49 protein-coding genes and 1 rRNA gene are annotated in these 54,225 nt (G+C 38.3%); 45 read left to right on the top strand and 5 right to left on the bottom strand.

Going from position 1 to position 54,225, the window contains the following annotated elements; translation table 11 throughout:
• The first annotated feature begins 527 nt into the window (after window positions 1–527).
• Window positions 528–1,937 carry an NADP-dependent phosphogluconate dehydrogenase gene (gene gndA, locus F1560_RS08895; RefSeq protein ID WP_149474274.1) on the top strand — a complete coding sequence of 470 codons (1,410 nt, stop codon included), beginning with the start codon at window positions 528–530 and terminating at the stop codon, window positions 1,935–1,937.
• Window positions 1,938–2,001: 64 nt separating this feature from the next.
• Here gndA and F1560_RS08900 read toward each other — a convergent pair whose 3' ends face one another.
• Entirely contained in the window at window positions 2,002–3,168 is a 1,167-nt protein-coding gene (locus F1560_RS08900) for an ROK family transcriptional regulator (RefSeq protein ID WP_149474275.1), read from the bottom strand.
• 193 nt (window positions 3,169–3,361) lie between these two features.
• Here F1560_RS08900 and larC point away from each other — a divergent pair, with 193 nt between their 5' ends.
• From larC to F1560_RS09080, 36 genes are all read left to right on the top strand, one after another.
• Window positions 3,362–4,210, top strand: a complete 849-nt coding sequence (gene larC / locus F1560_RS08905; RefSeq protein WP_149474276.1) for a nickel pincer cofactor biosynthesis protein LarC — start codon at window positions 3,362–3,364, stop codon at window positions 4,208–4,210.
• Window positions 4,211–4,230: 20 nt separating this feature from the next.
• Window positions 4,231–4,641, top strand: coding sequence for a methylglyoxal synthase (gene mgsA, locus F1560_RS08910; RefSeq protein WP_149474277.1), 411 nt, complete (start codon window positions 4,231–4,233; stop codon window positions 4,639–4,641).
• Between the two features lie 312 nt (window positions 4,642–4,953).
• Complete coding sequence (locus F1560_RS08915) at window positions 4,954–6,216, top strand: nickel pincer cofactor-dependent isomerase, group 22 (RefSeq protein WP_149474278.1); 1,263 nt, start codon at window positions 4,954–4,956, stop codon at window positions 6,214–6,216.
• 21 nt (window positions 6,217–6,237) lie between these two features.
• The gene (locus F1560_RS08920; protein WP_149474279.1) at window positions 6,238–7,008 is read left to right on the top strand and encodes an SDR family oxidoreductase; all 771 of its coding nucleotides are present in this window, start codon (window positions 6,238–6,240) and stop codon (window positions 7,006–7,008) included.
• Between the two features lie 69 nt (window positions 7,009–7,077).
• Window positions 7,078–8,556, top strand: coding sequence for a gluconokinase (locus tag F1560_RS08925; RefSeq protein WP_149474280.1), 1,479 nt, complete (start codon window positions 7,078–7,080; stop codon window positions 8,554–8,556).
• Window positions 8,557–8,824: 268 nt separating this feature from the next.
• Window positions 8,825–9,571: a nickel pincer cofactor biosynthesis protein LarB gene (gene larB / locus F1560_RS08930; RefSeq protein WP_149474281.1), complete on the top strand. Its 747-nt coding sequence runs from the start codon at window positions 8,825–8,827 to the stop codon at window positions 9,569–9,571.
• Window positions 9,572–9,589: 18 nt separating this feature from the next.
• Entirely contained in the window at window positions 9,590–10,069 is a 480-nt protein-coding gene (larC2, locus tag F1560_RS08935) for a nickel pincer cofactor biosynthesis protein LarC2 (RefSeq protein ID WP_149474282.1), read from the top strand.
• Window positions 10,070–10,424: 355 nt separating this feature from the next.
• Window positions 10,425–11,444, top strand: a complete 1,020-nt coding sequence (locus F1560_RS08940; RefSeq protein WP_149474283.1) for a zinc-binding alcohol dehydrogenase family protein — start codon at window positions 10,425–10,427, stop codon at window positions 11,442–11,444.
• Window positions 11,445–11,549: 105 nt separating this feature from the next.
• The gene (locus tag F1560_RS08945; RefSeq protein ID WP_149474284.1) at window positions 11,550–12,896 is read left to right on the top strand and encodes a gluconate:H+ symporter; all 1,347 of its coding nucleotides are present in this window, start codon (window positions 11,550–11,552) and stop codon (window positions 12,894–12,896) included.
• Window positions 12,897–13,201: 305 nt separating this feature from the next.
• Entirely contained in the window at window positions 13,202–14,014 is an 813-nt protein-coding gene (locus F1560_RS08950; RefSeq protein WP_187773672.1) for an AraC family transcriptional regulator, read from the top strand.
• A gap of 200 nt (window positions 14,015–14,214) precedes the next feature.
• A complete protein-coding gene (locus F1560_RS08955; RefSeq protein WP_149474286.1) occupies window positions 14,215–15,378 on the top strand; it encodes a Gfo/Idh/MocA family protein in 1,164 nt (387 codons plus the stop codon).
• Window positions 15,379–15,387: 9 nt separating this feature from the next.
• Window positions 15,388–16,572, top strand: a complete 1,185-nt coding sequence (locus F1560_RS08960; protein ID WP_149474287.1) for a dihydrodipicolinate synthase family protein — start codon at window positions 15,388–15,390, stop codon at window positions 16,570–16,572.
• 20 nt (window positions 16,573–16,592) lie between these two features.
• On the top strand, window positions 16,593–17,417 hold the full coding sequence (locus tag F1560_RS08965; protein ID WP_149474288.1) for a sugar phosphate isomerase/epimerase family protein: 825 nt from the start codon (window positions 16,593–16,595) through the stop codon (window positions 17,415–17,417).
• A 187-nt stretch (window positions 17,418–17,604) separates the two neighbouring features.
• Window positions 17,605–18,621, top strand: a complete 1,017-nt coding sequence (locus F1560_RS08970) for a TRAP transporter substrate-binding protein (RefSeq protein WP_149474289.1) — start codon at window positions 17,605–17,607, stop codon at window positions 18,619–18,621.
• A gap of 57 nt (window positions 18,622–18,678) precedes the next feature.
• On the top strand, window positions 18,679–19,200 hold the full coding sequence (locus F1560_RS08975) for a TRAP transporter small permease (RefSeq protein WP_149474290.1): 522 nt from the start codon (window positions 18,679–18,681) through the stop codon (window positions 19,198–19,200).
• Window positions 19,197–20,453 (top strand): TRAP transporter large permease, encoded by a 1,257-nt coding sequence (locus tag F1560_RS08980; RefSeq protein WP_149474291.1) that lies wholly within the window; start codon window positions 19,197–19,199, stop codon window positions 20,451–20,453. Before F1560_RS08975 ends, F1560_RS08980 begins: the two co-directional genes overlap by 4 nt.
• 382 nt (window positions 20,454–20,835) lie before the next feature.
• A complete protein-coding gene (gene uxaC, locus F1560_RS08985; protein ID WP_149474292.1) occupies window positions 20,836–22,233 on the top strand; it encodes a glucuronate isomerase in 1,398 nt (465 codons plus the stop codon).
• 387 nt (window positions 22,234–22,620) lie between these two features.
• Window positions 22,621–24,885 carry a glycoside hydrolase family 3 protein gene (locus F1560_RS08990; protein WP_149474293.1) on the top strand — a complete coding sequence of 755 codons (2,265 nt, stop codon included), beginning with the start codon at window positions 22,621–22,623 and terminating at the stop codon, window positions 24,883–24,885.
• Window positions 24,886–25,006: 121 nt separating this feature from the next.
• On the top strand, window positions 25,007–25,633 hold the full coding sequence (locus F1560_RS08995) for a class D sortase (protein ID WP_149474294.1): 627 nt from the start codon (window positions 25,007–25,009) through the stop codon (window positions 25,631–25,633).
• A 196-nt stretch (window positions 25,634–25,829) separates the two neighbouring features.
• The gene (locus tag F1560_RS09000; RefSeq protein WP_149474295.1) at window positions 25,830–27,194 is read left to right on the top strand and encodes a hypothetical protein; all 1,365 of its coding nucleotides are present in this window, start codon (window positions 25,830–25,832) and stop codon (window positions 27,192–27,194) included.
• Window positions 27,195–27,582: 388 nt separating this feature from the next.
• Entirely contained in the window at window positions 27,583–28,587 is a 1,005-nt protein-coding gene (locus F1560_RS09005) for a TRAP transporter substrate-binding protein (RefSeq protein WP_210095938.1), read from the top strand.
• Between the two features lie 67 nt (window positions 28,588–28,654).
• On the top strand, window positions 28,655–29,152 hold the full coding sequence (locus tag F1560_RS09010) for a TRAP transporter small permease (protein ID WP_187773673.1): 498 nt from the start codon (window positions 28,655–28,657) through the stop codon (window positions 29,150–29,152).
• Between the two features lie 4 nt (window positions 29,153–29,156).
• The gene (locus tag F1560_RS09015; RefSeq protein WP_149474297.1) at window positions 29,157–30,437 is read left to right on the top strand and encodes a TRAP transporter large permease; all 1,281 of its coding nucleotides are present in this window, start codon (window positions 29,157–29,159) and stop codon (window positions 30,435–30,437) included.
• 281 nt (window positions 30,438–30,718) lie between these two features.
• Window positions 30,719–31,579 (top strand): helix-turn-helix transcriptional regulator, encoded by an 861-nt coding sequence (locus F1560_RS09020; protein WP_149474298.1) that lies wholly within the window; start codon window positions 30,719–30,721, stop codon window positions 31,577–31,579.
• The gene (locus tag F1560_RS09025) at window positions 31,579–32,739 is read left to right on the top strand and encodes a Gfo/Idh/MocA family protein (RefSeq protein WP_187773674.1); all 1,161 of its coding nucleotides are present in this window, start codon (window positions 31,579–31,581) and stop codon (window positions 32,737–32,739) included. Before F1560_RS09020 ends, F1560_RS09025 begins: the two co-directional genes overlap by 1 nt.
• An 86-nt stretch (window positions 32,740–32,825) precedes the next feature.
• Window positions 32,826–33,836, top strand: a complete 1,011-nt coding sequence (locus F1560_RS09030) for a Gfo/Idh/MocA family protein (RefSeq protein ID WP_149474300.1) — start codon at window positions 32,826–32,828, stop codon at window positions 33,834–33,836.
• Window positions 33,833–34,693, top strand: a complete 861-nt coding sequence (locus tag F1560_RS09035; protein ID WP_149474301.1) for a sugar phosphate isomerase/epimerase family protein — start codon at window positions 33,833–33,835, stop codon at window positions 34,691–34,693. The genes F1560_RS09030 and F1560_RS09035 overlap by 4 nt, the downstream gene beginning before the upstream one ends.
• 62 nt (window positions 34,694–34,755) lie before the next feature.
• Window positions 34,756–35,832: a Gfo/Idh/MocA family protein gene (locus tag F1560_RS09040; RefSeq protein WP_149474302.1), complete on the top strand. Its 1,077-nt coding sequence runs from the start codon at window positions 34,756–34,758 to the stop codon at window positions 35,830–35,832.
• A gap of 559 nt (window positions 35,833–36,391) precedes the next feature.
• A complete protein-coding gene (locus F1560_RS09045; RefSeq protein WP_149474303.1) occupies window positions 36,392–37,810 on the top strand; it encodes a glycoside-pentoside-hexuronide (GPH):cation symporter in 1,419 nt (472 codons plus the stop codon).
• 275 nt (window positions 37,811–38,085) lie between these two features.
• Complete coding sequence (locus F1560_RS09050; protein ID WP_149474304.1) at window positions 38,086–38,985, top strand: ChbG/HpnK family deacetylase; 900 nt, start codon at window positions 38,086–38,088, stop codon at window positions 38,983–38,985.
• A gap of 111 nt (window positions 38,986–39,096) precedes the next feature.
• Complete coding sequence (locus F1560_RS09055) at window positions 39,097–39,834, top strand: AraC family transcriptional regulator (RefSeq protein ID WP_149474305.1); 738 nt, start codon at window positions 39,097–39,099, stop codon at window positions 39,832–39,834.
• A gap of 377 nt (window positions 39,835–40,211) precedes the next feature.
• The gene (locus F1560_RS09060) at window positions 40,212–41,582 is read left to right on the top strand and encodes an MFS transporter (RefSeq protein WP_149474306.1); all 1,371 of its coding nucleotides are present in this window, start codon (window positions 40,212–40,214) and stop codon (window positions 41,580–41,582) included.
• 215 nt (window positions 41,583–41,797) lie between these two features.
• Window positions 41,798–42,964 carry a GNAT family N-acetyltransferase gene (locus F1560_RS09065; protein ID WP_149474307.1) on the top strand — a complete coding sequence of 389 codons (1,167 nt, stop codon included), beginning with the start codon at window positions 41,798–41,800 and terminating at the stop codon, window positions 42,962–42,964.
• A 291-nt stretch (window positions 42,965–43,255) separates the two neighbouring features.
• Window positions 43,256–43,930 carry a hypothetical protein gene (locus tag F1560_RS09070; RefSeq protein ID WP_149474308.1) on the top strand — a complete coding sequence of 225 codons (675 nt, stop codon included), beginning with the start codon at window positions 43,256–43,258 and terminating at the stop codon, window positions 43,928–43,930.
• Window positions 43,930–45,153 carry an efflux RND transporter periplasmic adaptor subunit gene (locus tag F1560_RS09075; RefSeq protein ID WP_246811921.1) on the top strand — a complete coding sequence of 408 codons (1,224 nt, stop codon included), beginning with the start codon at window positions 43,930–43,932 and terminating at the stop codon, window positions 45,151–45,153. The genes F1560_RS09070 and F1560_RS09075 overlap by 1 nt, the downstream gene beginning before the upstream one ends.
• Before the next feature lie 36 nt (window positions 45,154–45,189).
• Window positions 45,190–45,744: a nucleotidyltransferase family protein gene (locus F1560_RS09080; RefSeq protein ID WP_149474310.1), complete on the top strand. Its 555-nt coding sequence runs from the start codon at window positions 45,190–45,192 to the stop codon at window positions 45,742–45,744.
• 38 nt (window positions 45,745–45,782) lie between these two features.
• On the opposite strand, the gene F1560_RS09085 is transcribed toward F1560_RS09080, so the two are convergent.
• On the bottom strand, window positions 45,783–46,634 hold the full coding sequence (locus F1560_RS09085; RefSeq protein ID WP_149474311.1) for a YihY/virulence factor BrkB family protein: 852 nt from the start codon (window positions 46,632–46,634) through the stop codon (window positions 45,783–45,785).
• A 265-nt stretch (window positions 46,635–46,899) separates the two neighbouring features.
• On the opposite strand from F1560_RS09085, the gene F1560_RS09090 reads away from it, so the two are divergent.
• Genes F1560_RS09090 through F1560_RS09100 form a run of 3 tightly spaced genes read left to right on the top strand, consistent with a single transcriptional unit; the run spans window position 46,900 to window position 48,058 of the window.
• Complete coding sequence (locus F1560_RS09090; RefSeq protein ID WP_149474312.1) at window positions 46,900–47,379, top strand: DUF948 domain-containing protein; 480 nt, start codon at window positions 46,900–46,902, stop codon at window positions 47,377–47,379.
• 2 nt (window positions 47,380–47,381) lie between these two features.
• Window positions 47,382–47,816, top strand: coding sequence for a DUF948 domain-containing protein (locus tag F1560_RS09095; RefSeq protein ID WP_149474313.1), 435 nt, complete (start codon window positions 47,382–47,384; stop codon window positions 47,814–47,816).
• A gap of 8 nt (window positions 47,817–47,824) precedes the next feature.
• Entirely contained in the window at window positions 47,825–48,058 is a 234-nt protein-coding gene (locus F1560_RS09100) for a hypothetical protein (RefSeq protein WP_149474314.1), read from the top strand.
• A gap of 98 nt (window positions 48,059–48,156) precedes the next feature.
• Here the strand turns inward: F1560_RS09100 and F1560_RS09105 are convergent, their stop codons facing one another.
• The gene (locus F1560_RS09105) at window positions 48,157–48,573 is read right to left on the bottom strand and encodes a DUF948 domain-containing protein (RefSeq protein ID WP_149474315.1); all 417 of its coding nucleotides are present in this window, start codon (window positions 48,571–48,573) and stop codon (window positions 48,157–48,159) included.
• Between the two features lie 229 nt (window positions 48,574–48,802).
• Between F1560_RS09105 and cwlD the strand changes: the two genes are divergently transcribed.
• Window positions 48,803–49,525 (top strand): N-acetylmuramoyl-L-alanine amidase CwlD, encoded by a 723-nt coding sequence (cwlD, locus tag F1560_RS09110; RefSeq protein ID WP_149474316.1) that lies wholly within the window; start codon window positions 48,803–48,805, stop codon window positions 49,523–49,525.
• Window positions 49,526–49,631: 106 nt separating this feature from the next.
• Window positions 49,632–50,693, top strand: coding sequence for an Mrp/NBP35 family ATP-binding protein (locus F1560_RS09115; RefSeq protein WP_149474317.1), 1,062 nt, complete (start codon window positions 49,632–49,634; stop codon window positions 50,691–50,693).
• Window positions 50,694–50,757: 64 nt separating this feature from the next.
• Here F1560_RS09115 and gerD read toward each other — a convergent pair whose 3' ends face one another.
• On the bottom strand, window positions 50,758–51,414 hold the full coding sequence (gerD, locus tag F1560_RS09120; RefSeq protein ID WP_149474318.1) for a spore germination lipoprotein GerD: 657 nt from the start codon (window positions 51,412–51,414) through the stop codon (window positions 50,758–50,760).
• A 176-nt stretch (window positions 51,415–51,590) separates the two neighbouring features.
• Here gerD and F1560_RS09125 point away from each other — a divergent pair, with 176 nt between their 5' ends.
• Complete coding sequence (locus tag F1560_RS09125; protein WP_149474319.1) at window positions 51,591–52,247, top strand: KinB-signaling pathway activation protein; 657 nt, start codon at window positions 51,591–51,593, stop codon at window positions 52,245–52,247.
• Window positions 52,248–52,316: 69 nt separating this feature from the next.
• Here F1560_RS09125 and pdaB read toward each other — a convergent pair whose 3' ends face one another.
• Window positions 52,317–53,075: a polysaccharide deacetylase family sporulation protein PdaB gene (pdaB, locus tag F1560_RS09130; RefSeq protein WP_149474320.1), complete on the bottom strand. Its 759-nt coding sequence runs from the start codon at window positions 53,073–53,075 to the stop codon at window positions 52,317–52,319.
• A gap of 417 nt (window positions 53,076–53,492) precedes the next feature.
• Between pdaB and F1560_RS09135 the strand changes: the two genes are divergently transcribed.
• Both F1560_RS09135 and F1560_RS09140 read left to right on the top strand, forming a co-directional pair.
• A complete protein-coding gene (locus tag F1560_RS09135) occupies window positions 53,493–53,714 on the top strand; it encodes a hypothetical protein (RefSeq protein WP_149474328.1) in 222 nt (73 codons plus the stop codon).
• A gap of 430 nt (window positions 53,715–54,144) precedes the next feature.
• Window positions 54,145–54,225: ribosomal RNA gene (locus tag F1560_RS09140) — 16S ribosomal RNA — on the top strand; the annotation flags it as partial.

Here is a 54,225-nt window from a genome sequence, read left to right on the forward strand (position 1 = left end):
CAAATGTACAGGAAAAAAGGGTAGCTTTCACTTGAATAATAAACCGGTTACATATATTATAAGGATATAGGATTTAAATAGTTTGTTTGATAAACAAACTATTTAAATTTTTAAAAGGATTTGAATTTTTTAATTATACAATTGTATTGTTTGAAATTCCAATGGTTTTCGATGCGTGGTTTACATCAAGTTCGTCATGTTGGGGATTGCTATTATAAGCGTAAGCGCTAATAGATTGTATATATTTTTTTAGATGCCCTACGAGGTTTAGTTTCGGTAAGGCAGATGGTATAATAAACTATTGACGAGGATAAACCAGGGTTGAAAAAACACAGTGTCCCATGTGAGCAATGAAAGGGATCAACTTATGGTTGTATCACGTGTAGATGAACGAAGTAGTTCGGTTTTAATATCTAGTGTTAGAGGAATAGAAGGTATAAAACCTTACTGGAATAGGGTGTTAGGAAAGCGTTATAACATATTGTGTATGTATTTTTAAAAATAAAGATATAAAGGAAGGTAATAAGATGTCACAACAACAAATTGGTGTTATCGGTTTAGCGGTAATGGGGAAAAACTTAGCTTTAAATATTGAAAGCAGAGGATATTCTGTAGCGGTATTTAACCGTTCTTATGAGAAAACAGAGGATTTCCTAGCAAATGAAGCACAAGGAAAGAACTTTGTTGGAGCGAAGACCATTGAAGAATTTGTTAATTCACTAGAAAAGCCTCGTAAAATTCTATTGATGGTAAAAGCAGGAGCAGCAACGGATGCAACAATTGAATCTTTACAACCTTACCTAGAAAAAGGCGATATTCTAATCGACGGCGGAAACACGTTGTTTGAAGATACGATGCGCCGTAATAAAATGCTTGATGAAACAGGTATCCACTTTATTGGAACAGGAGTATCAGGTGGAGAAGAAGGCGCCCTAAATGGCCCATCGATGATGCCTGGTGGACAGAAAGAAGCTTATGAGCTTGTTGCCCCTATCTTTGAAGCTATTTCTGCAAAAGTAGACGGCGATCCGTGTGTGACATACATTGGACCAAATGGTGCGGGTCACTTCGTAAAAATGGTGCATAATGGAATTGAATACGGTGATATGCAGTTAATTGCAGAAGCGTATGATATTTTAAAAAATGTACTTGACATGGACGCAAAAGAGCTTCATGAAGTATTTACAGAATGGAACAAAGGTGAGCTTGACAGTTACCTAATTGAAATTACTGCAGATATCTTTACAAAAACAGACGACGAAACTGGAAAACCTTTAGTAGATGTCATTATGGATAAAGCAGGCCAAAAAGGAACTGGAAAATGGACAAGTAAGAATGCTTTAGATCTTGGTGTTCCACTACCATTGATCACGGAATCTGTATTTGCACGATTCATCTCATCCTTGAAGGACGAGCGTGTGAAAGCAAGTAACCAATTATCTGGTCCAAGCGTACAAAAACACGAAGGTAACCGCGAAGAGCTTATTGAAGCGGTTCGTAAAGCACTATATATGAGTAAGATTGTTTCTTACGCGCAAGGATTTGCTCAAATGCGTGCAGCTTCAGAGGAAAATGGCTGGGATCTTCAATATGGTGATATTGCGATGATCTGGCGTGGTGGCTGTATTATCCGTGCAAACTTCCTGCAAAAAATTAAAGATGCATATGATCGTGAACCACAATTAGATAACTTAATGCTAGACCCTTATTTTAAAGAGGTTGTGGAGAACTATCAATCTGCATTACGTGAAGTTGTTGCGTTAGCAGTTCAAAACGGAATTGCTGCACCGACATTCTCTAGTGCGGTTGCTTACTATGATAGCTATCGTACAGCTGATCTACCAGCAAACCTAATTCAAGCACAACGTGACTACTTTGGTGCACATACGTATGAGCGCAAAGACAAAGAAGGTACGTTCCATACGAACTGGTTTTAATCTGATATTAATGAAATAACAAAACGCCCTAATCGATTGATTAGGGCGTTTTGTTTTAAGTAATTTAGTTATCATCAATCGTAAATGTAACTTCCTGGACATCGAGGAAATGTTGAATCGCAAGTGCACATGCTCCTTGAACAATCGCATTTCTGCCTAAGTCAGATAGGACAATTTTACGATAGACACTAACAGAAGATTGGAGATTATTCTCGATTTCCTCTACAGCATTCGGGTATAAATGTAATAGCTCACTGTTTAAGACTAATGTTTCTGGATTATAGGAATTAATCATATTATTAAGCCCAATAGAAACATAGTTAATAAATGTTTTCATTTCTGCAATCGTCGTGGGGTCTTTTTCTATTATTAATTGCTTCAAATCCTGATGGGTTAAATTTGGACGATCTAGCTTTTCTGCAAGATTTGAGAATACAGCAGGTTCTGCCGCATAAAGCTCCCAACAGCCATGATTACCGCATTTGCAGGCTTTACCAAAAGGAGAAATAATCATATGCCCGATTTCACCAGCATAACCATCATGCCCTTTAACAAGATTACCGTTGTTCATGATTCCAGCACCAATACCAGAACTAAGGACAATGGCTAATAAATTGTTGCTGTGATGATGCTTGTATACTCTTTCAGCATAAACGGAAAGGTTGGCAGTATTTTCGATTGAAACATTGACATCTAATTCAGGCTCTATATCCAATTTTAAATCTTTGTTTTGCCATTGATATCTTGGAACGAAAAGAATGGATTGATCATTATTCACCGTACCGTGAACACCAATAATTGTTTGGACCAGTCCATAATGACAGTTAGCATATTTTTTCTTGTATTTTTTAATCTGTTTGATTAAAATGTTTACGACTTCTTCATATTCTTCTGTATCAAGCTGAGTGGTATTTGTTTCCATTACATTCCCTTGAAGATCGGATATTCTATATTGAATTTCCTGATAATCAAGGTCAATTCCAAGTACATATCCTGCTTCTCCATTAATGGAGAGCATAATTGGGCGCCTTCCAACAGCATTATGTTCCTGCTGTGTTTCACAAACGAGCTTTTCTTCCAGTAGATCGACGACCTGAACCGAAATGGTTGCTTTATTCAATCCAGTAATCTTGGAAAGCTCGGCCCTAGATATGAAACCGTGTTCAATTATTTTTTGTAAAATGATGCTTCTGTTTATTTTTTTGATATAAGCTCCATCGCCTGTAACCATGATGTTTTCCCCCTTTGTCATAACGAAATGAGAATTATGTATAAAAACATGTTATTATTTGTTTAGTAAACAAATAATAAATCATTGCAAAAAAAATAAAAATCTGCCCACTATTGTGTTTTGTTTGAAAAGGCTTTCAAAAATGTTTTACATAAGTAATAATTCTATTATAACAAAAAAAGGAGATTTGGGAATGAAAATTCTATATTTTGATTGTTTTTCTGGTGTAAGTGGAGATATGACGATTTCATCTTTGGTTGATGCGGGCGGTGATCCGATTCATTTGGAGAGTGAGTTAAAAAAATTGGGCATGGAAGATGAATATCAGTTAAAATGGAATAAGATTGTTAAAAATGGCATCACGAGTACGAAGTTTGATGTTGTACTTTTAAACGATGAAGAACATCATCACCATCATGATCATGCGCATAATGAAGAACATCACGACCATCATGATCATGCGCATAATAATGAACATCATCACCATCATGATCATGCACATAACCATGGACATCATCATGACCATAGTCATCGGTCCTATAAAGATATTGTAAAGCTGATTAAAGAAGCGGCCTTCTCTGAACCAGTAGAGGAAACAGCATTAAAGATTTTTAAGAAAATTGGAGAGGCAGAAGGGCGTATTCATGGAATGCCATTAGAAGATGTCCACTTTCATGAGGTGGGCGCAGTAGATTCCATTATAGATATTGTTGGAACAGCTGTATTGCTCCATCAGATGGAGATTGATTCCGTGATAGCGGCTCCAGTTCCTGTTGGAAGCGGGAAGATACGAATTGATCATGGGGTATATCCAGTACCAGCGCCGGCTACATTGGAGATTCTGCGTGGTGTACCAATTGCTGCTAGTGAGCTGAAAGCAGAATTGACAACGCCTACAGGAGCGGCGATTATCGCAGTTTTAGCAGAGGATTTTGGCAATGTGCCGACGATGAAAGTGAATGCAGTAGGATATGGAGCGGGTACGAAAACCTTCCCAGATCATCCAAATGTATTGCGAACCATTATAGGTGAGAGATATTAATAGAAGAGAGGGGAATAACGATGAAAATTGCATTGATTGCCCATGATAAAAAGAAAACGGACATGGTTCAGTTTACACAAGCTTATAAACATAGTCTGGAAAAACACGAGCTGTTTGCAACCGGTACGACGGGATTGAAAATTACGGAGAACACGGGCCTGCCCGTCCATCGTTTTCAGTCAGGACCACTTGGAGGAGATCAGCAAATTGGTGCAATGATCGCGGAGAATAAAATGGATATGGTTATTTTCTTCCGCGACCCACTGACAGCTCAACCACATGAGCCGGATGTTTCGGCATTAATGCGCCTATGTGATGTGTACGCTGTTCCGTTAGCCACTAATATGGGAAGTGCTGAAGTGTTCATTCACGGTTTAGAGCGAGGCGATTTGCAATGGCGTGAAATTATTGCTGATAACCGAAGCGAGTAATAGCTAAATGAAGGTTTCGACCAGTGAATATCAGTTGACTGTAAAAAACCTTCATGTTATGCTTTCTATATAATTTGTTTGGTAAACAAATTAATTAAAATGCTTTTTGAAAGGGATTACAAACCTTGGTTTTATAGATAGTAACGTACAAAACTATCTATTTTCATAAGTGTAGCGAAGGCAACCGAAAAACTTACAAATGCCAAGTTTTCATATAACAACCAAAAGGTGTTTATCCTCAGATGATAGGGAATTATAGTATGTAGTTAGTTGTTATATATAAATTTATTCTGAAATGGAGTGAATCGCTTTATGAGCATTTTGCAGGAGTTATTACAGGATATTCCTGTACCAAAAATGGCAAAAGTGAAGCAAACGTTTGACCGCACAAAAGAGGAAGACGTTGTTGGAACATTACAGGCACAGCTAGAACAGGTTAAAGATACTGTAAAGCCGGGCATGGAGATTGCTATTGCTGTTGGGAGTCGTGGCGTAGATCGACTTGTTGATTTGACTGCAGTAACTGTTAAGTTTCTACAAGACTTAGGGGCAAAGCCTTTTATTGTTCCCTCAATGGGAAGTCATGGAGGAGCGACAGCGGAAGGGCAGAAGGCCGTACTGGAGCATTTAGGTGTTACAGAAGAGGCGGTAAATGCAGAAATTCGCTCTTCTATGGAAGTAGTCAAAATTGGCGAGCTTCCAAATGGTTTACCAGTTTACATTGATAAGCTTGCCTCACAGGCAGATGGCATCGTTGTCATTAATCGTGTAAAGCCACATACAGCATTTCGCGGACCTGTAGAAAGTGGCATCATGAAAATGATTAGCATTGGTCTAGGAAAGCAAAAAGGAGCGGAAGCATGTCACCAATTAGGCTTTAAGCATATGGCTGAACACGTTCCTGCAATGGCTAAAATGACGATGGAGAAAATGCCGATCATATTCGCTGTAGCAACAGTTGAAAATGCATTTGATAAGGTTGCTAAAGTAGAAGTGCTTCGTCCAGAGAATATTGAAGCAAGAGAGACAGAGCTACAAAAGCTATCCAAGCAATTGCTTCCAAAGCTATTCTTTGAACAAATTGATGTACTCATCATTGATGAGATTGGTAAGAACATCAGTGGGGACGGAATGGACCCGAATATTACTGGTAGGTACCCGACACCATATGCACATGGTGGCCCGGATGTGTCAAAAATGGTCGTTCTAGATGTGACACCACAGTCAGAAGGAAATGCCAATGGGGTAGGAACTGCAGATTTTACAACAGAGCGACTTGTGAACAAAATGGATAAGCATGGAACATATGCAAACGGATTAACCTCTACTGTTGTTGGACCGACACATATATCAACAACGTTGCCAAATGATAAAATGGCGATTCAGTCTGCTATCAAAACATGTAATATCCTTGACTTTACAAAGGTGAAATTAGTTCGAATCAAAAACACACTAGAAATAAGTGAAATAGAAGTATCCGAAGCATTCCTTGAGCATGTGAAGGAGCATCAAAATTTAGAGCAAGTTTCAGAGCTGTATGAATTTGATTTAAATAAAGAAGGAAATTTATTTTAATAAAAATTGGGGGAATTTGAGATGAGTAATTTATTTGATTTAACAGGTAAAATCGCAGTTGCAATCGGTGGAAACAGTACACTAGGCGCTTCCATGGCAAAAGGACTTGCTGCACAAGGGGCAAAGTTAGCAATTGTTGGTCGTAATTTGGAAAAAGCAGAAGCAGTTGTAAAGGAAATTGAAGCAGATGGTGGAGCGGCAAAAGCTTTCCAAGCAGACGTTAGTGATTTGGAATCCGTAGAAAAAGCTGCAAAAGATATTGAAGCATGGTCTGGTGGCTGGGATATCGTTTTAAACGCTCCTGGTAAAAATAGCTCTACACCGTTTCTTGAACTTGAAACGGATGAGTGGGATGACATTATGGATGTAAACTTACGCGGGCTTGTATTCGCTACACAAATTTTTGCTAAGCGTATGATTGAGCAAGAGCGTAAAGGAAGCATTATCAATATTTCATCTGTATCCTCAACAACACCATTGTCTCGCGTATTTACGTATTCAGCATCAAAAGCTGGTGTTAACAGTGTAACGCAATATTTGGCGAAGGAATTTGCACCACATGGTATTCGTGTAAATGCAATTATTCCAGGCTTCTTCCCTGCAGAACAGAATCGTAAAATTCTGGATGAAGCTCGTATTGAATCGATTATGAATCATACACCAATGGAGCGATTCGGTGAACCGGAAGAGCTACAAGGTGCGGCAGTTTACCTTGCATCTGATAAAGCGTCTGGCTTTGTAACTGGCTCTTTACTCCGTGTTGACGGCGGTTACGGGAGCATGACAATATAAAGAGATGAGGGGGCTCCTAAAGAGATGCGGAGCCTTTGGTTAATATGGTCTGTAAAGGATGAGATTGCTTTGAAAAGAAAATTAGTTATTGGACTGGACATAGGGACGACAAGCGCAAAAGCTGTCGTCTTTGATATGAAAGGGAAGTTAATTGCAGAAGCAGAAGAAATGATTGAAACATATTACCCGCGAGCAGATTGGGTTGAACAGAGTCCGAAAGAAGTAGAAGCTGCTTGTTTAGTAGCGATGAAGCAGGTTGTAAAAAAAGCGAATGCAGATCAGGATGAGTTGCTTGCAACTGGGATATCTTGTGCGATGCACTCGCTCATTTGCATGGATGAGCAGTTCGAGCCATTATCTAACATGCTTATTTGGTCTGATGGAAGAAGTAGTAAACAAGCAGAAGAGCTGATGCAATCGGGGCAAGGGAAAGAAATTTATGCTCGTACTGGAACACCGATTCATCCGATGACACCGTTGATGAAGCTTCTTTGGATGCAGGAGAACAACTACGAGCCTTATGAAAAGGCAGCTTATTTCATGACAATGAAGGAATACTTGTTGCAAAAATGGTTTGGCAAACGTGCCATCGATTATGCAATGGCATCTTCTACCGGTTTAATGAATGTGAAGGAATTAGATTGGGATAGCGCTGCACTTGCTGCTACCGGTGTTAAGCGTGAGCAGCTCTCTACGATTGTTGCTCCAACAGAGACGTTTACAAGCCTTGATGCACAGATTGCAGCGGAAATTGGAATTACTAGTGATCATCCATTTGTAATTGGAGCTGCTGATGGCCAATTAGCTAATCTTGGAAGTGGTGCAACAGCACCTGGAGAAGTAAATATCTCCGTTGGTACGAGTGGAGCAATTAGGCAGTTTGTTCAGGGAGCGCCAGTTAATGAGGTCATGGAAACATTTACGTATGCCTTTTCGGAAGAACGTTCCATTATAGGCGGGCCAACGAATAATGGTGGAATTGCGTTGCAATGGTTTAAGGATCTCATTGAATTTACTGGAACACATGATGAATTGCTTGCAGGTGCAGAAGATATTGAGCCAGGAGCAGAGGGAATTATTTTTCTGCCTTATGTAAACGGAGAGCGCGCACCGCTTTGGAATCAAAAAGCAAGAGGAAACTTCTTTGGACTAAGCATCGGGCATAAAAAAGAGCATATGACGCGTGCTGTATTAGAAGGAATCGCATTCAATATTTATCAAATTAGCAAGTCATTAGAGAAGATGGCAGGAGAATCGAAGAAAATCAGTGTAAATGGTGGGCTATCCAAATCTGAGCTTTGGGTACAAATTCTCGCTGATATTTTTGGTAGTGACATTTATATCTCGGATACACATCATAACGCCGCGTGGGGAGCTGCTTGGACGGCTTTAGTAGGCATTGATGAAGCTGATAACTTTGATGGAATTAAGGAGAATATGCCAGCAGAAAAAGTAATCCATTCAAACAAAGAAAATCATGAGATTTACTTAAAAATCTTTGAAAAGTATGAGAAAATGGTAAGTGACTTAATGGTGTATTTTAATTAAAATCTTTTTGTTAACTGTGTTGCTTTTTATATCGAATATGAAAGAAAGTGCGAACTATCTGCTGTGGTAGGAGCAACTGTCGCCGTCCCCGGACTGGTTAGAACAAGGCCATTGTTCAGTGTATTCTCCTAATATTGAGTATGAGCACTAAGCAAGTACCCACCATTGCACATTAGTTCGCAGTTAATATTTTTATGTTAGGAAACAATTTTTTTGAAGATGTTCAAATTAGTCCTATCAATAGATAGGAGTTGCAAGGCGAGGTAACGTGATGGATGAAATTTTAAAACAACTTCAAGATGGAACGATAAGTATCGAACAAGCAAAGGAACAATTGGCTCCATACGAGAACCTAGGCTTTGCTAAGGTTGATCATCATCGCCCAAAAAGGCAGGGATTTCCAGAAGTAATTTATGGCGAAGGAAAGACTGTCGAGCAAATCCAAGCAATTATCCATGCGATAAAAGCAAAGAATAATAATATACTTGTTACGAGAGTGGCGAAAGAAAAAGCTGCTCCTATATTAGAGGTGCATCCAGAGCTACATTATGACGAAACAGCAAGGCTAATTTATTGGAAGCGAGAGGTTGCTCCAGCTAATGTTGGCCAAGGGTATATTGCAGTTATCTGTGCAGGAACATCAGACTTGGAAGTAGCAGAAGAAGCGGCAATTACAGCTGAGGTGATGGGGTGCAATGTCCGTCGCATTTATGATGTTGGTGTTGCTGGAATTCACCGCCTACTTGATAATTTAGAAGAAATTCAGCATGCAACGGTTTCAATTGTAGTGGCAGGAATGGAAGGAGCACTTCCAAGTGTTGTTGGAGGGCTCGTCTCTCATCCGTTAATTGCTGTACCAACAAGTGTGGGCTATGGAGCTAATTTCCAAGGACTCTCTGCGTTACTGACGATGTTGAATAGTTGCGCATCCGGAGTTAGTGTAGTCAATATTGATAATGGCTTCGGTGGAGCGTATAATGCCGTTTTAATCGATCGCTTAGCGAATAAAGCGTAATGCAAAGAAGGTGTATTGATGAATTCCTATCGACCTCCAAATGAAGAGCATATTGATAATCACATGGTAAAAATGGAAGTTAATCTAGATGATATTTCTGGTGAGTGGCTAGGATATGTAATGGACATGCTTTTTAACGCTGGCGCAAATGATGTGTTCTATACACCCATTTACATGAAAAAAAACAGACCAGGCGTATTACTTCAACTGCTTTGCCGCGAGGAAGCAATAGATGAGATGAAGGAAATCTTGCTACAGGAAACAACAACGCTTGGTATTCGTTATTATCCATTAACCGTTCATCGGATGGAGCGGATTTTTATAACAGTGAATACGAAGTGGGGACCTGTTACAGTGAAACAGGGAATTCGGAGAGGGGAAGTTTTCCAAAGTTCTCCAGAATATGAAGAATGTAGACAAATTGCAGAAACCCATGCTATTCCGTTGAAGCAGGTTTATGAGGAAGTTTGGAGTCAATTAAAAAAAAGTGATGGATAATCATAATTCTTTACCCAAATCATTTCCTTCGTTTCAGGATGTAAGCTTTTAAATAAATAGATTAAAAAGACCTTAAAGATGCCTTTTCAGTGCATCTTTAAGGTCTTTTTATAATTAGTTAACTCGTTTTATGTTAGAGAAAGGTAGTATTTTTTAAAAAAGGGGGTGCAAACAGTAAGAAGAATTAATCCCCAAAATAAAACGTTAAAAACACTTGTCATTCTAAACGCTTACAACTATAATAGTTAATGTTGTTAGTTTGTTTACTATACAAATTAAATATTCATGCTAATGTGATAATATACAATATTAAGACAGTTTTATTAATGCAACTGATTAAATTGAGGTGATATCAATGAAAGCGATTAGAATCCCGGAAGCACATATCATTGAGATCTTGGATATTCCGGTACCTGAGCTAGAGAAAGATAATGAAGTGAAAGTAAAAATAAAACGCGTTGGAATTTGTGGATCGGACATGCATATTTATCATGGTACAAACCCACTTGCAACGTACCCAAGAATTGTTGGGCATGAAGTGACAGGCGAAATTGTTGAAGTTGGTTCTGGGGTTTCCAAAGTATCTGTTGGAGATCATGTTGTGATTGAGCCAATTACTTACTGTGGTGAATGCTATGCATGTAAGAATGGGAGACCAAATGTATGTAAAGAAGTCTCTGTATTTGGTGTCCATGAAGATGGGGGCATGCGAGAATTTGTTGTTTTAGAAGATAGACAGGTTCATAAAGTAGATTCCGAAATTGATTGGGATGAGGCAGTAATGGCAGAGCCTTATACAATCGGTGCCCAAGCTACATGGAGAGGGAATGTTGAAGAAGGACAAACTGTATTTATTCAAGGAGCAGGACCTATTGGTATTACGGTTCTAAAATTAGCTAAGCTCCGTGATGCGACGGTTATCATTTCTGATTTTACCAATGAACGTCTAGCGTTTGCGAAAGAAAATGGAGCAGATTATACGATTAACCCATCTGAAGATGATGTAAGTGGTCAAATAAATGAAATTACAAATGGGGAAGGTGCCAATGTTGTGATTGATGCAGTTGGTGTGCCGCAAACATTCGAATTAGCGGTTGAGGTAGCTTCACCTGCAGGTAATGTTGTTACATTAGGGTTCAATGCAACTCCATCATCAATTGCAATGATGCACATCACGAAAAAAGAATTAACAATCGCTGGTTCAAGACTGCAAACAAATCAGTTTGGAAAAGTGGTAGAGCTGATTAATTCTAAAAAATTAACGCATAATGGCCTTGTGACACATCGTTTCCATGTCGATCAAGTAAAAGAGGCATTTGAATTTATTGAGAAAAACCCAGATAAAGTAAGAAAAGCAGTTATTGAATTTGAATGATTAGAAAAAAATAAAGGCTTTAGCCATTAGCTAAAGCCTTTTAAAACCCAGAATGAAAACGGGTTCATTACACATCTGAGTGAAGACATAAGGGGAGAGAAAGTTATGCCATTACTAATTGTTGCGTTGGGTATTGTTGTATTACTCATCTTAATTATGAAGTTTAATTTGAATACATTTATTTCATTAGTTGTTGTGTCATTCTTAATTGCATTGGCACTAGGAATGCCAATCGATCAAATCGTTAAAACGATTGAAACTGGAATGGGAGGTACACTGGGTGGTATCGCATTAGTATTCGGTCTCGGAGCAATCCTCGGGAAATTGATTGCAGATGCAGGTGGAGCCCAGCGTATCGCAATGACGTTAATTGATAAATTTGGAGAAAAGCGAATCCAATGGGCCGTTGTAGCAGCTGGATTCATTCTAGGTATCGCATTGTTTTTCGAAGTAGGTCTTGTATTATTAATTCCAATTGTTTATCAGATTTCCAAACAAATTAACATTTCATTCCTTTGGTTAGGAATGCCGATGGCGACAGCTTTATCTGTTACGCATGCGTTCCTGCCGCCACATCCAGGCCCAACGGTTATTGCGCAAGAATATGGAGCAAACGTAGGGATGGTATTGGTTTATGGATTCATCATTGCTATTCCGACTGTTATTATCGCAGGACCACTCTTTGCGAAGGTTGCAAGGAAGTACGCACCATCAGCATTTGAGAAAACGCCTACAGGCAGTATGGCTTCAATCGGTGATGCGAAACAATTTAAATTAGAAGATACACCAAGTTTCGCGATTAGTGCTTTTACAGCATTATTCCCTGTTATTTTAATGGCGATTTCAACGATTGTATCGTTATTAAGGGATCCAGAAACGGACAATGTTTTCTTTGATTTTGTGGCGATGGTTGGTGCACCGACTACGGTTATGCTTATATCCGTATTGCTTGCAGTATACACAATGGGTGTCGCACGTAAGATTCCAATGAAAGACCTAATGAAGTCTGCCGAGAATTCAATTGCAGCTATTGGGATGATGTTATTAATCCTTGGTGCTGGTGGTTCATTAAAGCAAGTATTAATCGATGGTGGTGTTGGTGATTATGTTGCACAGATCTTCGAAGGAAGTACGATTTCACCATTAATTCTAGCTTGGTTGATTGCGGCTTTAATTAGACTTGCACAAGGTTCTGCAACTGTTGCTGCGTTAACAACAGCAGGTCTTGTTCTTCCAATGATGGTAGGTACAGATGTAAATGTAGAGTTAATGGTACTTGCAACTGGTGCTGGTAGTATTATTGCCTCTCACGTAAATGATACTGGATTCTGGATTGTGAAAGAATCCTTTGGTTTAACGATGAAAGAAACATTTGCAACATGGACAGTACTCGAGACACTGATTTCTATTTGTGGTCTAGTGTTTGTGTTAGGGTTGAGCTTGTTTGTTTAAGGAATTTTGGAAAGGCTTTGGGTTCGTATCCCAAAGCCTTTTTTAGATTAAAAATAAATTGCTTTTAAAGGGGTTTAATATCGAGTTTAGTTCTCAATTTAACAATGAAGGTGGGGAGCTAAAAATAACTGATTAAATATTTTTGAAGGCATATTACCGGTTCTGTTATCAAGATGAAACGTTTAAAAATTGTTTGAGGATGAAGTTAGAGGTAATATGTTACATATTGATACGTGTGATTGTTAATATGAGTGGAACGGTTTATTCATTGGAAATGAAGTAATAGACGAGCTAGGGGTGTTATGTTGGGAAATCAAAATATACTGGAAAATAATATTCGGATTAGAGAAAATAAACATAAAGATAGAAATTTAGTCGAGAAGCACTATCACCAAATCCATCAAATCCTATATGTATTGGAAAATAGCGGAGAGATTATATTGAATGATCAAGTTCATCCATTTACACAAGATTGTTTAGCATTTATTACCCCGTATTCTCCTCATTCCATTACTTCTGATACAAAAATGACGGTGCTTGTTCTTGAGTTTGAAATGAGCGATTTTGGAAACGATATGAAAAAGCTACTTTATCAACATCATTTTGATGAAACTAGGTTAATAAACATGAATCTATTCACGGCTGGAAATGTTAGGCAGTTATTAAGAAGAATGCTTTACGAGCAATCACAGGGGAAAGCGATTAATCAAATGTCTATGAAGATTTGTTTATCTGAATTATTACTTATTCTTCTTAGAAATAAAAAAGAACCAAGTATAACGAATGCAAATACTTTTCGCGCGGAGCGCTTGCGTAAATATATGGATACACATTATTTTGAAGTTACAAATGCTACGGAGTTATCTCAAAAAATAGGAATCAGTACTCGCCATGTCAATACTATTTTTAAAGAACAATATAACACTACACCAATGAAATATTTGAATGAAGTACGTATGGAAGTGGCTAAAAAGTTACTAGTAGAGACAGATAATGATATTCCTTCCATCTGCTTTGAAATAGGTTTTGAATCACTTGCTACTTTCTATAGGAGATTTAAAGAATTCACTGGAGTCTCACCAAATAAATTTCGCTTAGAAAATAAGTTCTCTAGTTAAAAAGCATTATTTGAGAAACTATCAACCGAATAAATTGAATTTATGTAAGCGCGTTTAATATATGAATTGATTTAATCGTATTTCACAACGCGCTTATTTTTTATTTCCGAAAATGAGAATTAAATTCTTTGAATAATAAGACTTATCGCAAAAATGATTGTATGATAACGCTAAGAAATAAATTATTCAGGAGGATAAATATGAAAGTACATCAAATTGGGATTATTATGAACGGAGTAACAGGCCGTATGGGTACTAATCAGCATTTAATTCGCTCAATTGTTGCGATACGTGAACAGGGAGGAATTGAGTTATCTAGTGGTGATAAGATTATGCCTGATCCGATTTTAGTAGGAAGACGTGCAAATCGTTTAGAAGAATTAGCAAAAGTCTATCAGTTATCACGTTGGACAACAGATTTAGATGAGGCATTATCTGATGATTATAATCAAATCTATTTTGATGCACAAACAACTGTAAGAAGATCCGAAGCAATTCACAAAGCAATTGCAGCAGGGAAACATATTTACTGTGAGAAACCAACTGCAACAAATTTTGAGGATGCGATTGAACTTGCTCAATTAGCAACTGAAGCGGGAGTGAAAAACGGGGTTGTTCAAGATAAATTATATCTTCCAGGACTATTAAAATTAAAACGCTTAATTGATTCAGGATTCTTTGGGAAAATTCTTAGCGTTCGAATGGACTTTGGTTATTGGGTTTTTGAAGGAGACTGGCAAGAAGGTCAACGCCCATCTTGGAATTATCGAAAAGAAGATGGGGGTGGAATGATTGTCGATATGTATCCACATTGGAGTTATGTCATACAAGATCTTTTTGGGAAAATTGAATCCGTTTCCTGTATTGGAACTACTCATATTCCGGAACGCGTTGATGAAAGCGGTAATACATATACTGCAACAGCAGATGATGCAGCGTATGGAATGTTTGAACTTGAAAATGGTGTGATTGTTCAAGCGAATTCCTCCTGGGCAGTCCGTGTAAATCGAGATGATTTGTTTACGGTACAGGTGGATGGTATCGAAGGAAGTGCTGTGGCAGGTTTAAGAAATTGTAAAGTCCAGCATCGTGTTAACTCGCCAAAGCCAGTCTGGAATCCAGACATTCCAAATCCATTTGATTTCCAATCACACTGGAAAGAAGTACCAGACAACAAAGTATTTGATAATGCCTTTAAAGTTCAGTGGGAAATGTTTTTAAAACATGTTGTTGCAGACGAAGCCTATACGTTGGATTTATATAAAGGAGCAGAAGGGATTCAGCTTGCAGAAGCTGCACTGCAATCATGGAATGAACGTCGATGGGTTGCAGTACCAGGGGTTAAAAATAAGGTGAATGTGTAGGAGGTAGTGTTGGTGAATTCTATAAAATTGCCGAACAAAAACGGAGAGTTATATACGTATACACCACAAGATTCTGTTTCTGTTCATATTCCAGAGGTCCCATTTAAAAGCCGTATTGTTTATTCGGCAGCACATGTGGTTGCCAATCCGCTTGCAGATACAGACCCAATTCAAAACAGTAAAATTGATTGGGAAACAACTCTAAAATACCGCCACTATTTATGGTCTTTAGGTTTAGGTGTAGCCGAAGCAATGGATACTGCCCAACGCGGGATGGGGTTGAACTGGGAACATGCAAAGGAGTTAATAAGACAATCTGTAAAGGAAGCAAATTCTGTAAACGGATGGATCGCTTGTGGAGCTGGAACAGATCATTTGCTTCCGCATCCAAATTTAAAACTAGAAGAAGTCGAAAGAGCCTACGCGGAGCAATGTGAATTTGTTGAGAAACAAGGTGGTCGTATTATCTTGATGGCAAGCCGCGCCTTAGCTGCGTGTGCGAAGACTCCAGAAGATTATGAGCGCGTCTACCGGAATGTATTGAATGAGGTTTCCGAACCAGTCATCTTACATTGGCTTGGTGATATGTTTGACCCAGCATTAAAAGCTTATTGGGGTCATGAGGATGTCGATCAAGCGATGGATGTTTGTCTACAAGTGATTAAGGAAAATGAGAGTAAGATTGATGGAATTAAAATTTCTCTACTGGATGACAAAAGGGAAATATTGATGAGGCGCCTTCTGCCTGATAGCGTCAAAATGTATACAGGAGATGACTTTAACTATCCTGACCTGATTAAAGGGGATGAACAAGGTTATTCTCACGCCCTACTAGGAATCTTTGATGCAATTGCGCCTGCAGCTGCAAGTGCAATGCACGCACTGGATGCGAATAATATCGAACAGTATGATGCAATTTTAGAAAAAACCGTTCCATTATCGCGCCATATTTTCCAAAAACCGACATATGCCTATAAAACTGGTGTTGTATTTATGGCATATTTGAATGGCCATCAATCTCATTTTCGTATGATTGGCGGAGCAGAAGGGCAACGTTCCATCATTCATTTATCCGATTTATTCGTGATGGCAGATGATGCAGGATTATTAATGGATCCAGAGCTAGCTACAGAAAGAATGAAAAATGTCTTGGCTCAAGCGGGTGTTATGCAACCATCCAAGCAATTTATGTAACATAGTAGGGGGCGTAAGTAATGGCAGAAGATACATCCTTGTTAAAATACCTTAGTTTGAATCAAATTACAACGGAGCAGTGGAACCTAAAGGAAGCAGCTATCGGCTGTGCACAAGCAGAAGTTCCATGGATATCAATATGGCGTCATAAATTAGAAGTATTCGGAATTGCAGAAAGTAAACGAATCATAAAGGATACAGGCCTAGAGGTTTCAAGTCTATGCCGTGGAGGGATGTTTCCAGCAGCGACGGAGGAACAACGTCGGAAAAACTTAGACGATAATAAACGAGCGGTGGAAGAAGCCGCTGAACTTGGTACGGATGTGCTCGTACTGGTCTGTGGACCAGCACCTGATCGGAATATTGATTTGTCTCGCCAGTGGGTAGGAGAAGGAATTGAACAACTTGTTCCATTTGCTGAATCCTATGGTGTGAAACTGGGAATTGAACCACTTCATCCGATGTATGCGGCTGATCGTTCAGTAATCGTGACACTTGGTCAAGCAAATAAAATAGCAGAAGAGTATTCACCCGAACAAGTTGGGGTTGTTGTCGATGTCTTTCATGTATGGTGGGACCCGGAACTTTATAAACAGATTGCTCGTGCAAAGGAACGGATTCTCGGTTTTCATGTATCTGATTGGAATGTTCCAATTACGGATACTTTTAAAGCTCGTCGAATGATGGGAGATGGGGTAATAGAAATTCGTCGTATAAGAAAAGCGGTTGAAGAAGCGGGCTATCATGGACCAATTGAGGTTGAAATCATGAATCAAGACTTATGGGATATGCCTGGGGAGCACGTACTTAAATTGATGAAAGACAGTTTTGTAAAACATGTGTAAGAAAGGGTTGGAGAATAGTTTGATTCGCTATTCTCTTTCCTGCGTTCTGAAAGAATAAATATTTAATAGATTCAATGGTGTAATAATAAAAGATTTATTCGTGACGATAATATGACTTTTGATTTAGCTTATACAAAATAAAAAAGAATTTTTGTAAGCGTTAACAGTCAGGGTGAGGAGGAGTTATATGCATGGTAAGAGGAAAGACTTAATAGCTGGTGGTGCATTTTTAATATTGTTATTGATTGCAGTTGGTTTTGGTCATGATAATAAGGCATTAGGTGAAGTTAATGAGAATTATACAATTAAGTTCGCACATGTTGTCACTCCCTCTGTAGCAAAAGGAAAGGCTGCAGAAAAATTTGCAGAAATGATTGAAGAAAGGACAGATGGTCAAATTAAAGTTGAAGTTTATCCAGATTCACAGTTAGGCAGTGATAGAGAAATAACCGAACATATGCAATCAGGAACAGTACAAATGAACGCACCATTTACTGGGGTATTGCCAACTTTTGTGAAAGAGTTTGAGATATTTGATTTACCTTTTTTATTTGAAAGTAGAGAAGAAGCTTATCAAGCTACTAATGGAGAATTAGGTGAAGTATTAGGTGAAAAACTAGAGTCGCAAGGTTTACATTTACTTAATTTCTGGGATGGTGGTTTTAAGCACCTTACAAATTCTGTACGACCAATAGAAACGCCGCAAGATATAAATGGTTTGAAGATGAGAATATCACAAAGTCCACTTTTAATAGTACAATTCCAAGAAGTTAATGCCGGTGGTGTTTCTGTGGATTTTTCTGAATTATATACTGCCTTACAAACAAAAACAGTTGATGGTCAAGAGAATCCATTATCAAATGTTGTAAGTAAGAAATTCTATGAGGTGCAAGATTACCTTACCTTAAGTGGACATGGTTATATGGCGTATCCTTTAGTAATTAGTAGTGATTTTTATAATAAACTCCCAGAAGATTTGAAAGTTGCTGTAGATGAAGTTGCTCAAGAAGTTACCGATTGGCAATGGGAAGAGGCCCTAAAAGATGAAGAAGAGTACATGAAAGTTTTAAATGATTCCGATATTCAAATAAATGAACTATCTTCAGAACAAAAGAAAGCATTTAGAGAAGCGATGTCAGGAGCCTATGATAAATTTAGTGAGATGGAAGGTAGTAGCATATTGCTAAATATAATTGAAAATTAACGATTTCACAACTTCAGCATATTGTTGATTATTTTGTTTATAGAAGGTGGGATTTCTATGGAAAGAGTGAATAAATTTCTAAACAATATGGAAGAGTATTTTGCAGTAATTTCTCTTCTTGTAGCTTCTTTACTTGTATTTATTCAGGTTGTTTTGAGGTATGTTTTCAATAATTCTTTAGTTTGGTCTGAGGAAATTGCAAGATATTTAATTATTTGGCTAATTCTTATTGGTAGTAGTATTGCTGTAAGAGAGAAAGCACATGCAACTGTTGATGCAGTTGTAGCATTTTTACCACCATTACCGAAAAGGATTTTTTCTATTTTGGCTAATTTAATGGGAATAGTTTTTTGCTTTATTCTTGTAAGGTCAGGTACCATAACAGTTTCAAATGTGGTTGAATTTGGCAATGTTACTCCGGCCATTGGAATTTCTATGGCAATCCCCTATTTGTCAGTTCCGGTAGGAGGCGCTCTTATGCTTTACCGGTTCATACAATTACTTTTTGATGATTTTACAAGTCTAAACAAAAACGGGAAAATGAAATCCTCATCAGTAGAGGAGGGTGTGGAAAAATGATCATACTTATTTTTGCTATCTTATTAATAATTGGCGCTCCAATAGCAATAGCAATTGGTTTATCCAGTTTTATTGCCATGGTACAAGAAGGGATGTCAATGGATGTCTTTGCTAGAAATATTTTTTCAGGAATAGATTCTTTTACTTTAATGGCAATTCCATTTTTTATTTTTGCAGGAGATTTAATGTTAGTAGGTGGAACATCAAAGAGATTGGTTGACCTTGCAAAAAAACTAGTTGGGTGGGTCACTGGAGGTTTGCCAATTGCTGGGGTTTTATCGTCAATGTTCTTTGCCTCGCTTTCTGGCTCAAGTCCAGCTACTGTTGCAGCAATTGGTGGTGTAATGATTCCTTCGTTGGGTGAATCGGGATACTCTCGTAAATTTTCCATCGGGTTGATGACTGCTGCAGGAACTTTAGGAATAATAATTCCGCCAAGTATAACTTTACTAGTATATGGTTCCTCTGCAGAAGTTTCCATTAGTGATTTATTTATTGCAGGAATTATACCTGGTATATTTATTGGGCTAGTTTTGATTATTGTAAGTTTCATAATAGCAAAAAAGGAAGGTCATAAGCCAGAAGGTAAAGCTAGCGTACAAGAGTTATGGAGTTCTTTTAAATCAGCGATATGGGGTATCTTACTACCTGTAATTGTGTTAGGTGGTATCTATGTAGGTGTTTTTACACCAACGGAAGCCGCAGCTGTAGCGATTGTATATAGTTTGATTATCGGAATCTTTGTCTACAAAGAAATTAACTTCAAAAAGCTATTTGAAAGTACTAGAAAGTCTGTCATTATCTCTTCCATGATTATGCTTGTAATTGCAGCATCGAATGTATTTAGTTGGTACTTAACCTATGAGCAAATTCCTACAAAGCTTGCATCTATTTTTCTTGAACATGCAAATACACAAGTGATTTTTATACTAATGGTCATTGTAATTCTGCTAATTGTAGGGATGTTTATGGATACGAGTGCAGCAGTCCTAATCTTTGTTCCATTATTTCTACCGTTGGTTTATGAACTAGGGATAGATCCAATCCATTTTGGTATTATAATGATCGTTACGCTATCCATCGGGATGATTACACCACCATTTGGGCTAAACCTATTTGTGGCACAGGGGATAACCGGAGAGTCGCTTACAGAGGTCATAAAAGGAGCGTTCCCATTTATCATTGTTTTAATTATAACCGCAGTTGTAATTGCATTTATTCCGCAGATATCGTTACTTTTAGTCAATCTGTGAATCATTTATAATTAGATTATAAAAAGGTAAAACTTTTAAACAACCGAACCCGCTTTACAATGAATTTGGCTCATCAAATGAGAAATATTTATTGTAAAGCGGGTTATACGCAATAAATAGCAAGCAGATTGGATATTTTCGTTCCACAGAAAATGAAGGATTTATTATGAAGCGTCATAATAAAACTTAACTAGAGAGGCATCTACTAGGCATATAGTATAAAAATTTTATAAATTTCAACTTTACACTTGAAAAATAAAGCGGTTACATATACTATTGTAATATACTCTTATTTGTTTGTTCGTCAAACAAATTATAAAACAGACCAGAAAACAAAGATACATGTTCTAACTAATACTTAAAGATGAGAGGTTGATTAAAAATGAAAACGTTCATCACAGACGATTTTTTACTTTATAATGAGACAGCACGTGAGCTTTACCATAACACTGCGAAGCATTTACCAATTATCGACTACCATAATCACTTAAACCAACATGAAATCTTGCAGGATAAAAACTATTCAAATTTAGCTGAGGTTTGGTTAGGCGGTGACCATTATAAATGGCGTGGAATGCGTGCAAATGGAATTTCCGAAGATTATATTACTGGGAATAAAAGTGACTATGAGAAATTCCTTGCTTGGTCGAAAACGGTGCCAAATACGATAGGGAATCCATTATACCATTGGACACATTTGGAATTACTTCGCTACTTTGATATTGACGAGTTGCTTAACGAATCATCTGCTCCAGCAATTTGGGAAGAAGCAAATGCAAAACTTCAGGCACCAGAACTATCAACAAGAGCTTTATTAAAGAACAAAAATGTTGAATTTGTTGGAACAACAGATGATCCGACAGACGACTTAGAAGCACATAAAGCGTTGGCTAAAGAGGATATCTCGATTACTGTATCACCATCTTTCCGTCCAGATAAGGGCTTGACTATTGAAAATGACGACTTTTTATCTTGGGTGGAAAAGCTAGAAAAAGCTGCAAATATGTCGATTGATAACTATGGTTCCTTCTTAGATGCATTAGCGAATCGTGTCGATTACTTTGACGAGCAAGGCTGCCGTAGTTCAGATCATGGTATCAACGTCATTTTTTATGAAAAGGCAACGAAAGATGAGGTAACAGCGATTTTTGCCAAACGTTTAAAAGGTGAGGCATTATCGAAGGAAGAAGTAGAACAGTTTAAAACATATACATTAGTCGTGCTTGGTGAGTTATATGCGGATAAGGGGTGGGTTATGCAGCTGCATATCAACCCATTGCGTAATAACAGCACAAGAATGTTTAATCGAGTAGGTCCAGATAGCGGGTTTGATTCGATTGGTGATAATCTTCTTGCGGATAAACTATCGAATTTGCTAGATGCAATGGATATCCAAAACAAGCTTCCTAAGACGGTTTTATATAGTCTAAATTCACGTGATAATAACATTCTGGCTGCGATGGCCGGGAATTTCCAAACGGATGAAATCCCTGGAAAGGTTCAATTCGGAACAGCGTGGTGGTTCAATGACACAATCGATGGAATGGAAGACCAAATGAAGACATTAGCCAATATGGGACTGATTAGTAATTTTATTGGGATGTTAACAGATTCCAGAAGCTTCTTATCCTTCCCTAGACATGAATATTTCCGAAGAATTTTATGTAATTTATTAGGATCGTGGGTAGAAGAAGGAAAAGCTCCTAAAGATATGGCGTTACTTGAAACATATGTTAGAAATATTTGCTATGAGAATGCGAAGCGATTTTTTAGAGTTTGATCATACTTCTCTAAATTTCCTGTATAGGCGACATAGTAAAGTAAGTAACAAAGATAAATATATTGGATAGAGATGGGTAGTGAACTAGTTTAAAGGATGAAAATTAGTTCACTACATTTTTATGTTCTCTTATAAAAACAGGTATAAAGATCGTCTTTATTTCAATAGAGTATCAAAATAACTAGTTTGAATCTATTATAGGCTGAGTATTTTTTCTTATTTCTTATAATAATTAGAAAAATACTTGAAAATGAAAGCCCTTTCACATATGATGAGTTTACGTTAATACTTTGTTTGATAAACAAAGTATCGACTACTATCTAAAGGGTAAAGGGGGCTAGATAAAGAAGTTGGTTGTACTTTATTTACATGAAGAGGGGGATGGAAATGTTGGTTTTATTAAAACGTTTTAAGAAGGCAACGGTGTTTTTGGCAATCATGATTTTAGTTTTTTCTACATTTGCGCCTGCAATTAGTGCACAAGGTGGTACGGACAGCGTTCCGGAAGTCGAAGCACGAGCGAAGGAAGTACTTGAAGTTGATGGGAAACAATTTAAAGATTTAAATGGAAATGGAGAGTTAGATCCATATGAAAATTGGCAGCTACCTATTGAAGAGCGAGTGGAGGATCTCGTATCCCAAATGACGCTGGAAGAAAAGGCTGGGCTGATGCTGATTAGCTCTCATTATATGGGAGGTGGTGGACGGGGAGAAACTTGTCCAGAGGTTCCAGACTCTTCCTTGTGTGAAACCGATACTTGGAATGATACAAATAGATGGGCTGAACCAGGTGATGAGTTCTATGAAATTGATCCACCAGCTCTAGATGCATCTGGGGCTACCGAAGGAATTCTTGAGAGAAACTTACGTTATCTCATTATTCGTGATAATCCAAGTGCGGACGATTTAGCAATCTGGGTTAACGAGCTTCAAGAAGTGGCAGAGGGTTCACGGTTAGGTATCCCAGTCGTGATGACTTCTAATCCTAGGAATCATATTAATACAAACAAGGCTTTTGGTATCAGTGAGTCGGTAGGTGAATTTTCAGTTTGGCCAGGTGAATTAGGGCTGGCAGCGACAACCGATGCAAAACTTGTAAAAGAATTTGCACAAATTGCAGCAAAGGAATGGAGAGCTTCTGGAATTCATAAAGGCTATATGTATATGGCGGATATTGTGACAGACCCGTTATGGACAAGAACAGAAGGGACATTTGGAGAGCATCCAGAGCTTGCAGCAGATATGATTCGTGCTACTGTGGAGGGCTTCCAAGGTGAAGAGCTTGGTAACCATAGTGTTTCACTGACTACGAAGCATTTCCCAGGTGGTGGAGCACGTGACGATGGGAAGGATCCCCACTATGAAAATGGAAAGTTTAATCCTTATCCAACGGAAGGTAGTTTGTTAAAGTACCACCTCCCTCCATTTAAGGCGGCGATTGAAGCGGGCACAACATCTATTATGCCATACTATGCTTATCCAAGTAATGAACACAGTGCTCCGAATCAACTTGGTAATGGAGAAGAATTTGAAGAGGTTGGGTTTGCATTTAATAAGGCGATTATAACCGATTTGCTTCGGGAGGAACTTGGTTTTGAAGGATATGTAAATAGTGATACGGGTATTACTACTGCCATGCCTTGGGGAGTTGAAGATTTAACAAGAACTGAACGGTTTGCATATGGAATCGAGGCCGGAGTGAATATGTTCTCGGGTGAGGCTGATCCAACACATATTATTACTGCGGTAAATGATGGGTTAGTGGCTGAAGAAAAACTGGATAGCTCAGTAACATATCTGCTAAAAGAGATAATGCAATTAGGACTATTTGAAGATCCTTATGTCGATCCAGAAAATGCGCTTGCCGTGGCAACAAATTCAGATTCACAGGCCTTAGCCGATGAAGCGCACCGCAAATCAATCGTTCTTTTACGGAATAATGATAATCTATTACCATTAAATGATGAAAAAATAGATGAAGTGAAACTATATGTGGAAGTATTTTCGGATGGCGATGATCAAGAAAATAACGCTGGCCTGAAAAAGACGATTCAAAACTATGATGAGCATATTACAATTACAGATGATTTGGAAGAGGCTACACATGCATTCGTTTGGGTTCTTCCTAGTACCGCTATGTCTGAACCAACGTTGGAAATTGGATCAGAAACGGGCATTGAAAATGTCGACCGAATCAACGAAATTCAACATGCTGTTCCAACTATCCTTGCGTTAAATATGACGAACCCATGGTTGATAGATAGTATAGAGCCTAATGCAGCTGCGGTAATAAGTACATTTGGCGTACAGGCTGAAGCGGTTGCAGATGTTATCCGTGGGAAGTTCAACCCTACTGGGAAATTACCAATTACGATACCAGCTAATCAAGAAGCGGTAGAAGATAAAAACGGAGATATTCCTGGATATGATGCAGGAGATGCTTATGCTTACCATGCTGAAAGTGATGATTTATATAAGTTTGGGTTTGGTCTGTCCTATACGGAAGGGGTAGAGGACGGTGGCGAATTACCTGGTACGGCAACAAATTATCCTAGTTGGACTATATTTGGGCTGGCACTTGCAATTGGATCCGGGGTATTTTTAACGATTCGTCGTCGAGGAAATAGTCAACAAAATGAAAAGGTGTCGTGAATGTAAAAACGATATTAATCGTTTTGAACGAGCTGTATCTATACCATGATTTGAATAGAGGATGGTCATTTCGAATGATGTCCTTTATTCATAAGGGGGCTTCCTGTATGAGTGAAGGAAAATGGATAAATTATTAGTTTTCATTATTATCGTTGGTCTTGCTGTATGCAGTTATAATGCATATCAATGGAAAGCAGGATCAAAAGGTGTAAAAAGTATTTCACAGGAAGAGATCCAACCGCATACAACTGTTATTTCTTCTGTACTTAAAATAGAAGATAGAATAACATCCGCTTCCAATAACCCAATCATGAGTAATCAATTGGATTCACATGAGATTGGAGAAAATATGGCGACACTTTCGATTCCTGCCATCGAAAAGGCCTATTCTGTATTTTGGGGGACAGACGATAAAACCTTGAAACAAGGAGTAGGTATGTATATTAGCCAATGGACAACAACACCTGATCAGCTTGGTCATACTGTAGTGAGTGGGCATCGTGATACTGTTTTCATTGAACTTGGAAGTGTAAGTGAGGGTGACGAGGTTGTAATTGATTATGAAGGAAAGCGATATACCTATGTTGTGAAAGCTATTTGGATAACAGATGCGGAGGATAGGTCTGTCATTGTAAAGAAAGATCATGCCATGCTAACGATAACGACGTGCTATCCTTTCAATTATTTTGGAAGTGCACCAGATCGGTATATTATTCAAGCAGAGCTTGTAAATGCTAATGTATATTAAAAGATGCATAGAGAATGTAAATAGATTGAGAGACTCCTTGATAGCTAACAGGGAGTCTTTTTTAGCAATAATCTTGAAATTGCCTGCGCTTACATATATGATAGATTTGTTTGACGTATAGACAAATAAAATGTTACGCAGTGGAATCGTTTATGTACTTGGTTCCTTAGGGGGGAAGTAACTATGGGAGGACAAAATGAAGCATCATCCAGTTTTTAACTATTTATATATCTTCTATTCCAGTGTATTTATCATACATATCGTCAATGTGTTTATCGAAAGTGATTCTCTTAATTACATGATAGGAATACTTGCTCTACTTATGCTAGCAGTTTCTTTTATCGGTGCATCTAATTTATTTAAAATACTTGGGGCTGCATTTATTATAGTAGGAGGTTTGGTCTTTTTAACATCTGACCAATCACTGATAAAGCTACCTAGTTTGCTTACATCGAACATGTCGCTTCTAACGCTCTTAGCAATGCTGCCATGGATGAACAGTGTTGTTAGGAGTGGTCGATTTGATCGAAGCTTGAACAATCTGCTAAACGTAAATGTTTCTGACTTGGGTAAGCTTTATCCACGTGGATCGATTACAACACTTACGTTAGCAGCCTTCTTAAATCTATCGGCCGCAACCATTTCGCAAGATGTGTTAAAAGATAACTTACGCACATTGAATAAAAAAGTAAGAAATTCATTTATTGGCACAGCAACACTTAGAGGCTATACACTAGCACTATTATGGAGCCCATTAGAGATCTTATTAGCTGTTTCCATTTTCACCACTGGTGCTGACTATGTGTCGTTATTACCTTGGCTTCTGTTGATTGCAGGGATTACATTTCTGCTTGATTCATTTTGGGGTCGTTATCATTATAAGAAGTATTCCTATGACAGTCCTGCAAAAGTAAGTATTAACATGAAAGAGGTAACGAAAAAAATTATTCATTTAATGTTTGCGCTTGTTGTGTTTTTAACACTTGTGATTACGTTAGGAAATTTATTTAATCTTGATTTCATTTTTACGGTTACGATCCTTATTTTCCCGTTTGCGTTTGTTTGGGCTCAGTTCATGAAACGAGGGCGTAGTTTTTGGATAATTGGTTGGAAAACGTGGAAGCAGAAGACAAATACGATGCAGAACTTTGTTGTTTTATTCATTTCCTTGGCCTTCTTCGCAAATAGTATTAGTGGTACAGCATTTTTAGACTTTATTCAGCAGCCGGTTTTGGCTATCATTAATTATCCATTCCTTATTTTTGTTGTCATTCAGCTTATTTTTATTTTTATGAGTATGTTTGGTGTCCACCCAATTGCAACGATTGGAATATTAAGTGGCGTGATCGCAACTTTACTAGAAACGATGAATCCGACCAGCCTTGCAATTGTTTTAACAACGAGTGCAGTTTCTACATTAACGGTTGGTTCTTATGGACTAGTTGTTCAACTAACATCCATGAACATTGGACAAAACCCATACCGAATCACATTAAATAATATACCTTATGCGCTCATGTTTGGCGGGATAGGGTCAATCGTTGCATACTTACTTTTATAATGTACATGATGCACGGCTTTGTCGAAGGCATTCGTTTGAGGCATCTTGCCCTTCAAAGTATAGGGGGTTCTAGGAGAGCAAAGAACGCTTTCGTGAGAATCCCTTTAACGAATGCCTTCAGCTTCAACTAGATAAATATAAAAACACCGGTCCTTATTATGGAAGAATTATTGGGCGGTTGCATGTGCAATGATAGGACAAGGTATTATAAGTACGTGTTTAATAGCTATAATGGAGTGAATCCATATATCCAAGAAACACTACTTAACAATAAATTTTATAATTATTTAATTAATAAAAATACTTGAAAATAAAAACGCTTTCAATTATAATGAAGTCAGTATTTAGTTTGTTTGACTAACAAATAATATTTTGGGGGGCAATTTATTTGAAAAAGAAAGCGGTAACATTAGTTTCGGTGATGATTTTTGTAGCTATTGTGTTAGCGGCATGTGGTGGGTCATCTGGAGCAGGTAATTCTGATGGAAGTACGGAAACGACAACACTACGTTTAGCGGAAAATCATCCAGATGATTATCCAACTGCAATTGGGGATAAAGAGTTTGCTAGACTCGTTGAAGAAAAGACAGATGGACGTTATGTAATTGAAGTGTACGCAGGTGGCCAATTAGGGGAAGAGTCAGAAGTACTAGAACAAGCACAATTAGGTACAATCGATTTAGCAAGGGTTAACTCCATTCCACTAGCACAATTCTCACAAGATATTGGTGTTTTATCGATGCCGTATTTATTTGAAGATGAGGATAAAAAATGGGAAAAACTGAATGGTGAAGTTGGACAAGATCTTTTAGCGACATTAGATGGTTCGAATTTGGTTGGGCTTGCTTTCTATGACTCTGGAGAAAGAAGTTTTTATAATACGAAACGCCCGGTAGAAAATCCAGAGGATATGGCAGGATTGAAAATTCGTGTACAAAACTCTGAATTGGCAATTGATATCGTAGAAGCGTTAGGTGCCTCTGCAACGCCGATGGAGTATGGAGAAGTTTACTCAGCATTGCAGACAGGGGTAATTGACGGGGCAGAAAATAACTTCCCAAGCTACTACACTTCTAATCATTATAATGTATCCCAATACTTTACAGTTAATGGTTATCAAGGAAATCCAGAAGTACTATTAGCATCAGAAAGTTTATGGAATGACTTAAGTGATGAGGATAAAGAAGCCTTTCGAGAAGCTGCTTTGGAATCGGTTGAAGTACAGCGTGAAGCATGGGCAGAATTAACCGAGGAATCTAGAGAAGCTGTCTTAGAGGCAGGAAGTGAATTAGTTGAGGTAGATGACATTTCAGAATGGAGAGACGCGGTTCAACCGGTATATGATAAATATGGTGATCAATTCGGTGATTGGATTGATCGATTAGCAGAATAAATTGTAAATTTATGGGGGAAGGGAGGGGAATCCTCATTCCCCCTATTTTCATAAGAGGAGGATTATGATGAAGACCTTAAGACTTATTAAGCTTATCCTTGATCGGTTGCTATTAGTAGTCTCATTAACACTACTTGCAGTCATGATTGTCATTATTATCTATCAAGTGTTTTCACGTCAAATACTTAATTCTACACCTTCTTGGTCAGAAGAATTATCACGAATCTTATTTGTTTGGGTAAGCTTTTTGGGGATTGCATATGGGTTTAAAGAAAAGTTGCATATTGCGTTAGGTCTTATTGTAAATATGATGCCTAAAAAAGTACAGGATATCTTTGATTACTTTGCAAAAGGGCTTGTTATATTTTTAGGTGTTATTATGATTTATTATGGATGGAATTTCACTACATTAATGGCGAATAATGTTATGCCTGGAACGGGACTACCTAGTAGTATGTTGTATGTAGTTATGCCTATATCTGGTTTTTATGTAACTTTGTATGGAACAGCGCTATTATTCAAGAAAGGTATGCATCAAGAGTTTGACGATGCAAATGAGGAGTGAGCATATGGAGATACTTATATTATTTGGTAGTTTTTTCTTGTTACTTATTTTTAGAGTTCCAATCGCACTCACGCTAATCATTTCATCTTTACTTACAGGGATATATATGGGAATTGATCCAGCCTCCCTTGTACAGCGAATGGTTCGTGGCTTGGATTCATTCTCACTACTGGCAATACCTTTCTTCATTTTAGCCGGAGAAATTATGAATGAGGGTGGAATTTCTAGAAGGTTAATTAATCTTGCGAATGTTATTATCGGCAAAGTTAGAGGCGGACTGGCTATGGTAAACGTATTCTCGAGTACTCTCTTTGGTGGGATTTCTGGTTCAGCACTTGCGGATACTTCCTCATTAGGATCTGTTTTAATTCCAATGATGAAGAAGCAGAAATATGATACAGACTATTCGGTTGCAGTAACGATTTCAAGTTCGACACAAGGGGTTTTGATTCCTCCAAGTCACAATATGATTATTTATGCAACAGCAGCTGGTGGAGTATCTGTCGGAGCACTCTTTATTGGCGGACTTGGTCCAGGATTGCTTCTTGCATTAGCGATTATGATTTTAACTTATGCGCTTGCTGTAAAACGTAATTATCCAAAAGGTGAAGCAGTTAAAAAAGAAGACATACCGAAAATTGTAAGAGATGGTTTATTAGGTCTATTTACGGTCGTAATTATCATGGGTGGTATTTTGAGTGGCTTCTTCACAGCTACCGAATCAGCAGCCATTGCAGCACTGTATGCATTTATTATTACATTCTTTGTTTATAGAGAAATCCCTGTAACAAGAATGGGGGTTATTTTAGAAAGAACATTTAGAACATTAGCGATGGTACTATTTTTAATTGGTGCTTCTGCTGCGTTCGGCTGGCTACTAGCAATGTTGAAAGTACCTGCATTAGTTTCGGATGCGTTATTGACCTTTTCACCGAATGATGCAATAACGATATTGATTATTTTAATTATCCTGCTGTTATTGGGAATGGTTATGGATATGGCACCGCTTATATTAATTGTAACACCAATTCTTCTACCTGTTGCGACAAGCGCAGGAATGGATCCTGTTCACTTTGGGATCGTATTAATGCTAGCATTAGGTATTGGTCTCGTTACACCACCGGTTGGTTCGATCCTTTTCGTTGGGTCTGCTATTGGAAGGATATCGATAGAAAGATCAGCAAAAGCAATGCTGCCTTTCTATGCTGTCATGATTGTCGTACTTTTATTAGTAGCCTATATACCAGAGCTTTCGTTATTCTTACCAAATTTATTTGGGCAATAAGAAGTCTATGTCAACACCCCAAATCATCATTAAAAGTGATGGTTTGGGGTGTTTTTTTGTTTGTAGTCCCTTTTAATGAATTCTACTTTAAGAAGTTACGGAGAAAAAGTTCGTTGGGTTTCTTGGCAAATTATCGAGCTTTCATGTTAATCTATTATCTAGAAAAATCTTTTAAAAAGCACTCTCAGTCAATTTTTATGAAATAACTGACAGTTTAGGCTAATGTAATTCCTGCATACTTGATATAAAATAAAATTAGGCCTTTGAAAGGAGTGGGCTGTTTGAATCAATCAATGATAGCGTTTTATCGAATGCGAGGTACGAATGAACCATTTGACTACCACGCCCACGAAGAATATGAAATCTACTTCTTTCACTCTGGTACATGCCGTTATTTGATTCATAACCAAATATATGACTTGGAACCGGGGGATATTCTAATCATGGATGGGATGACATTGCATAAGCCGAATGTCCATCCAAATAGTGAGTATATTCGTAGTGCTGTTCATTTTTCACCAAAATGGGTGAAGTCTGTACTTGAGGAATTAGGAGCGATGTATTTATTAGAAGCATTTCAACGGCTTCACCATTGCTTAATTCGAACGAAGGAAAATGAAGAATCAAAGGCAATAGAGAAGCTTATTCAACAGCTCTCAGAATTGAGCCAGGTAACGAATCGCCATGAGCTTCATCAGGAAACGGAGCTGAAAGTACTCTTACTCCAAGTGCTAATCAGTGTATATAATCTAGGCCAAAAGGATTCCAAGAAGCTAATCGACAAAAAGTCGGAAAAAGCGGAGCATGTTGAAAATGTATTGAAATATATTCAAGCGCATTATATGGAAAAATTGACGGTTGGATCGATTGCTGAGGCATTGAATTTAAGTAAGTCCTATGTTTCTCATTTATTCAGAGAAATGACAGGGTTTACAGTAATGGAGTATGTGATGGCATCCCGATTGACGCAGGTGAAGTATTTACTAGAAATGGAACCAAAAAAGAGTATAAAAGACATTGCGATTGAAAGTGGTTTTGAAAGCGCTTCGCACTTCAGTCGTTATTTTCGTGAACATGTAGGCATGACAGCGGGCGAATTTCGTCGCAAACGTCTAAAAATATATAGTGAGGAGAATGGATAATGGAAAAAGTAAGATTAGGCATTATTGGTTTAGGTGCACAAGGTGGAGCTTATGCGGGGTTTATTGCTGAGGGAAGAGTACCAAATATGGCAATTGGTGCAATTTGTGACATCGATCCAGAGAAAAAAGCATTGGCACAAGAGAAGTATCCAGATGTTCCTTTTTACGATAATTACATTGATATGTTAGAAAGCGGAGATGTAGATGCAGTTGTTACGTGTGTTCCGCATTACCTTCATCCAGAAATGGGAATTGAATCACTTAAAAGAGACGTTCATGCATTAGTAGAAAAGCCAGCTGGCGTTTATACAAAGCAAGTTAAGGAATTAAATGAATTTGCTGCAACAAAGCCAGAGCTTACGTTTGGGATTATGTTTAATCAACGAACAAATAAATTGTATCAAAAGGTTAAAGAAGTTATTGATAATGGTGAAATCGGAAATATCCGTCGTACGAATTGGATTATTACGACTTGGTGGCGTCCACAAGGATATTATGACCAAAGTGCTTGGAGAGCAACTTGGGAAGGTGAAGGTGGAGGTGTTCTTGTAAACCAAGCGCCACATCAATTGGACTTGCTGCAATGGATTGCAGGTATGCCGAAGAAAGTTTACTCCAATGTAAAATATGGTTATCAAAGAGATATTGCTGTAGAAGATGAGGTAACAGCATTGCTTGACTATGGAAATGGTGCTACAGGTACGTTTATTACATGTACACATGACATTATGGGAACGGACCGTTTTGAAATCCATGGTGATAAAGGAAAAATTGTTGTTGATGATAGTGAAACCGTTACAATTAAACGCTTGAAAACACCTGAATCCGAAATGAGTGCGACGATGGACATGCAAGACGTTATGAGAATTTTCATGGGTGCTGGCCCTGGTGAAATTTATGATGAAGAAGTACTCAAGTTTGAAAGTGTCTGGGGTGAACAACATACTTCGGTAATGGAAAACTTCGCAGCGAACATCCTTGAAGGAACACCATTACTTGCTCCTGGTAGCGATGGAATCAATGGTGTTGCACTAGCAAATGCGATTCACTTATCTAGCTGGTTAGGGAAAGAAGTAGAGTTACCAGTTGACGAAGACGAATACTTTGCTGCGTTAACGAAGAAAATCGAAGAAGAAAAGAAGAGCCCTATCCAAAAATAAGGAGATAGGATCGCTTATAGATAGAAAAACAAGGGCTTTGATAGCCCTGTTTTTCTAATAAGCTTTAGTGAAGGGAGTACCAAATAATGCTGAAGGTAGCAGTAATTGGTTTAGGTGATATTTCCAAAATCCATATACCAGCTATAAAGGAGAATTCAAACGTAGCCTTAGTTGCAGTATGTGATACAAATACAAACTTAAAGGAATCGTTCCCAGATGTTCATTTTTATCATGACTATCATGAAATGCTAGAAAAAGAGGAATTAGACTGTGTCCATATTTGTTTACCACATCACCTGCACTACCCAGCTACAAAAGCATGTGTTGAAAAAGGTGTCCACGTTCTTTTAGAAAAGCCTCTTGCAAGAAATGCAGAAGAAGGTATGTTTATAGCTGAATTAGAAGAACAACATAAAGAGGTTAAAATTTGCGTTGCTTTCCAAAATCGTTTGAATGAGTCATTTGAAATGCTTCAAGAACTAATTCAGAGTGAAGAATACGGCAAAGTAACAGGAATAAAAGGGTTAGTAACGTGGTTCAGGCCAAAGGAATATTACGATGTGAAGCCATGGCGAGGAACGTTTAAGCTAGCTGGCGGTGGCGTCATGATTAATCAAGCTATCCATACGTTAGATCAAATGCAATTAGTTGGTGGGCCAATCAAAACGATACGAGGTTCGATCGATAACTTGGTTGACTATGGCTATGATGTCGAAGATACTGCCACGGCAAATATTCAATTTGCAAATGGGGCAACAGGTTTGTTCTTTGCAACCGTAACAAATGCAACAAACTCATCTGTTGAGTTTCAAGTGATCCTGGAAAAAGGAAAATTAACAATCAAAGATAGCATTCTTACAAAAACGAATGAAGATGGGATAAAAGAAAGAGTAGTAGAGGATAGCAAACTACCTGGCTCAAAATTTTATTATGGTGCAAGCCATTCCAAATTAATTCATCATTTTTATAACTGTATTGAGAATGATACAGACGATTACATTCATGTGAAAGATGCACAGAAGTCCATGGAAATGATTAGTGCAATTCGTAGATCATCCGAAATTAAGAAAACGATAAAAATGGAGGTATACCAATGACAAAAGGTAAAATGGGCGTACAAATGATGATGCTCAAAGGCAAAGTTGAAGAACTCGGTGCTTATGAAGTGATGAAACGACTACATGAACTTGGCTTTAGCGCTGTAGAGGTTTCGCAAATTCCGATGACAGAAGAAAATGTGCAGGCGTTAAAACGAGCAAGTGAAGATTTTAATATCGAAATTGCTGCGCTTTCTGCTGGATTAGAGCCGATGCTACCAGGTGCTCCAGGAGAAACGTTAAGCAATGATTTTGAAAAAATCGTGGATGATTGTAAGACGCTTAACTGTAACTATGTTCGTATTGGAATGCTCCCATTGAATGTGATGGGTGATAAGGATCAAATACTTGCATTTATCGAACGTGCCGAAGCAATGGCTGAACGACTAGCAGACCATGGAATCGAATTATATTATCATACACACCATATTGAATTCCAGAAGTATGATGGCGAGTATTTGTTAGATATTATCAAAAATAACACATCAAGGCTTGGCTTTGAATTGGATGTTCACTGGATTCAACGTGCAGGGGTAAACCCGGTAACATTTATTCAAGAATACAAAGATCGAATTGCATTATTACATTTAAAAGACTATCGAATTGGGAAGCTAGATGTAAATGAAGATGATTTGAAAGATATGGCTACATTTTTCGAGAAGTTTACCAATCTAATAGAGTTTGCGGAAGTAGGCGAAGGAAATCTAGATATTCCAGCAGTAATTGCAGCTGGACTTGACAGTGGTGCAAAGTATTTCCTAATTGAACAAGATGATACGTACGGAAGAGATCCATTTGATTGTCTACAAACATCAGCGGAGAACTTAAGAAAGCTAGGATACGCAGATTGGTTTTAATCGGTATAAGCTGATTTCTATTTACGATTATATGCCATCAAAATGAAAGGAGAAGGTGAGATATGGGAAACGCAGATGGAATGAACTATGCACCAAAAGGAAAGCCAAATCCTGTCGTTAAAGAAGGTGAGTTTCCGATTGCTGCAGCAGCATTAGACCATGGTCATATTAACGGAATGTGTAACGGATTAATAGAGGCAGGAGCAACATTAAAATGGGTGTATGACCCAGATCCTGAAAAGGTCCAGAAATTTGTTGAACAATTTCCTGGAGTAGAGGTTGCATCATCACTCGAAGAAATTTTAAATGATGAATCCATAAAATTAGTAGCAGCTGCAGCAATTCCGTCCAAAAGAAGTGCCTTGGGGAACAAGGTTATGAAGGCAGGTAAAGATTATTTTACGGATAAAACGCCATTTACAACAATAGAGCAGCTTGAAGAAACAAAGCGTATCGTGGGGGAAACAGGACAAAAGTATATGGTTTACTTTAGCGAACGCCTTCATGTAGAAGGAGCTGTATTTGCTGGTCAGTTAATTAGCGATGGTGCTATCGGCCGTGTTATTCAGGTGACAGGCTTTGGTCCACATCGTCTAAATGCAGATAGTCGCCCAGATTGGTTCTTTAATAAAGAGCAATATGGTGGAATTTTATGTGATATTGGTAGCCATCAAATTGAACAGTTCTTGCACTTTACTGGAAATGAAAATGCGCGCATCTTGCATAGTAAGGTTGGAAACTATAACAACCCACAATATCCTGAGCTAGAGGATTATGGAGATGCTACACTTGTTGGAGACAATGGAGCAACGTTCTACTTCAAGGTAGATTGGTTTACACCAGATGGACTGTCGACATGGGGAGATGGCCGTACATTTATTACTGGAACAGAAGGTACGATTGAGATTCGTAAATATGTTGATGTAGCACGGGAAGAAACAGGGAATCACCTTTACCTTGTCAACAAAGATGGCGAGAAACACTATGCCTTGTCAGGTGAAGTAGGATTCCCATTCTTCGGTGAGCTGATCAAAGATTGTATCCATCGTACAGAAAATGCAATGACTCAAGCGCATGCCTTTAAAGCGGCTGAGCTATGCTTGAGGACACAAGCGGAAGCGGTTCATATTACAAAATAATGGAATAATGCTGGTCACTATTTGTGATTAGCATTATTTTTTTGCGTAAAAGTTCTATTTAAGAGGTTTAGCACAACCCACGTTGATGGAAGCAACTCTATTGATTGAACGAAGCCACAATAAATTTAAAAATGTTCAGAAAAAACTTTTAACGATAAAAAAATTTCAAAAGTCTTGATTTTACAAGCGCTTACATGTAAGATAATTATTAGTTAGTAGAGTAAACAAATTAATTGAAAGAATGCAAAAAAGTGAAAGCGATTAAATTGATTAGAAGCTAATATAGTAGGTATTCTAGGATCAATCAGTGTATATTTACTCTTTTTAAGAAAACAAATGAAAAGGCTAACAAAAAGGGGATTTTAAGCGTAGAATTAATAAAGATTACTTCTTTTATCCAATTTGTTAGTTGGTTAAACAAAATAATCAACAAACCCATATGATTTAAAATGTTAGAGTATTGCCATTATTCATTATGTAAGCAATTTATATTGATTGATAGTTAAGTAGTTAAAACTTCTAATCTAGTATCAAAGACATATTCTTAGGAGGAATTAAAATGAGTCAAGCTGCATTAAAAACACCTGAACAATCACCAAACGAGCTAAAACCATCCGTACGCCCATTTGGGATGAGAGATAAGATAGGTTATTTATTCGGTGATTTTGGAAACGATTTCTCTTTCATTCTTGTAAGTACCTTCTTAATGGTATACTATACCGACGTCTTCGGTATTAGTGCTGCAGCAGTAGGTACGCTTTTCTTAATTGCCCGATTGTGGGATGCGGTTACAGATGTTCTCTGGGGGCGCTTTATCGACTCAAGAAAAACAACACCAAAAGGGAAATTTAAGCCTTGGATCTTTAGAATGTCATTCCCGCTTGCTATAACTACGGTGTTACTTTTTCTTTATATTCCTGGTATGGGCGATGGCTTTTATTTAGCTTATGCTTATGTCACCTATATGGCATGGGCGGCACTATACGGAACGGTGAACATTCCATATGGTTCCATGGCTTCCGTTATGTCTAGTGACTCCACTGATCGTGCGGCACTATCTGGATGGAGAACAACGGGTGCTATGGCAGCGAATCTTGTTATTAGTGCAGGTGCACCACTCATTGTATTCGTGGATAATGAAGTTTCTGCAAGTCGCTTGTTCATGGTGGCTGTCATATTTGCCATTTTAGCTATTGCATGTTACATGGCTTGTGTAAATTTATCAACAGAACGTATTCAGCAACCAGAGAAGAAGCCTGGTGAAAAACTGAGTTTTGTGACAACGGTCAAAGGTCTTTTGAAAAATAAGCCATTAATTACGCTCTTGATTGCTTCCTTATTATTTATGTTGACCATGATGCTTGTTGGTTCTATTAACGTATTTCTGTTCAAAGACTATTTTGAAAATGCAGCTCTTTTAAGTATATTTAGTTTACTTCAAAGTGGTGCCGTATTTCTTGCCATGCCAGCACTAACCCCGCTTGTAAAGCGTTTTGGTAAAAAAGAGCTTGGTGCAGCTGGAATGCTGATAGCAGGTACCGCTTATTTAATACTCTTTTTGATTCCAAATATAACGTTACCAGTATTTTTCACGATCAATGCGATTGGGCTTTTCGGTTTTGCATTTTTCAACCTGATTATTTGGGCCTTCGTTTCAGATGCGATTGACTATCAGGAATATTTAACTGGTTCCCGTGAAGATGGTACGGTTTATGCGGTGTATTCCTTCGCACGAAAAATTGGACAGGCGTTTGCAGGGGGACTTGCAGGATTCGCACTTACGTATGTCGGGTATAACTCAGGGGTTGCAACACAAGCACAAGAAGTGAAGGATGGAATTTATACGATAGCAACACTTGTACCAGCCATTACTTACTTTGTTGTATTCCTTATTCTTGTATTTGCTTATCCACTTAATAAAAAACGTACGAAACAGCTTGAACTTGATTTAGCTGAAAAGAGAGAAGCAATGAAATAAGTGTTTGATTTTTACGGAGGTCCTCATTTAGGTGGGGGCTTTTTGTTTTTAGCTGGCAAGTTAACGATCCAAAATATGCTAAGAAAAACGGAGCAGAAGGGACAAGAGGATGAAGCAACGTTTTGCATCTAGTTTATTTCTGCAAGGATAGTGTAAAAAAGTGCTATCTTAATGCAAAAATCTCCTTGGGGTTTATCGTATACTTATAGTTAGTTAGATATATAAAGCGCTTGTATTTTTCTGTAAGTCTAGGAATTAAAGAAGGAGGAGTAAAAATGGAGATAAATCCGGTACTGAAGGATATGGGCTTTTCAGCAACGGATAAAGTAATGGTTATCCATGCTGATGACGTTGGAATTACACAGTCTTCAATTGATGCCTTTCAAGAATTACTGGAATTTGGAACGATCTCTAGTGGTTCTGCTATGGTACCTGCCCCATGGTTCCCGGAAGCGGCAAAGCTGTTTAGGGAGAACCCAGACATCGACCTTGGTCTTCACTTCGTTTTAAATTGCGAGTACGAATCATACCGCTGGCGCCCAGTTTCAACGATGAGCAAGGAGTCAGGATTTGTCGATGAAAATGGCTATTTTAAGCAAGATAAGCAAGAAGTAAGTCAAACTGCAAACCCTTCGTTTGTAACAGAAGAAATAGATGCACAGTTACAGGTTGCTCGCAATCTAGGAATGAAGCCAACACATGTGGATACACATTGTGGTATTCTATGGGCGCCTGATTATATGGATGCTTATGCAAACTTCTATAAGAAGCATGGGATTTTACCAGTATTATTCAACATCGATCCAGATAATATTGACCCTGCAATTCAAGGCGCCATACAGGCATTTAATATGTCCACTGAAAAAATAGCAGCATTTGCTGAACAGAAGCTACCTATGGTTGATAGCATCACAGGTCTTCCTGTTGAGCATACGCATGATGTAGACGATCGCTTACAATTAGCAAAGCAAATTCTAGACAATGTAAAACCAGGGAAGCTGACGCACTTTGCCTTTCACCCTTTAAAAGATACTCCAGAATCGCATGGATTACAGCGCTACTCTGGCGGAAGAATTGGAGATTACGAGGTATTTATGCGAAAAGAGTTGAAAAATCATCTAAAAGAAAAAGGTATTCAGCTTGTAGGATATAAGGACATTATTCGATATATGTAAGCAGGTTCCAAGCATTTACACAAATGCTTGGATATTTTTTTATGTTATAATTTTCTTTGTATCATTAGACTTGATTATCCTCTTTAATCATAGATTTAAGGTGGTCTTGGGATGGGAAAAAGTTTAGAATCAGGGCATAGAGACTATACAAAAAATCAACTTATTAAACAAAGTCATGCGCTTAGGGAAGGGTTTCTGTATGCGATTCAGACAGGGAATAAAGCAAAGGTTGATGAAGGAAAGCTACTTGTAAATCAGATATTAAAAGATGATTCTTTGGATATCCTGAAAAGAATTCCGGGGAATACGTTACGCTCCGTCAAAAACTTCCTCTTGTCACATAATACACTATATAGTTATAGTGCAGAGAAGGGTGGATTAAGTGCAGCACAGGCCCATTATATTTCAGAAAAGTATGCGATTATGATTGAACATACGAATTCTATCTCTTTGCTAGAACATATCCACACGAACATGATAGATGAATACAGCGATATGTCGATTCGGTTTAAAGAAAATGAAAATGCTACCATTGTGGAAAAGGTAGAAAACTATATTGAAACGGACTTTGCAGAAGATGCTACCATTGAAGTGATAGCTCAGAAAATCCACGTGCATCCGTCACACCTCATGCGGACTTTTAAGAAGGAAAAGGGGATAACGATTAGTCGTTTTCGAAATCAAAAGCGAATTAAAGAGGCAAAGGAACTCCTGAAGCATTCGAATCTATCGATGACAGATATAGCACTAATTGTAGGTTTTAATAACTCTCAATATTTTTCGAGAATTTTTAAAGATGAAGAAGGTATAACGCCAAAGGAGTTTAAACAACATAGTAGTCTAATTTAAAGGCTTTATAGGATGTATTTAGTAGCATCTGATAGGGCCTTTTTTTATGTGTCAAACCTCCAAATCTGCGAACCGTGACACATCCGTAAAGCGTATTTCGTTCCTCGATAACCGGGTGCTCTGCGCTTATCTTCTTGAATCATGCAAGTTTAGTATAAAAACATGTAAGTTTAGGATAAAAATTTTACCCCTGATTCATGTACTATAATAGTTAACCAAAACAATAAAACGCTTTCAAATGGTTTTGTTTTAAAGAAATCCGCTATAGGCACTTAATTAGTTTGTTTTGCAAATAAACTATAAATTTTATGAAAGCGAATTCAAATATGTAGAAGTGCCGGGATTTTAAGCGATAGATATAAATAGGAGGGGTAAAATTGAAGAAACAAAGGAAATTTGGGATAAGGGACCAAGTTGGCTATGCATTAGGAGATATAGGTGGAAGCTTTGTTAATTTATACATCGGTGCGTTCTTCTTAGTATTCGCAACGTATGTTTTAGGGGTTAGTCCATATTTCATGGGAACGTTATTTTTAGTATCGCGAGTTTTTGATGCTTTTACAGATGTAGTGATGGGAACCATTCCCGATCGTTGGAGAATAGGAAAGAGTGGAGATAAATTTCTGCCTTATATTAGCATTGCGAAATGGTTTTTAGCGGCTTCTTTGTTAGTATCTTTTGTTGATGTATCCAGTTTTTCAACAACGATGATTCATATATGGGTAGTTGTCGTCTATAACTTCTATGGAGTCGCTTATACTGCTGATTCTATTCCTTATGGATCCTTAGCTGCGGTAATTACACGTGACCCAGTAGAAAGAACGAAATTGTCTCGTGCCCGGGCAATAGGCGGTATGATTGTTGGAATGGGTGCATTATCAATTGTCCCGATGTTTGTTTACGATAGTGCTGGTAATGTAATCCCTGAAGGCTTTTTTAATGTAGCAATCGTATTTAGTATTTTATCCTTATTATCTTATACTGCACTTGTACGGTTAACAACGGAACGGGTACGTGATGACAATCCAACTGGAAAGAAAATAGATTATAAATTCAAGGATGCATTAAAGGCTGCTCTCACAAATAGACCTTTAATCGGTATGATGATTGCTTCCATCGGCTCGTTACTTATTATCAATGGGGTAAATCAATTAGCTGCCATCGTTTTTGCAGAGTACTATAAAATGCCAAGTGCATTTACCATTAATTCTATCGTCAATATTACGATTGTAGTTATTCTATTCTTTAGCGTTCCAAAGCTGGTCGAAGTATTTGAAAAACGAAATTTAGTTATTGTCAGCTCTGCATTTAGTTTGATTGCAATAACACTATTGACCTTATTTACAATTGAAAATGTTTACGTATTTATTGCGCTATATAATATTGCTACACTTGGTTTAATGATTTTCGTTATGATTGTTTGGGCCTTGGTTACAGATTGTTTGGACTACACGGAATTGAAGACAGGCAGACGTTATGATGGAACGTTATTTTCTATCTACTCCTTTTCTAGGAAAGTTGGAATGGGTGTTGGTTCTGCTATCGGTAGTTATGCATTAGGTTGGGTCGGCTTTGTTTCGGGTGCTGAATCGCAATCGGCTGAAGTAGCAGCGAATATTTATCGCTTATACACAGGGCTCCCAATTATTGCATTTATCTTAATGTTAGTTGGTGTCGGTTTAATATTTAATTTAAATCGAACTAAAACAGACAGTATGTATGAAGAATTAAAAGAGAGAAGAGCTTGAGATAGCTTTTCAATTAAACATGGGGTTCTCTAGCGGGAACATCATGTTTAATTACTTTTGTTAGTGAGCAGAGGAAATAGTAGTAGGTAGGAATATGAAAAGTAAACATAAAGTATGCAGCTCTTTAGCAACCCCACCTTCAATTAAAATGATTAGCCACACTACATATTTTCCTAGTATGATAAAGGCAACATCACATGAAGGGGGATATACATATGAATCCAATCAAAGAATTATCGGCAGCTGATTATAACGAGATTTTTGAGTTGTCCGAGTTTGCTTTTCAATACAAATTATCAGAAGTGGACTTATTGAAAAAAAAGGAAGAAGCTGAGCGACATACGATTTGGGGCTGGATGGAAGAAGGAAGTATTGCTGCGAAGCTTCATTTAATACCATTGTCCGTATATATTAATGGCAAGTCCTTCGACATGGGCGGTATTAGCGCTGTAGCAACGTGGCCAGAATATCGAAGAAATGGAATGGTAAAGCAACTGCTTGCACATGCCCTAAACCATATGAAGGAAAATGGTCAAATGCTGTCGTATTTACATCCGTTTTCGGTTCCATTTTATCGAAAATTTGGCTGGGAAGTTGCATTTGATAAAAAACACTACACGATTCCAGTGGAAGCATTAAAACAGAAATGGAATGCAGCTGGCTATGTCCGAAGAACTCAAATGGATATCGAGCTTTTTCACTCCATTTATACAGATTTTGCTAAGCAGTTCAATGGACCGCTGACTCGTGATGAAAAATGGTGGAAGCAACGCGTTTTAGCGAAAGATGCGATGATGGTGGTTTGCTACGATGATAATAATCGAGCAGAAGGCTATTTATTCTACAGTGTAAAAGATCGGGTTTTCGAAGTGGAGGAGCTTGTATATCGTTCATTAAATGGTCGGAAACTGCTTCTAAACTTTATTGCTAATCATGATTCCATGGTAAAAGAGGTCAAGCTGACGGTTCCTGAAAAGGATAAATTACCATTACTGATTGGTGAGCCACGCTTTAAGCAAACAGTAGAACCATATTTTATGGCGCGTATTGTTGATGTACCAGGATTTTTGGCAAGCTATCCTTTTAATGAGGATTTACCGGATGCTACTTTGCTTCTGCATGTAGAAGATTGTTTTTTACCGGAGAACAGCGGGAGTTATGAAATAACTGTGGAAAATGGCGGTATTCGGATTGCTCAGTCGGACACGAATAGGCGCGAAGGAATTCACTGTAATGTTCAGGAACTTACCTCTATGCTTCTAGGTTATCGAAGACCACAGGAGCTAGCGGAAGTGGGACTTATACATGCGGATACACATACGCTGGAAATAATAGAAAAGCTTATCCCAGTAAGCCAAACATATCTTACGGATTATTTTTAAGCCATCATACCGGAACCACCACGTCACGTGTCGAGACGTGGTGGTTCCGGTACTATATTCTTGCAATTCTTTAAACAGCCTGGAACTACTCTCTCAAAGCTAAAAAACCTACCTCGTCAACACATCAAACCAAACAAATTTTCCGTCCTCGCCACGTTTCGACAAATTCCCACAGTTCCATCTAGGGACTAATGTCCTGTTATAAGTCAAAAAAAACAAAATTCATAGAATTTCTGCAAATTGTAAGTTAAAATAAAATCACTATGGCAAGGAGAAAAGGGGTGGGGGTTTATGACATATCGTGTTCATTTATATAGGCTCCTCTTTTCGATGGAGGATGATTTATTTCGGATTAAAAAAGCGGAACGCGTACAGCAGCTATGGAAGGTGAGCGTTGTCCTTGTTCTTGCTGCAATCGCTATCTATCTTTGGATGGCATTTCTTGGTTTAGGAACAGAACGTATCTCAGGTATTGCGGTAACACTAAGTGATACGGCATATGAAACGGGTAAGCTATGGTTTGTGCTAGGCAGGGTACTCTATGCCATTTTGTTTGCTGCATTTATTTTGTTTTTTCCAAGCCTCTTGTTCTATTTGCTCACGGGAATTCCATACCAAAAGCTAATTATTATGCAGCAGGTTGTCTTAGTTGTCATGCTGATGGAGCGGCTACTCTGGATTCCGCTTGTTATTTTTGCGGGGTTGAACTGGCAAGTGTCACCATTATCCTTAGGGATCATCGCTTCTTACATAACGGAAATGCCTTGGGTGATTTACTTTTTCGGAGCAATTACGCTATTTCAACTATGGATTATTTGGTTTCAAGTAAAATATCTTGCTGCTTTTTTGGAAATGAAAAAAATAGTTATCGCTATTAATGTTATTTTATTGCATTTAATTGGCTGGTGTCTTACAGCGCTTACTGCCTTTGGTGATATTTACATATTAAGTAGGTGGTTTGGATGATGCGAAAAAGAATGGTTCCTATGTTGATGGCTCTGTTCATCGGTGTTAATTTTCTGCTGGTCTTCCTGGATGATGAGGGAAAAGTGGAACGGACATCGTATGTGAATGAATGGACGAAAAGCTTTGAAAAAGATATGACAGAGAAGCTTTATAAGCCTGGTGTGCTGCATGCTGTAGGTGAGGAGCATGTTTATTTCGACAATCAGCTTGGAAGCTTTCAGCAATTTCTTGTTGAAGAAGGAGAACAGGTAAATGTCGGTGATGGATTATACACGTACCTTGTTCATGATTATTACGAAATGGAAGCGAATTTGATGAATCAAGCGGATCAAATTCAGGGGGAGATTTCGGCAATTGAGCAGGCAATTTCGCAAATGGAAATGTATCAGATTCCGTCGGATGAGCTCGGTTCGCCGCATGCGGTGACAATTACAGAGGAATTAATTGAAGTAGAGTATCCGCAAACGTCGATCGATGCTGATTTGCTGAAGGAGCAATTTCGTGTCGAAAAGGAGCTGGAGCTTTCACAAAAAAATGCACAGCTCCAGACAATTAATAATCAATTAGTTGAGCTGCGGGCAACTGGAGATACGATTACAGTGGAAAGTCCTTATGAGGGAACAATTAGTCAGCTACACGTAAATCTGGATGACCCCGTAATTACGATTCAAAATAATGATGTGCTTGCAGTTGGTGAATTGACAGAACAAGAGCGTGTCCAGATGGAGGAAAGGCGCGTCGCTGAAGTAGCTGTTCATGAAATAGGTACTCGTTTAGATGGGGTCATCGAGGAAGTTAGTAAGTCACCGACTGAAATTGAAATCGCAAAAGAAAGCATCTACCCTTTTCAGGTTGCTTTTGAAGTAGAAGATGAAGCAGACGAATTACTTCCAGGCTATCATGTGGATATTGTCATAACGATGGAAGAATCGCTAGGTGCTACGGTGCTTTTTGAGGAAGCAATTTTCACGGATGCTGTTTGGAAAATGACGAACGAAGGAAAAATTGCTAAAGAAAACATTGAAAGAGGCCTGCATGTGGACGAGGTTGTAGAGGTAGCTGATGGAGTGGAGCAGGGGGAATTCATTGCTGTTAAACCGTCGAACTTTTTCCAGCATGACGCTCACTTTATTACTCCATTACGGACAAAGCAACTAACGGGTGAATCATTTTCGGATGCAAATTGGCTGGAGCATTTTGTAACAGGCTTATTGTCTAGGTAGTCCTATAGAAAATTCAACTAGGAATGAGGTTACCACATGAAGCTTCATGATCCTTTAATCAAAATAGGGAAACAGCTAAATAAGAATAATATAGAATGGGCAGTCGGTGGGTCACTATTATTGCAACATTACCATCTGATTGATTCGCCTAATGATATCGATGTATTAGTTGCTGAAAAAGATGTCGAACGTATTAAGGATGCGATGGGTCAGGTTGGGAAAAGACAAATGGCATCGACGAAGGATCCATTTCGTACAACCTATTTTTACCGATACGAGGTTGACGGTGTTGGTGTAGATGTAATGGGAAATTTCGCTATCGAACATGATCAAGGAACCTATCAATTACTTTTCGATGCAAATCATATTGCGGAGAAAAAGAATATTCATGGTGTCTCGATCCCATTAGCTGCATTAGAAGACTGGTTTGTTTTATATCAGTTAATCCCAAATAAACAAGAAAAGGCAATACGAATTGAGAAATACTTTCGAACCAATCGTGTGACCCGTCCGGATTTGCTTCATAAAGCATTGAATCAGCCTTTGCCCATTGGGGTGCGAGAAAGTATGAAACATATTCTATATCGGTAAATGAAGGCTTGAAGATGATGCTTCAAGCCCCATTCATGCTAGATATTTGCCGCTTTATGAATCTCTTTATTCTCCCTAGTAGCCTTTTGATGGTACATCACACTAAGGATGGCACCGATCATGAGAATGATACCGGTTAAGAAGAACCAGATCATTAATACGATGATTCCTCCAAGGCTTCCATAGGTGGCAGAGTAGTTCCCGAAATTGCCTACATAGATGGAGAACCCAAGTGAGATGGTCTGCCACAGAATACTTGCTGCTAATGCACCAGGAAGTATATGTTTAAATGGAATTTTCTTGTTTGGTGCATATCGATAGAGGCACATGAGCAATACAGTAATAATAATGAGACTAATTGCATATCGTAACACTTGAAGCAGCACCGTCATTTCGGCACTTATGCCGAGCAATGATATACCAAATTCTAAAAGAACGTCTCCAAACACAGGTAGTAAAATAGCAGTAACAACCGCTAGGATCATGCTTAGTGTTAAACCGAAAGCAATAAGGCGAACAACGAGAAAAGATCGTGTTTCTTCGACATTATACGCTTCGTTTGATGCTTTAATAAATGCATTAATTCCATTTGATGCAGACCAGAGTGCACCAATGATACCAACGGTTAAAAGACCTCCGCGTGGTGTTTCAACGAGGCCGACGATATTTTCTTCAAAGACAGAAACAAGCTCGCCAGGCATAATGGAGCTAATAAAGTCCATCGCATCGTCAGGGCTGATTTGAAAATAGGGAATAATAGCGAAAGCTACAATTAATAGCGGAAAAATAGCTAAAAGAAAGTAATACGCTAAGGATGCGGCAAGTAGCGTAACATTATGTTCGTTGAATTTTTTCATAAATGCTTGTGAAAATTGTTTAACAGTAGCCATTCGGAATCCTCCAATTTGTTAGTTACTGTTTCTATACCCTGGTTTCGATATCATCAATCTTTTTCTGACAGTTAGCATGACTATAAAATTATGCTTCGATAATTTAGATGCCGAAATAACCACGTCCCGCTCCAGCGCCAGCGACTAGCAAGACGTTCATCACCTCTGTACGTCGCTCTGCTTTTGTTCTTATGTGCGTAAACGTTTTATTTATTAGGTCGCGTGGTATAATATAATAGTGTTAAATAAGGAGGGAACCTTACATATGGAAATCATTTACGTAAGTATTTTGTTCGTTTCGATTGCCTTTGCAATTGTTGCTATTTATCTATCCTTTGTATTAAAACGTGTTGCAAATACGGTGAAATCGCTCGGTACATCACTTGGAGAGCTTGAAAGAGAATTAGAATACATGACCCCACATCTAAGTCAAACATTAAATGAGTCCAGTAAACTGGTTGATGACATTCGTGAAAAGGTGAATGCCACAGATAGTGTTTTTGACTCTGCTGAAAATGTCGGAAAATCAGTTGTATCCATGAATGAAGTCTATGATGAAAAAAGCAAACAGCTTTCAGAGCAAAAATTAGAACAAAAAATGAAACCTTTTGTCGCAGGAATGACATGGAGTGAGGTTGCTATACAATTATTTTCAAAATGGCAGCAACCGAGAAATAAAGAAAAAAATGAATTAATGGTACAACATACGGACGTTGTTCCGGTAAATACAGGGAAAGAGGGATAAAGATGACGTTAGTTGGAATTGGTGTACTACTTATTGGAGTGGCATTTCTTGTTTTGGCATTTTTCATTGGGCATGCCTTGAATAATCTTGCAGGTGTCCTAGGTGGAATAGATAAGACTGTAAAAGAGCTTCCAAAGCAGTTGGATGATGTTTTTAAAGAAACAGGTAATATGATTAGTGAGAGTAATCAAACGTTAGTAGATGTAAATGAAAAGCTCAAGCATCTGAGCCCGTTGTTTTATGTTATCGGAGATGTCGGAAATGTTACGCGAAAGTTCTCTTCCTCATTAGTAGACGTAACAGACTCGATTAAAACGAAAACAGAAGGTGGTAAGGAAGTTGCGGAAAGTAATAAACTTGGAGGTGTGTACGGTACCTTTGCTTTAGGATATTACTGGTTGAAAAAGCGACAGGAACTGAAAAAGGCAAGAGGGTGAACAGAATAATGGAAGCAAGAAAAGGAAAAAGGAATTTAGCCATGCTTGCAAGCGCTGTTGGGGGAGTTTCCCTTGGCTGGTTGGCTGTCGATTACATATCGAAAAGACAGCGGCGCGAAGCAAATGAATCGATTATCGGGCGCGTGAAAAATTTTGAAAAGAAACTCTATGCAGATGGGGAAAAGCGTGCAAATGAGATGCAGCGCATTAAGCAGGAAGTAGAAGAAGCGGTGGATGAATAGTACCATTACGAAATAGAAAGAGACGAGCCTTTAAAAAGGACTCGTCTCTTCATTTTATTTACTGGAGGAAGTGACACCTTTAGCGTCCTTCCGTTTCGTTATTTCTTTGCTTTTTGAAAAAGGAAAAAACTAAGCGTTAATGCTCCGTATAATCCTTCAAGATTTTTCCGTGTTGTAAAATCATTGGCATGCTGTGTATTTTCCTTCATATCTTCAACTGCATCCACCATCTTGGATGACAGCTGGTTGGCTGCTCTTCCAGCATCTCCAACAATTTGAAAAATCGGGCTTAAGTGTTTTACCTGACTATTTACTTGATGCAGTGTATCGATACCTGTGCCAATTGCTTCCGTTGTTTGGGAAGTTACGTCATCCACTGTTTTTGGAAGCTTATCCGTTGTTTTCTGTAAGCTATTTAAAACGCCTGCCAGTTTGTTCAGTGGTTTAATAAGGAAAACAACCAATCCAATAAATGCAACTCCAATAATGATTAAACCGATACCAATCCAAATCATTCCGTCTACTTCCTCCCATTCATTTGTCTATTTGTAATTAATAACCCTTTTCGATTTTCAGTAAACATTTTCTCATTCTTAGCATACCACAAATCGATAGTCATAAACCCGTAACTTGTCCCATAAATTTAAGATTAGAGTAGCTAAATACGTGTTCAGAAGGATCGAGAATTTATCATGTATTATTTTTACTGGACTTCTTGAACAATCTCTAGAGGGAGCGGATAAGATGGCGCGTAGGACGAAGATAATGTATTGGGTGCTTGGTGTGTTTGTGTTAGTGTTTTTAATTCAATTTCCAATTACCCAAAGTGATTTTAATGCGAGTGGTCCATGGTCGCCACCACTTTCCGGGAAAACGATTGTGATTGATCCGGGACATGGTGGTCCGGATGGAGGGGCAGTTGGATCAGACGACACAGAGGAGAAGGATATTGCACTAGCTGTTTCAAAAATGATACAAAGCTATCTACAGCAAAATGGAGCGCTCGTGTACTTGACGAGGGAAGAAGATACGGACCTTGCTGATGAAAGTACGCAAGGGTTAGCAAGAAGAAAAGCAGAGGATATTCGCAACCGTCTGGAATTCATCCATGAAAAAGAGCCGGATTTCTTTTTGACGGTTCATTTAAACGCTGTTCCTTCTAGCCGTTGGCGAGGTGCGCAAACATTCTATTATCCGTCATTTGATGAAAATGGACATTTAGCAAAAATGATTCAAGAGGAGATTATCCGTAACTTAGACAACACAAATCGTTCACCATTAGTAATTAATGGGATCTATTTACTGAAACATGCGAAGGTACCTGGGGCACTTGTCGAAATTGGCTTTTTATCAAACCCAGAGGAGCAGGCGTTACTGACACAGGAGGATTACCAGCGAAAAATGGCTGTGAGTATTTATGAAGGTGTTCAGCGATATTTAACAGAGGAGATACAGGAGGAAGAGTGAAACCGTCACCACAGTGCAAATCACTTAGATTTGACGCGAATTATGTTATACTAGCAGATGTAGTACTTCATTTGTTAGTACATAAGATAAGGGGTGGTGACTTACGATGATAACGCAAGAAGAAGTGAAAGAACTACTAAGTCCTGTTCAAGATCCTTTTTTACATAGAACACTGGAAGAAACCGGTGGGATTATCGGTGTAACGATTAAGGAGGACAAGAAGCACGTCAGTGTCAAAATCGGTATTTCAAAAACAAATACGGCTGAACAAATGCAAATGCAACAAGAAATCGTCGGTATTTTAAAACGAAGTGGTGCAAACACCGTTGGACTACGATTTGAACAATTGCCGGAAGCGGTTATTAAAAAATTCCAACCTGCAGCAGACGAAGCGAAGGAAGCTTCGCTCATGGGTGGCAGCACGAATACGAAGTTTATCGCAATTGCCAGTGGTAAAGGTGGCGTAGGAAAGTCTACGGTAACCGTTAACCTTGCAGTTTCCCTTATGCGACTTGGCAAAAAGGTCGGTATTATTGATGCAGACATCTACGGCTTTAGTGTCCCAGATATGATGGGTGTAGAAGAACGCCCTGTGGTTCGTGGTAAAAAGATTCTACCTGTCGAGCGTTTCGGGGTAAAAGTAATCTCAATGGGATTCTTTGTCGAGGATAATTCACCGATTATTTGGCGCGGGCCAATGCTTGGGAAAATGATCAACAGCTTCTTTTCAGAAGTGGAATGGGGCGATTTGGACTATCTTCTCCTCGATTTGCCACCAGGAACAGGAGATATTGCAATGGATGTCCATGAGCTTCTACCAACCTGTAAAGAAATTATTGTAACAACTCCACATCCGACAGCGGCATTTGTTGCGGCTAGAGCCGGACAGATGGCTCTGAAGACAGATCATGAAATTTTAGGCGTTGTCGAAAACATGGCCTATTTTGAAAGTAAGAAAACGGGCGAGATTGAATATGTGTTTGGTGAAGGTGGCGGTAAAAAGCTTGCTGAAGTACTGAAAACAAAGGTATTAGGACAATTACCAATTCAACAGCCATATGAGGAAGAGGATGTATTCGCTCCTTCTGTTTACCAAGAGGACCATCCGAATGGAAAACAGTTCCATAAAATTGCGGCAAAGATCATTGCTAAGCTAGAAGACGAATAAAAGAGGGGGAATCCCCTCTTTTATTGTTTTCCAGCTATATGGAAGTGGATGAGCATGTGGGTTCCTAGTTGCCCCCACCACCGCCTCCACTGGCGCCGCCAGATTCCTCTTCTTCTCCACCGCTACTTTGACTACCACCCTCACCCTGCTGAGAACCGCCGCCACCTTGTTGTTTAGCCTGTTCTTCCGCTGCTTTCAGCAAAATTTCCTGCATTTTTGCTTGAAATAATGGGGTTTCGAGTGTTTGTGTGATTGATTCCTCTAAGTGTGCTTTAAATTGCTGGCTTTTTAAGAGACTTAGCATTTGATTGGTAACTTCAGGATTTTGTAATAATTCCAGCATTTGCTTCTGATATTCTGCATCACTCATTAAGTCTTTCATCAATTCCTTCTGCTCTTCTGACATGGACTTAGCGTAGCCTTCGACAAAACTTGGATCTTCAAATAGCGTCGACCACATTTCTTTCCCCTTATCGGATACAAGGGTCTCATTAATCGACTCTTTCACGACATCAGACTGAATGACAAGCTCTTGCTTCAGCTTCTCATCGGACATGATTTCCGCTAATGCCTTCTTTCCATCTTCTGTTTGTAATATATCAACAACCATTTTCTTTGTTGCTTCATAATCTCCCTCATTATGGGAGCCACCTTCACCATTACACGCAACTAATACCATTAAGGATATTCCAAGGAGTGTTAAACATACTTTGCGTAACATTAGATTTCCTCCTTCCTATATCCTTAATATGAGTGACAAATTTATAAAATATTCACTTGGAGTGGGAAAAATAAAGCGCTTCATGTTAGAATATGTACGTAAAGGATGTACGATTAGAGACATTATTATGATCATGAAAATTGTTCAGTTGCCACAGATTGTAGGAGGATTTTATATTGAATAGTCGTAACTTGGTAAATTTTTTATGGAAAACGTTTATCATTGGGGGAATCGCAGGTCTTGTTGTTAGCTTTTTTGTAAAGCCTCAGGACTATGCAATGTATTTAAGTCCATTTGATTTCATAGAAGTAGTTGGACTCATTTTGTTTTTTGTTGGACTAGGTTTAACGTTTAGTGTTGTTAGTATGACTGGATTCTTTGCTTATTTATTTATACATCGAATGGGATTGAACATGTTCCGCTCGTTTTGGCCAACCGTCCAAGTACTCGTTATTGCATTTGTTCTCTTTGATTTAGTTTATTTTCCATATCAAGCAGCTAATGGAGAAGTAGCTATTTATTGGTATATCTTAGGTGTTCTTGCGCTGCTAGCATTTGGTTGGATTGTTGCGAAGAGGAAAGCGAAAGAGACAAATTCAAAGGCGTTTGTACCAGCACTGTTTTTCATGGTCGTTATCACAACAGTTGAGTGGGTGCCTGGTTTACAGGTACAAGGTAGCGATTATGCTTGGTTGATGATTGTTCCATTGCTCGCATGTAATACGTATCAACTGCTCACCTTGCATCGGATAACGAAAAATGCAGATGAGAAGCAAACAAAAGAAAAAAAGCCGAGTAAACTAGGCAAAAATGCGAATGCTAGTAAAGCATAGACGTAGCTTCGGATAAAATAAAAACCTCTGATCGAAAAATGGATCAGAGGTTTTTATTCGGCGCTTTTTCTATTCGACGGGATTTGTTTCAGCATGTGCTTGGTTGATTAATTCGGAAATGGTTACAGGTTCGAATCCTTTGTTTTTTAATCCTGGTAAAATCGTTTTTAGAGCATCTGCAGTTTGTTTGGCTGCATCAGATGCATGAAATAGGATGATATCACCGTTACTTGTGTCTTTCATCACCTTATCAACAATTACAGAAGTTCCTGGGTTTTCCCAATCATTCGGGTTAATATTCCAATGAATCACATCAAAATCTAAACTTTCGGCCAGCTCCATGACTTCTTCATTGAAATGCCCGCTCGGTGTTCGTAATAGGTTGATATCCTCGTATCCAAGCTTTTTGAAGATATCGCGTGCATAAAGCAAGTCTTTTCGTACTTGTTCGATATCTTGATCCAGGTAACTTTTATATCGATATCCCATCATTCCTAATTCATGCTCGCCTTCTGAAATCTGTTCCAGTATTTTCGGGTGACGTTCAGCCCATTCCCCGCTAACAAAAAATGTCGCTTGTACATTTTCATTTTCAAGTTGTTCCAAGATATCCAATGCTCTTTCCTCTCCCCAACTAATATTAAATGTTAACGCAATAGCGGGCTCATCCGTGTTTCCCTTTGAAAGAGCGGTTGGTTTCTCATTAGAAAAAACAGACAGAACAGCATCCTTTTGTGTCCATATAAATAAAGATGTAAATAGGGCAAGAGCAATAATAATAACCCAGCTTTTTCGGCGTCTTAATCCGATAACGTAAAAATGATTCATAACTTCTCCTCCCGTTTCTCCGTTGGCTCTTACTATTTATGTTTATGAGCGGAGAAGAGAAATATGAACAAGCCTTGCGATTTCTAAAGAAATAGGTAGATGAAGAATTTAGCAAAAAAGGGATGAAAATAGGGGGAATCGGGGAATAGTAAGATTAATAAAAGATACAGTTCTGATTTGAATTCGAGAAATTCTTTCCTAGACTAGCGAAGATAACCGAACAACCGACAAAATTCCCCCAGTTTTACGAATGGTTGTGATGTACCTTTTCTGATATAGAAGTGATTCTTTTTCAGCGAAGAGATATGAATATGGATAAAATTGAATAATAGCAATTGATGATTACACAGCTTTTAAAGACTGTTAACACTAACTGAGAGCTGTCTAGATAGTAGAGAGGGTTATGAGGTGAATGAAATGTTAGGCTTATTGATTAATGAAATGGAACAAAAAGAAATCGAGTATCTATTAAAAAGAGAGCTTGAAGAGTTACTGTTAGATTTAGGAGACAGTAGAATTGATCAAATGGTTAAACGAGCGATGCGGGAAAGATACCGGAACCTTTTTCAATTACTTCGTCGGGTAGCCAGTGAACAGGAATGTATGAAATATATGCCAAAGCGACAAGAAAATCAGTAACATAAGAACTCCTCACGTTGATACAATCACAAGCATGTGAGGAGTTCTTATGTTACGAGGCTAAAGAAGGTAGCGAGTGATTCCTAAGGAAGAGGATAGCGATAATAACGTAGACAAAAAATAAAAACTAATCACAATTATTGTTTTTTTAATTTTCCTATTGCCCAACTGTTTTTATTATGCTATATTAAATTCTGTTGTCGCTTGATAAAACAATTTCTGCGAAACGGAAAAAAGTTTTTTGTAAAAACATGTTGACAACAAATTGATACCATGTTATATTATATCTCGTCGCAAAAAACGACATGATAACAAATTGATCTTTGAAAACTGAACAAAACAACCAGTATGTCAAGAAAAAGGAAACTAAGTTTTCTTTTTAAAACAAGTAGAAGTCAGCTTCTACAAAAGCTAAGTATTACAAACACTTTTTATGGAGAGTTTGATCTTGGCTCAGGACGAACGCTGGCGGCGTGCCTAATACATGCAAGTCGAGCGCAGGAAGCAAACT

The sequence above is a fragment of the Oceanobacillus polygoni genome (assembly GCF_008304605.1).
In the GTDB taxonomy this organism is placed as follows: Bacteria; Bacillota; Bacilli; order Bacillales; family Amphibacillaceae; genus Oceanobacillus; species Oceanobacillus polygoni.

Coding starts and splice junctions, on each gene's coding strand:
- F1560_RS09135 (WP_149474328.1), top strand. CDS start 53,493: ATGTTAGGCTTATTGATTAATGAAATGGAACAAAAAGAAATCGAGTAT.
- F1560_RS09035 (WP_149474301.1), top strand. CDS start 33,833: ATGACAAAAGGTAAAATGGGCGTACAAATGATGATGCTCAAAGGCAAA.
- F1560_RS09100 (WP_149474314.1), top strand. CDS start 47,825: ATGGAAGCAAGAAAAGGAAAAAGGAATTTAGCCATGCTTGCAAGCGCT.
- F1560_RS09080 (WP_149474310.1), top strand. CDS start 45,190: ATGAAGCTTCATGATCCTTTAATCAAAATAGGGAAACAGCTAAATAAG.
- F1560_RS09010 (WP_187773673.1), top strand. CDS start 28,655: ATGAAGACCTTAAGACTTATTAAGCTTATCCTTGATCGGTTGCTATTA.
- F1560_RS08965 (WP_149474288.1), top strand. CDS start 16,593: ATGGCAGAAGATACATCCTTGTTAAAATACCTTAGTTTGAATCAAATT.
- uxaC (WP_149474292.1), top strand. CDS start 20,836: ATGAAAACGTTCATCACAGACGATTTTTTACTTTATAATGAGACAGCA.
- larC2 (WP_149474282.1), top strand. CDS start 9,590: ATGAATTCCTATCGACCTCCAAATGAAGAGCATATTGATAATCACATG.
- F1560_RS09075 (WP_246811921.1), top strand. CDS start 43,930: ATGCGAAAAAGAATGGTTCCTATGTTGATGGCTCTGTTCATCGGTGTT.
- F1560_RS09000 (WP_149474295.1), top strand. CDS start 25,830: ATGAAGCATCATCCAGTTTTTAACTATTTATATATCTTCTATTCCAGT.
- pdaB (WP_149474320.1), bottom strand. CDS start 53,075: ATGAATCATTTTTACGTTATCGGATTAAGACGCCGAAAAAGCTGGGTT.
- F1560_RS08945 (WP_149474284.1), top strand. CDS start 11,550: ATGCCATTACTAATTGTTGCGTTGGGTATTGTTGTATTACTCATCTTA.
- F1560_RS09105 (WP_149474315.1), bottom strand. CDS start 48,573: ATGATTTGGATTGGTATCGGTTTAATCATTATTGGAGTTGCATTTATT.
- F1560_RS08990 (WP_149474293.1), top strand. CDS start 22,621: ATGTTGGTTTTATTAAAACGTTTTAAGAAGGCAACGGTGTTTTTGGCA.
- F1560_RS09095 (WP_149474313.1), top strand. CDS start 47,382: ATGACGTTAGTTGGAATTGGTGTACTACTTATTGGAGTGGCATTTCTT.
- F1560_RS08940 (WP_149474283.1), top strand. CDS start 10,425: ATGAAAGCGATTAGAATCCCGGAAGCACATATCATTGAGATCTTGGAT.
- F1560_RS09045 (WP_149474303.1), top strand. CDS start 36,392: ATGAGTCAAGCTGCATTAAAAACACCTGAACAATCACCAAACGAGCTA.
- F1560_RS09030 (WP_149474300.1), top strand. CDS start 32,826: ATGCTGAAGGTAGCAGTAATTGGTTTAGGTGATATTTCCAAAATCCAT.
- mgsA (WP_149474277.1), top strand. CDS start 4,231: ATGAAAATTGCATTGATTGCCCATGATAAAAAGAAAACGGACATGGTT.
- F1560_RS09015 (WP_149474297.1), top strand. CDS start 29,157: ATGGAGATACTTATATTATTTGGTAGTTTTTTCTTGTTACTTATTTTT.
- F1560_RS08980 (WP_149474291.1), top strand. CDS start 19,197: ATGATCATACTTATTTTTGCTATCTTATTAATAATTGGCGCTCCAATA.
- F1560_RS09115 (WP_149474317.1), top strand. CDS start 49,632: ATGATAACGCAAGAAGAAGTGAAAGAACTACTAAGTCCTGTTCAAGAT.
- cwlD (WP_149474316.1), top strand. CDS start 48,803: ATGGCGCGTAGGACGAAGATAATGTATTGGGTGCTTGGTGTGTTTGTG.
- F1560_RS08915 (WP_149474278.1), top strand. CDS start 4,954: ATGAGCATTTTGCAGGAGTTATTACAGGATATTCCTGTACCAAAAATG.
- larC (WP_149474276.1), top strand. CDS start 3,362: ATGAAAATTCTATATTTTGATTGTTTTTCTGGTGTAAGTGGAGATATG.
- F1560_RS08975 (WP_149474290.1), top strand. CDS start 18,679: ATGGAAAGAGTGAATAAATTTCTAAACAATATGGAAGAGTATTTTGCA.
- F1560_RS09070 (WP_149474308.1), top strand. CDS start 43,256: ATGACATATCGTGTTCATTTATATAGGCTCCTCTTTTCGATGGAGGAT.
- F1560_RS09085 (WP_149474311.1), bottom strand. CDS start 46,634: ATGGCTACTGTTAAACAATTTTCACAAGCATTTATGAAAAAATTCAAC.
- F1560_RS08955 (WP_149474286.1), top strand. CDS start 14,215: ATGAAAGTACATCAAATTGGGATTATTATGAACGGAGTAACAGGCCGT.
- gndA (WP_149474274.1), top strand. CDS start 528: ATGTCACAACAACAAATTGGTGTTATCGGTTTAGCGGTAATGGGGAAA.
- F1560_RS08995 (WP_149474294.1), top strand. CDS start 25,007: ATGGATAAATTATTAGTTTTCATTATTATCGTTGGTCTTGCTGTATGC.
- F1560_RS09090 (WP_149474312.1), top strand. CDS start 46,900: ATGGAAATCATTTACGTAAGTATTTTGTTCGTTTCGATTGCCTTTGCA.
- F1560_RS08920 (WP_149474279.1), top strand. CDS start 6,238: ATGAGTAATTTATTTGATTTAACAGGTAAAATCGCAGTTGCAATCGGT.
- F1560_RS09025 (WP_187773674.1), top strand. CDS start 31,579: ATGGAAAAAGTAAGATTAGGCATTATTGGTTTAGGTGCACAAGGTGGA.
- F1560_RS08900 (WP_149474275.1), bottom strand. CDS start 3,168: ATGGTTACAGGCGATGGAGCTTATATCAAAAAAATAAACAGAAGCATC.
- F1560_RS08970 (WP_149474289.1), top strand. CDS start 17,605: ATGCATGGTAAGAGGAAAGACTTAATAGCTGGTGGTGCATTTTTAATA.
- F1560_RS09055 (WP_149474305.1), top strand. CDS start 39,097: ATGGGAAAAAGTTTAGAATCAGGGCATAGAGACTATACAAAAAATCAA.
- F1560_RS09050 (WP_149474304.1), top strand. CDS start 38,086: ATGGAGATAAATCCGGTACTGAAGGATATGGGCTTTTCAGCAACGGAT.
- F1560_RS09065 (WP_149474307.1), top strand. CDS start 41,798: ATGAATCCAATCAAAGAATTATCGGCAGCTGATTATAACGAGATTTTT.
- gerD (WP_149474318.1), bottom strand. CDS start 51,414: ATGTTACGCAAAGTATGTTTAACACTCCTTGGAATATCCTTAATGGTA.
- F1560_RS09040 (WP_149474302.1), top strand. CDS start 34,756: ATGGGAAACGCAGATGGAATGAACTATGCACCAAAAGGAAAGCCAAAT.